The organism is Bacillus sp. 16GRE42, from assembly GCF_019837435.1.
Taxonomy (GTDB): Bacteria; Bacillota; Bacilli; order Bacillales; family Bacillaceae_G; genus Bacillus_A; species Bacillus_A wiedmannii.
Map to the genome: position 1 here is coordinate 346,028 of NZ_JADAXF010000003.1, position 56,321 is coordinate 402,348.

Genomic DNA, 56,321 nt, shown 5'->3' on the forward strand with positions numbered 1-56,321 from the left:
GTGAAAAATGCACAGAAAGTAAATAAAGGAGAATTACCATCAGATCAATTGGGTGTTAAAGCGAAGGATGATAAAACGTTAGTAGTAGAATTAGAACAGCCAGCACCATATTTCCTTGAGCTTACTTCATTCCCTACATTTTTCCCTTTAAATGAAAAATATGTGAAAGAACAAGGGGATAAATATGCATTAGAAGCAGATAAACTATTATATAATGGACCATTTACGATGAGTGAATGGAAACATGAACGAAGTTATCAGTTAAAGAAAAACCCTAATTATTGGGATAAAGATACTGTGAAGTTAGAAGAAATTAATGTGAATATTGTGAAGGAAACGAGCACGGGAGTAAACTTATATGATAGTGATCAAGCGGACCGTGTTATTTTAAGTTCTGAATTTGTTGATAAGTATAAAAAGAATAAGCCGGATGAATTTAAAACGAAGTTAGATCCACGTATGTATTTCTTACGTTTTAACCAGAAAAATGCAACGTTTAAAAATCAAAAAGTTCGTGAAGCGATTGATCTGGCATACGATAAAAAAGGAATTGCAAATGTTATTTTAAATGACGGATCATTACCAGCATATTTCTTAGTACCTGAGAAATTTACGACAGGACCAGATGGGAAAGATTTCCGTACTGTAAATAAAAATTTCCGTGACAGCAAAGATAATGCTGAAAAAGCAAAAAAATTATGGGAAGAAGCGAAGAAAGAGCTTGGCCAAGATACAATTACAGTAGAATTTTTAAATGATGATAACGGTAGCCGTAAAAAAGTGGGTGACTTTATTAAAGAAGAGTTAGAGAAAAATTTACCTGGTATTAAAGTGAATTTGAAACAACAACCATATAAGCAAAAGCTAGAGTTAGAAAAGAAATTTGAATATGAATTCTCATTATCTGCATGGAGTCCGGACTATCCAGATCCAATGACTTATATTGATATGTTTGTTACTGGAAGCTCATTTAATGAAATGGATTATTCTAATCCGAAGTATGATGATTTAGTAGCGAAATCAAAAGGAGAACTATTAAAAGATGATAAAGCACGCTGGAATGCCCTTGCAGAAGCTGAAAAAATCTTAATTGGTCAAGATGCTGCCATTTCTCCTACGTACCAACAAAGTACGGCTTACTTAGAGAAGCCATACGTAAAAGGTATTGCGAATCATACGTTTGGTGGGGACTTCAGTTATAAATGGGCATATATTACAAAGAAATAGTATAATAAAAGATGAGTGAATTTTCGCTCATCTTTTATTTGTATAGGAGGAATTAGAGTTGTTAAAGGGAATCAATCATCTTTGTTTTTCAGTGTCTAATTTAGAAAAATCTATTATATTTTACGAAAAAGTACTAGAAGGAGAATTATTAGTTAAAGGGAGAAAACTTGCGTATTTTAATATATGTGGGGTATGGGTAGCACTTAATGAAGAAACACATATTCCGAGAAATGAGATTCATCAATCTTATACGCATATTGCGTTTTCAGTTGAACAGAAAGACTTTGAACGTCTACTGCAACGATTAGAAGAAAACGATGTTCATATTTTACAAGGAAGAGAACGGGATGTAAGGGATTGTAAGTCTATATATTTTGTTGATCCTGACGGCCATAAGTTTGAATTTCATTCAGGGACATTGCAAGACCGACTGAACTATTATAGGGAAGATAAGTCTCATATGACATTTTACTAAGGGTGGAAGAAGTTGCATGCGCTAGTAATTGGTGGAACAGGAATGCTAAAGAGAGTTTCTATGTGGCTTTGTGAGCAAGGATTTCATGTTTCTATTATTGGACGAGATAAAGTGAAATTAGAAAATGTTAAGCGAGAGAGTGCTGCGCCAGAAAGTATCACATGTCTTCCGTTAGATTATCATAATGATGACGATGTAAAGCTAGCTATTAAAAGCACAATTGTGCAGAATGGCCCAATAACATTAGTTGTCGCATGGGTACACGCAAGTGCGAAGGATACGTTGTCATTCATATGTAGAGAAGTGGATTTGTCGTCTGAAACATACAACGTTTTTCATATTTTAGGTAGTAAAGCGTCGCGTATACCCGCACAAAAAATAGGTGGTACGCGATGTAGCTACCATAGAATAATATTAGGTTTTATATTAGAAGATACATACGGGAGATGGCTTACCCATGAAGAAATATCGGATGGGGTAATAAAAGGAATTGAGAATAAATGTGATGAATGGATTGTAGGACGAGTAGAACCGTGGGAATTGCGGCCAAAATGGTAAGGGGGAATGTGAAATGAAAACAACTGTATATGTAACAAGGCACGGTGAGACGGAATGGAATGTATCGAAACGAATGCAAGGCCGGAAAAATTCTGCTTTAACTGAAAATGGTATGTTACAAGCAAAGCAATTAGGAGACCGAATGAAAGATTTATCTATCCATGCGATCTATAGTAGTCCGAGTGAAAGAACCCTTCATACTGCAGAGTTAATAAAGGGCGATCGTGATATACCGATAATAGCGGATGAGCATTTCTATGAAATTAACATGGGTATATGGGAAGGACAGACAATCGCTGATATAGAAAGGGAATACCCAGATGAAATACAATTGTTTTGGTATGAGCCACATCTTTTTCAGTCAACATCAGGAGAAAATTTTGAGTCTGTTTATAAAAGGGTAATTGAGGGGATACAGCTTCTTTTAGAAAAGCATAAAGGAGAAAGTATATTAATTGTTTCCCATGCGGCAGCGGCAAAACTACTTGTAGGACATTTTGCGGGTATTGAAATAGAAAATGTGTGGGATGATCCATTTATGCATAGTGCTAGTCTAAGTATAATAGAATTTGAAGAAGATAAAGGTGAAGTGAAGCAATTTGCAGATATAAGTCATTTTCAATGAACGTAAAAAAGGCCGCAAAACGGCCTTTTTTTGTAGGCATAAAAACTAGCAATTACGTTTTTTATACCAGAAGTGATCGAATTTCTTGTTTTTGCAAGATGGGAATTTATGTCCGCCTTTGCAATCATTCCATTTGTGTCCATTATCGTGACAGTCTCTGCCATGATCACATGAATCATCGCACGAGTGACCGTCTCTATGCGGGAAGAATTCGCATTTTTTACAGAAACTTCGTTTTGTCCAGAAAAATTTCTTTTCAAAGCGTATGCATTTTGTAACGAAAGTACAATGTTTTCTACGAGTACGTTTTGTAACTAAAACGCATTCTTTTCTACGAGTCACTTTCGTAACGAATGTCCATTTTTGAACGCGCACACGAGTACATTTTGTAACAAATGTCCATTTTTTTACGTGCGTACATTTTGTAATAAAAGTACAATGTTTCACGCGAGTACATCTTGTTCTTGGACATTTACCCCCAGTTGTACATTTACAACCTGTTGTACATCGATGATGAGAGAATTTATCATCATCGCACTCAAAAGTACTTGGATCTTGGTGTAAGAAATCCTCCATCCCAGCACTTTTGATTTCTTCAACAGCTTTTCTAATATCACGTTTCATAGAAATCCTCCTTATCATGTATTCAGGTGAAAAGGTATTCTTTTTCCTTAACATGATATGAGATATGACGTCTTTCTGAACAAGACAAGAGTGTAATTTTATATAAATGGATGATAGCGGATGTATGGACAAGACAAGGCGCATACATTGAATGAAGAGAACTGAGAAGGGATGAGAAAACATGCTACCTTCATATGATTTTTTTATTCATCCAATGTACTTAGTGGAATTAAAAAAAGACATTTGGTCAGATAGTCCAGTGCCAGCAAAATTAACTTATGGAAAAAAGAAGTATGATATTGATATCGTATACCGGGGGGCTCATATTCGTGAGTTTGAGAAAAAGTCTTATCATGTTATGTTTTATAAACCGAAAAAATTTCAAGGTGCGAAAGAAATTCATTTAAATTCTGAGTTTATGGATCCGTCTCTCATACGAAACAAATTATCTTTAGACTTTTTTCATGATATTGGTGTACTTTCACCAAAATCACAACATGTATTTATAAAAATTAATGGTCAAATTCAAGGTGTATATTTACAGTTAGAATCAGTTGATGAAAACTTTTTGAAAAATAGAGGATTACCAAGTGGTTCTATTTATTATGCAATAGATGATGATGCGAATTTTTCTTTAATGAGTGAGAGAGATAAAGATGTTAAGACCGAGCTCTTTGCGGGTTATGAATTTAAATATTCGAATAAAAATAGTGAAGAACAACTGAGTGAATTTGTATTTCAAGCGAATGCTTTGTCGAGGGAAGCTTATGAAAAAGAAATTGGGAAGTTTCTACATGTTGATAAATATTTAAGGTGGTTAGCTGGCGTTATTTTCACACAAAACTTTGATGGTTTCGTTCATAACTATGCACTATATCATAACGATGAAACAAATTTATTTGAAGTGATACCGTGGGATTATGATGCAACTTGGGGGCGAGATGTACAAGGGAGACCACTTAATCATGAGTATATTCGCATTCAAGGCTATAACACGTTAAGTGCAAGATTGTTAGATATACCTGTATTTAGAAAGCAATACCGAAGTATTTTGGAAGAAATACTAGAAGAACAATTTACGGTTTCGTTTATGATGCCGAAAGTTGAAAGTTTGTGTGAATCGATTCGTCCATATTTACTACAAGATCCATATATGAAAGAAAAATTAGAAACATTTGATCAAGAAGCTGATATGATCGATGAATATATAAATAAAAGAAGAAAGTATATACAAGACCACTTACATGAATTAGATTAATTTTGAAAGAGATTGGAACATTATCAATCTCTTTTTTTGTATAATAAAGATGTATCAACAAAACTGACTTACTATTCACTTAAAAGAGTATGGGGGATGTGGAAACATGACGGTAAAATGGATTGATTGGGTAAAACAAATACAAGCTATAGCCCAAGCGGGTTTAACGTATTCTAAAGATGTGTATGATATAGAGCGTTTCCAACAATTACGGGATATTTCCATTTCGATGATGTCACATTACACAAAGACAGATTGGGAAATAGTAGAGAAATTATTTGCAAGTGAGACAGGCTATCAAACACCAAAAGTTGATATAAGAGCAGTCGTTTTTCAAAATGAAAAGTTATTATTTGTGAAAGAAAAAAGTGATGGGAAATGGGCATTGCCAGGTGGATGGGCCGATATCGGTTATACGCCAACAGAAGTAGCAGCAAAAGAAGTTTTAGAGGAGACGGGTTATGAAGTAGATGATTTTAAGCTATTCGCTATATTTGATAAAGAAAAACATCAACCATCGCCTTCAGCAACACACGTATATAAAATTTTTATTAGCTGTAAGATTATTGGTGGCGAAAAGAAAACTAGTATTGAAACAGAAGATTTGGAGTTTTTTGGTGAGAATGAATTGCCTAATTTATCGATTGCTAGAAATACAGAAGAGCAAATTAAAGAAATGTTTGCCTACATGAAAGAACCTCAAAAAGAAACTTTAATAGATTAATCATGCTTATGCCGATAAAATTGTTGAAATGAAGATATTGGCAGAATGCGACCTTTATGTAATAATGGGATGGTATGTGAAGAAAAAAGGAGATAGAAAATAAAATGTTAGCAAGCATAATAGATCAGTTATTGCAATTTTTTGCAAGCTTAGGTTACTTTGGAGTAGCGCTAGCTTTAATGATTGAAATTATCCCGAGTGAAATTGTACTTTCGTATGCTGGATTTTTAGTAGCGGATGGTAAAATTAGTTTTGTTGGTGCAGTTATCGCCGGAACTATTGGTGGTACTTTAGCCCAAATCTTTTTATACTGGCTTGGATATTACGGAGGGCGTCCGGTTGTAGAGAAATATGGAAAATATCTACTTATTAATAAACACCATTTAGACATAGCAGAAGGTTGGTTTAAGCGTTACGGGGCAGGAGTAATCTTTTCTGCACGCTTTATCCCAGTAGTACGTCATGCAATCTCTATTCCAGCAGGATTAGCTAAGATGCCATTAAAACTATTTACACTGTATACTGTGGTTGCGATTATTCCATGGTCAATACTATTTATCTACTTAGGTGAAAAGCTTGGTGGAAATTGGAGACACATTAAAGAGTATGCATCTGATTACACACATTACATAATTATAGGAGCTGTTCTCTTTGTTGCTTTATACTTCGGTTTAAAGTATTTAAAAAAGAAAAAAGCAGCGCGTTAAAGTCAATGATTGTTCATTGGCTTTTTTTATTTGTTTCGGTTCTAAAAAAAAGGAGTTGTCCATAATGTGTAATAATAAAGCGTAGCGGAGGAATGTGATGAAAGGGTCACCGTTTATACGTGGAACGATATTTTTAACGATGGCAACGATGATATCTAAAATGTTAGGGTTTATATATGTTATACCGTTTACAGCAATGGTCGGTACGAGTGGGTACGTTTTATACACGTATGCTTATCGCCCATATACGATTATGCTCAGCATTGCGACGATGGGACTACCACTTGCCGTTTCAAAAATGGTATCAAAATATGATCAACTGAATGATTATCATACAGTTAAGAGAGTACTTAAGAGTGGTATCTTTTTTATGTTAATAATGGGAGTCATCTCATGTTTAGCGCTATATATATTAGCTCCACATTTAGCTAAACTTGTAATCGATGGAAATGATCAAACGGGGAATAGTATAACAGCGGTTACTAATAATATTCAAATTGTAAGTTTTGCGTTAATACTTGTACCAGTAATGAGTTTATTAAGGGGCTTCTTTCAAGGGTTTCAATCGATGGGGCCTTCTGCTTTAAGTGTAGTTGTTGAGCAATTTTTTCGGGTCTTAACCATATTAATAGGAAGCTTTGTCGTTTTATATATTTTAAAAGCTTCTATCTCGCTAGCGGTTGGTATTTCAACGTTCGGTGCTTTTATGGGAGCGATAGGTGGATTAACAGTTTTAAGTGCGTATTACATAAGGAGGAGAAAGCACTTAAAGAAAAAAGAGATGGCAAGTATACCGCAAACAACGAAATCTTTCTTCTCGCTGTATAAGGAGCTCTTTACATATTCAATACCGTTTGTTGTGGTTGGTTTAGCAATTCCGTTGTATCAGACGATTGATACATTTACAATTAATAAACTACTTATACAAATAGGGTATATGCAAGGAGAAGCGGAGAAGATTAATGCAATAATTGGTCTTGTCCAGATGGTTGTACTTATCCCGGTTTCCGTTGCGACTGCTTTTAGTATGTCTCTCGTACCTGAGATGACAAAAGCCTATACAGCAGGGAATGTGAAGTTACTGTACAAACATTTTACGAGGACGAATGTATTAGTAGTAGCAATTACGGTACCAGCGGCAATTGGAATGATGTTGTTAGCAAAACCAGTATATACTCTTTTATTTGGTGCCGGAAATGATCCGGAGATGGGGAGAGTTATTTTACAGTATTATGCTCCTGCCTGTATACTATTTTCGCTTTTTACAGTTACAGCTGCGATGTTACAAGGAATTAATCAACAACAGAAAACAGTGCTAGGATTAGTAATTGGTATTATTGTGAAGATAGTTTTAAATATCGTATTGCTTCCTTATTTCGATTATGTAAGTTTTATTATTTCAACATACGCTGGTTATACGATTTCAGTTGGCTTTAACTTGTGGATGCTTTCTAAATATGTTATAAAGGCAACATAAGCTTTTTAAGGCAGAGAGCACTCTGTCTTTTTCTTTGTTTAGAATATTTTTCTTATAAAAACGTTTTCAAAATAATTTTTCTATTGAAATTTAAACGTATGTTTCATATGCTGAGAATGGCGGTTCAAAAACTGTTATGTAAGAGAGGTAGATTCCTACATGTAAAAAGAATCGGGGTGATAGTATGTTAAATATTTATTTAACAGACCGAAACGGAAAACTACAAGAGGTTGAGGAAATGCAAAAGGGTTGCTGGATTAATGTACTTCATCCAACGGAAGAAGAAATTCAATATCTAGTACAAACTTTAAATGTAGACTTAGATTTCATTAAAGACCCTTTAGATGATGAAGAACGCTCTCGTATTGAAAAGGAAGACAATAATACTTTAATAATCGTGGATATCCCAACAGTTAGACATGATGAAGAAGGAAATTCGATTTATGACACGATTCCAATAGGTATGATTGTAATGCCAGATTGCTTTGTGACAATTTGTTTAGAAGAAAACCCAATTTTTGAACGTTTTATTAATCAACGTATTAAAGAATTTTATACGTTTAAAAAGACACGCTTTGCACTTCAGCTCTTATATACGATTTCTACTTATTATTTAAGATACTTAAAGCAAATTAACAGAAAAACAATCGATTTAGAGCACCAATTAAATAAGTCGATGAAAAATAAAGAGATTTTCACATTGCTAGGCCTTGAAAAAAGTTTAGTTTACTTTACAACATCATTAAAGGCGAATAAAATTGTAATTCAAAAATTAATGCGTAACAGTACATTTTTAAAAATGTATGAAGACGATCAAGATTTATTAGAAGATGTATTAATTGAAAATAAACAGGCTATTGAAATGGCGGAAATATATAGTCACATTTTAAGTGGAATGATGAATACTTTTAGCTCTGTTATATCAAATAATTTAAATAGTGTTATGAAACTGTTAACGTCTATTACAATCATTTTATCGTTACCAACGATGGTTTCTAGTTTCTTTGGAATGAACGTAAAGGTTCCATTTGAAGGGGAAGCACATGGTTTTGTAATTGTACTCATAATATGTGTAACACTATCTTTCACATTAGCATTTGTTTTTTGGAAGAAACGTTACTTTTAACGAGAAGAAAGCTGCTCTAGCATAGTTGTGTAACTGCGCTAGAGCAGCTTTTTTACTATGAAATCCAAAGTTTTGAATAGAATATAACTTATAAAATGTAATGTATATGAAAGGGGTGAATTCCGTATAAGTCTTGTCCAATTCATAAAATGGGGTTAAAATTACATATTGTTAATGAAAAGTTGGAGGAAATACATCATGGAATTGTTTCAATTACCGAAAGCATTCCTGCAAATGAATACAATTTTTATCTCCATATTGATCGAAGCACTTCCTTTTGTGCTCATTGGTGTATTTATTTCAGGATTCATTCAAATGTTTGTAACAGAAGATATGGTAGCAAAATGGATGCCGAAAAATCGATTTCTGTCTGTTTTAATGGCTACTTTTTTAGGGATGATGTTTCCGGGCTGTGAATGTGGAATCGTTCCGATTGTTAGGCGATTAATCGGAAAAGGGGTTCCGCCATATGCCGGGATTGCATTTATGTTAACTGGACCAATCATTAATCCAGTCGTATTATTTGCAACATACGTTGCCTTTGGCAGTAGTATGCACATGGTATGGTATCGTTCTATTGTAGCGATTATCGTAGCAATAATCGTTGGAATTATATTATCATTTATGTTTAAAGAACATCAATTACGAGATGATCACTTCCCAGAAGTGAATCATAAGCGTCCATTACGTAAAAAAATGTGGGATGTATGTACGCATGCTGTTGAGGAATTTTTCTCGATGGGAAAATATTTAGTATTAGGTGCGTTAATTGCAGCGGCAGTTCAAACGTTCGTACAAACTTCAACACTTCTTGCTATAGGACAAGGGCCGTTCTCTTCACCAGCTGTTATGATGGGACTAGCTTACATTTTATCACTTTGTTCAGAAGCGGATGCATTTATTGCTTCGTCATTCCAAAGTACATTTTCAACAGCGTCACTTGTCGCGTTCCTCGTATATGGACCGATGGTGGATATTAAAAATATGTTTATGATGCTTGCGACATTTAAAACGAAATTTGTAATTGTCGTTACAGTTACAGTTACACTTGTTGTTTATGCAAGCTCACTACTCATTTATGCGATGGGGTGGTAGGTTATGTTTCGAGCATATATATTATTAGGTTTTACAATCTTAATTGCGCAGCTTCATATTTCAGGTAATATTACGAAGTATATCAATATGAAGTATGCCTATTTATCAAAAACAGCAGCTATTATTTTAGGATTTTTAACGATTGTTCAAATTATTATCGTTTTCCAGAAAGAACATCAAAAAGAAAAAGAAAAAGAAAAAGAACAGCACAATTGTGGTTGCGATCATAGCCATTGTGGGCATGATCATTCAAAAAATGAGAATACATGGTGGAAAAAAGCATTTTCGTACACATTGTTTTGTTTTCCGATAGTCTCAGGATTGTTTTTCCCGATTGCAACGTTAGATTCAGATATCGTTAAGGCGAAAGGATTTCATTTTCCTGTTGCGCAAGCAGAAAGTACAGATCCATTTATGACAAGGCAATTTCTAAAACCTGATACGAGCATTTATTACGGGAAAGAAGGATACCGTGGTGTAATGGAAAAGGGGAAAAAAGAGTTTGTTACGAAAGATAGTATTACTTTAAAAGATGAAGATTTTCTAAAAGGGATGGAAACAATTTATAATTATCCTGGCGAGTTTACTGGGAAAAAATTATCTTTTAAAGGGTTTGTTTTCAAAGATGACTCTTCTCAAAAAGAACAATATTTCTTATTCCGTTTCGGGATTATACATTGTGTAGCGGATTCTGGTGTATATGGTATGTTAGTAAAAAAACCAGAAGGTGTAGAATGGAAAAACGATGATTGGATTCAAGTTGAAGGAGAAATATCAACGGAATTTTATCAGCCGTTCCATGCAAATATCCCTGTATTAGAAGTAACGAAATGGAATAAGGTTGAACCGCCAAAAGAGCAATATGTATTTAGAGGAGCCGATTGATAACATCGGTTCTTTTTTGTGGACTAAGAGTTCTGAATGTTGTTAATATTAAATGTGTAGTGATAGTAAGCTCATACCGTTCTAGTGTTAATGGGAAATAGAACTCTTACCGAACTTCTTTGCTCCAGCTGAATTTTGTGGTGGGAGTCTTAATGTCTGCAAATAGCGGGTTAAATAATCAAAGAGGTGATAACAATGACTGAAGTGAAAGGGAAAACAGCGAATGAGTCTAGAGTGTTTAAAACGAGCCGAGTATTTCCAACAGATTTAAACGATCATAATACGCTATTTGGTGGGAAGATATTAGCCGAGATGGATATGGTTGCTTCTATTTCAGCAACGAGGCACGCAAGAAAAGAATGTGTCACAGCATCTATGGATTGGGTAGATTTCTTACATCCTGTTCGCTCTTCAGATTGTGTTAGTTATGAATCCTTTGTAATTTGGACGGGTAGAACTTCGATGGAAGTATTTGTGAAGGTAGTAGCAGAAGATTTAATTTCAGGTGAGAAGCGTATAGCAGCAACGTCATTTGTTACTTTTGTTGCGCTTAGTAAGGAAAATAATCCAGTTCCAGTGCCGCGAGTAATCCCTGAAACAGAAGAAGAGAAAGAATTACATCGCATTGCTGTGTTACGTGCAGAACAACGCCATATACGTAAGGCGGAGAGTAAGAAAGTAGCTACATTATTAACTTTTTGAGTTGAATATGTAGTCGTTAAAGGCACAATAACAAACGGAAATGTTTTTCATATGAAAAGCGGACACCTAAAAATAGGTGTCCGCTTTTATAGTTTTTTCATCCACATATCATATGACGATAACTACTTAGCAGAAGCAAGCAGCACCGACGATGATTAAGAGGATAAATAATACGACTAATAGCGCGAATCCATTACCATGTGCGAAGCCCATTGTTATTTCCTCCTTTTATTTTAAGATACAACATACAATATGCAAATAAGCTATCGTTTGATATGGACATATATCATGTAATGACATATTTTCTTGAATGATATTGTATTAAAAAAGGGAAGATATAGAAATAACAGTAAGTGGAGGAAGGAAAATATCCATGAAACACTTTTTCGTTGTAATCCTTTGTTTAATAGGTGTATTCATATGGATGAACATCGATGTGGAAATGGGGAAAAAAATGGCTAGTGAATATGAATTAGGACAAGTTCGATTAGGTGAATTTCAACTTTATACGAACGGTGAAGAGTTATATAAGAAATTATTTGAGGATATACGTAATGCAGAAAAGTACATATATGTCCATTTTTACATTGTAGGTAAAGATGAAATAAGCCAAGAGTTTTTGCAGTTGCTTGAGAAAAAGGCATCGAGTGGAGTAGAAGTAAAATTGTCAGTTGATCGAATAGGTGGATATAAGCTGAAGAAAAAGGTAATTCGTCAACTAAAAAACAATGGTGTCCAGTTTACGTTTAGTAAAAAACCTAAATTGAAACATTTATTCTATTCGTTGCATCAACGAAACCATAGACGCATTGTTACGATTGACGGAAAAGTATCATATATCGGCGGCTTTAACATTGGAAAGGAGTACCTTGGACAAGATCCGAAATTTGGCCCGTGGCGTGATTATCATGTAAGAGTCAATGGGAATGGTGCTACGGATATGGAAAGAAAATTTGCTGCTGACTGGAAAGAAGATACGGGAGAAAAAATGCCTGTACATGAAAGTTTACCTGAGATAGGGAATGTAAAATATCAATATTTATTTTCAGATGGAAAAGGGTTATGGCAAAAATATGGAGCGCTTTTAAAGCAAGCTAAAAAGTCTTTAATTATTGCTACGCCATATTTTGTACCAAGTAAAGAAATGATGAAAGAATTAAAAGGTGTATTAAACCGAGGTGTCAATGTGAAAATTCTCGTACCATTTAAAAGCGACGCAGTATTGTTAAAACAAGCCGCCTATCCGTATTTGAGAGAGATGAACCATGCTGGAGCGGAGATCTATCAATATCGGAATGGTTTTTTTCACGGGAAAGTAACAATCATTGATGGAGAAATTGTTGATATAGGTACAGCGAATTTTGATAATAGAAGTTTTTATTTAAATTGTGAATCAAACTGTATCGTATATGATACAAGAGTTGTTGCTGACGTATGGAGCCGATTAAAAGAAGACTTTCATAAATCAAAAAGATTTTCAGAAGAAGACTTTGAGAAAATTAGTAAGTGGAATTGGTTTTTAGCAAGAATAGCAAATGTTATAGCATCATATTTATAACATATAGACAAAAGAGAAGGGAGGCATTTTCATGGATTGTATGAAAGAATTAATGAGGTATAGTTATATGCTTATTTATAAGGTTGGGGAGTATACAGGAAAGGTAAGAGACGAAGAATTAAAGGAGCTATTACAGCATCATTTACCATATATGTTGCAAGCGTATAATGAACAAGTGAATTTTCAAGAAGGAGAGAATGTACAGCATATAACTTGTGAACCAATTTCATCTCATTTTCATGAAATGGAAAAGGAGACTGATAGTAAATATACAGGGGATGTCCATATTGCAACTTGTTATATTTCGCATTTAAAACGGTTAGCACTAAAGTTCGCTCAAGTAGCAGTTGAAGTTGCGAATCCAGAATTCCGCTCGTTTTTAGAAAATTGCTTCCTGAAAATGAATCGTTATGCCTATAGTGTATGGCAATATGTTGTGAAGAAAGAGTATAAGATTAAACATGTATATGAAAATGAGGAGTTTGCATAAGAAACTAAGGCGGAAAGATAGGCGCCTTAGTTTTTTTACTTTTCATGGAGAAAAAAAGAATAGGTGTCTGTATTTATTATCAGAAAATTTACAAATATTTACCGTTTATTTACTATTTTTCAATCTTTCCTTTAAAAATAGAGAGTAATATGGGGGTTGTACATATTCTATCTAAAGGAGGAAACGCAAATGAACAAATGGGTTAAATCATTAACTGCTATGGCACTTGCAAGTTCTTTATTAATGGTAGGTTGTAGTAAAGGTGAGGACAAGAAGAAAGAAGACGATACAACAACACAACAAGAGGACAAAAAGGATAAAGAAACAAGTGGAACTGAGAAATCTACAGATTCTAAAGAAAAGAAATAAAATAATAATAGAGCTTCCTCTTATATATGAGGAAGCTTTTTTGTTGAAAATTGATTAAAATTATTGAAAAATAGAGAAAGAATGAAAAAGGGGGAAAACAAATGAAAGTATGTATATTGGGAGCAACTGGTCGAGTAGGTTCAAACATAATAAAATTAGCATTAAAGGATGCAGCTGAAGTGACTGCATTAGCGCGTGATTTAAATAGAATAGAAATAAATCATGAAAGGTTACGAGTTATAGAAGGTAATGTATGGAATGAAAATGATATAAAGAAAGTGATAGAAGGAAGCGATATAGTAATTAGTGCACTTGGAACGGATCAAAATGGGACATTGGCGAAGAGTATGCCACATATTATAAAGAAAATGGAAGAAGTAGGGGTTCATAAGATCATTACAATAGGAACAGCTGGTATTTTACAAGCAAGAACAAATCTAAATTTATATCGTTTTCAATCAGCTGAGTCAAAAAGGAAAATGACAACAGCAGCAGAAGATCATTTAGCTGCATATAAGATACTTAGTAGTAGTAATTTATGTTGGACGGTCGTTTGTCCGACGCATTTAATAGACGGTGATGTGACAGGAGTGTATCGAACTGAAAAAGATGTATTACCAGAAGGGGGAGCGAAAATAACAGTTGGTGATACAGCGCAATTCACGTGGAATCTATGTAGTGAAAACAAATATGAGAATAGTCGAGTAGGTATTTCATATTAAAAAAACCATCCCGAAATTGGGATGGTTAAAAGATGATATAACATACAAATATGAGAATCATAATGATTTGGAGAATAGCTTTCGCTACTGTACTGCTTAAAAAACCAACTACAGTAGCAACTCCTACTAGAAAGGCGTCTTTTGGCGCTTTTTTATGCATGAGTTCTGTAATAAATACCGATAAGAACGGTATGATAATTAAACCGAATGGTGGGAAGAAGAAAGATCCGACAATGATAGAAATCATACCGACACGCTCTCCCCATTTAGAACTCCCGTATTTCTTTAAGAAATATCCATTTGCAATAAAATCAGCAATGAAAATAAATAGTGTGAAAATGACTTGAATAATCCAAAAGGAAGTTGTTAGTTCTCCGCCATTTATACCAAAATGGTAAATTAAATATCCAGCCCAGACAGCAAGGATGCCTGGAATGATAGGATAAATAAAGGCGAGAAATGAAACAATGAAACAGGCAATGATACAGATTGTTAATAATACTGTCACTTTATAACTCCTTCTTCGTGTCTAATTTATGTACCGCAATTTTTTTCACTTGATGTCCATCAAGTTCTAGAGCTTTAAATTGAAAACCGGCAAATTCAATGGAATAACCAGCTTCAATATTTAAATCAACTGCTTGAGAGAGGAGCCAGCCTCCGATTGTATCTAAATCGCTATCATCAATATGCAGGCCAAACATATCATTTACTTCAGAAATGAGCACCTTCCCATCTAAAACAGTAAGCTTCGGCGTACGTTTTTCAATCATAGGTGATTCATCCGCATCAAACTCATCTTGAATTTCTCCAATAATTTCTTCAAGAATATCTTCCATTGTTAAAAGTCCAGCAGTACCACCATATTCATCCATAACGATTGCCATCTGAACGCGATTCTTTTGTAGATGTACTAATGTTTTGCGAATTGGAACAGTTTCAAATACAGTTAGTACTGGATGTATGTAAGATTCAAGTGGTTTATGAATGCCTTTCGTTTGATCGTGAAAGACTTCTTTCGTATTGATCATACCGATAATATCATCTTTATCTTTTTCGATGATCGGATAGCGTGTATACTTTTCAGTTGCGACGATATCCATATTCTCTTCTAACGTATTTTCAGTAGATAAGCAAATCATTTCTGTACGAGGGACCATAATTTCTTTCGCGACCCGGTCGTCAAATTCAAAAATATTATTTACATATTTATATTCGGTTTGGTTTATTTCTCCGCTTTTGAAACTTTCACCTAAAATGAGTCGTAGTTCCTCTTCAGAATGGGCAAGTTCATTTTCTTTCGCAGGCTCTAAACCGAGTAGTTTTGTGAAAAAGATTGCCGTACTATTAAGTAGCCAAATGAATGGATACATAATTTTATCAAATAAAATAAGTGGTCGTGCAAATTTAAGTGTTATTGCTTCTGCTTTTTGAATGGCGAAAGACTTTGGAACTAGTTCACCTAATACAACATGGAAAAATGTAATAACACTAAAAGCTATAATAAAGGATAAAGTATTCGCCATTGTTCCAGTAATATTAATCTTTTCAAAGAGCGGTCGTAGTAAATGTTCCACAGTCGGTTCACCGAGCCAACCGAGGCCTAAAGAAGTAATCGTAATCCCGAGCTGACAAGCTGATAAATAAACATCTAAATTAGATAGGACACTTCTTGCAGCTAAAGCTTGTTTATTGCCTTCGTTTGCAAGTTGGTCAATTCGACTTTTTCGTACTTTTACAACAGCGAATTCTGATGCAACGAAAAAGCCGGAAATAAGGATGAGTACAAAGATGAGAAAAATATTTAATATGTCCAAGTGTGTTCCCTATTCCGTAGTTTGGAATAAAGATGTCACCTCCTGCGTTTATGTTATACTTTTATAATAAATCCAAACGAAAAGAATAGTCAAAGAAAAAGGGTAAATATTGGTATGTTTCTGCAATTGTTTTTGAATTTGCTGTTATTTTGTCCGCTATACAAAAGGAATAACCCCCTACTTTCAGATTATAGAGGGTTATTTCAAATTAAGGTTTTGGAATACTTCTCGTTAAAGCGTATGATTGTTGTTTAACGTGATTTGTCGTCCATAGTGTTTGAAGGAAAGAGAGTATGCAATATGGGATATACAAAAGTAATAAGCTAATTGTAACAATAACAGGTGCATTTCCGCCGGATTGAACGATAAATTGCAATAGTCCGCTTGCATGAAAAACGCATTCCATAATAACGAATGAAAGAATAATGGAACCTAGAATAGATTTGTGATTCGAAGTAAGCGCTAAAAACAATGTATCTACAAGGAAAGAAGATTGTTTTATTTCATATTCATTTGTGTTACTTAAGAAAGGAACCCACTTTTTAATTGCTTGCATAACGATAATCATGGAAGTACTACAAACGATGATAAAAGATGAGTAGTAAGGAAGCTTTATCAATTTTGTGATGTATAGGAGTAGTAATAAGACTGAGCATTGTAATAATACAGTACAAAAAGAGTAAGGTATCCATTTTAATAAAGAAGTGAACTTCTTAACCGATTGAGGTGCTTTAAAAAATAAATGGCCGATCCCTAAGCTGATAAAGAATCCGATTGCAAGAGTAAAGGTAAAACGAACAGCCGATAAAAAATATATTTCCCATATGTAAGGGAATAACGGTGTTGAATGATTAGAAGTATGAACCATTTGATTTGCTGAGAAAAAGATAGATTCGTGCATCCAATCAATCTTTGGAATTGTCATAGAAGAAAGTTGTGCGAAGTTATGAAAAATGCTTATAAAGCCAGTTATGTATGAGTATTTATGTGTAATGAATAATGCAGGAATAGGACTAATGATAAATATAATGAGAACACCAACTATAAATTTACATATATGTGAGCGCAATAAAGACATGTAATCACCTACTCTTATAATATTCAGAAAATTCTTATTCTTATTTTAGCTTTTTTTGGCGTAAGTTACAATATATTTTCTTAAAGAAGTTTAGAGAGAATGTTTCGTATTGTAGGGGATAAAAGTGAATGAAACGTGAATAAATTATGACAAGAAAATGAATAATTTTCAGAAAAGTGAAATAAATTATTTATTTTTTTCTGAAAATATAATATAGTTATGGCACAGAAAGTATTTTAACATAAGGAGGCTGTTTATGAGGATTAAAGGGAATTATGTGCCGAAAAGGGAAGTTTTATTTTGCTCAAGTTCAATTACGATAGGGGAAGCACTGGAGCATTTAAATAAAACTGGGTATCGTTGTGTACCAGTTTTAGATGAAAAAAAAGAGAAATATTTAGGAAATGTATACAAAGTAGATATTTTAGAATATAAAGGTTCGCTGGAAGAGAGTGTAGTACAATTATTAAACGATAAAGAAGGTTATGTTAGAGAAGATTCTTCGTTCTTTAAAGTATTTTTTACAATAAAAAAATTACCTTATTTATCAGTAGTTGATGAAAATGGAGTCTTTCTTGGAATTTTAACGCATAAAAAGGTTTTCGAGTTATTAGAAGATGCTTGGGGCGTTCATTCTAGTAAATATTCTGTCATGATTGGGACACAAGATTATAATGGAGCCATTCAAAAATTATCGACAGTATTAAAAAAATATACAGGTATCCAAAGTTTAATGACTTTTGATAATGATGCCTTATTAGTTCGTAGAATTATGTTTACATTAGGAGAAGAATTTAACGACGGTGAATTAGATACGTTATTGAAAGATTTAGAAGACCATGGATTTAGAGTTGTGTATGTGGAAGAGATGAAAAATCCACGTGAAGTTGAAACAATAGAATAACATACAAAAGCCATCTAATAATGTTGGATGGCTTTTGCTATGTTCGTGTATAAAATTATTTGGAAATAACGATAGGATAAAAGTTGAGATTGTAACAATATTTGTGTGAAAGAATGAAAAATGTAGATAATTTTGATTTTCAAAAAAATCAATTTGAAAATATGTTTTTATTTTTCAACTAAATATGTTACTATATGTGTGATAAAAACAAAGAGGTCTGACAACTATACTCCACGCAATACCACTCTAATGAGTTAAAAATTCAAAAAAATCAAAAATTAATAGTTAGAGTAAGAATAAGGGGAATGGAGAAATTATGGAGAAAGACACTGCTTTGTAAGGGGCATATTTTATCATCTTGAGCAGAGAGGAGGATGCATAGCATATTGTGAAAATAAAGATAAACAATGAAAAAGTGCTATGCAAATGAAAAGTATGAAGGGACGTTTAAGGCCAGGTGATACGATAGCAATTGGTTTAATGTTATTTGCACTATTTTTAGGAGCAGGAAATTTAATTTTTCCGCCAGTTTTAGGGCAACAAGCTGGAGAGAATGTTTGGATTGCTACAATTGGATTCCTAGTGACGGGAGTCGGATTACCCCTATTAGCTGTAACAGCTGTCGCGTTTGTAGAGGGGGACTTGAAAGCGCTATCTTCTAGAGTTCACCCTATATTTGCGTTTATTTTCCCATTGATTAGTTATTTAGCGATTGGACCATTTTTCGCGATTCCGCGTACGGGAGCCGTTTCATTTGAAATGGGTATGAAGCCGTTTTTATCAGAGGCAATGGTTTCAGAGTGGTATATGCTGTTTCTATTCACAATAGTTTTCTTCGGAATAACGTGGTATTTATCATTAAATCCATCTAAATTAGTGGATTGGTTCGGAAAATTCCTTACACCATTGTTAGTATTGATTGTTGCTGTTATTGTCGGAAAGGCAATTATTGATCCAATTGGAGAACCAGCTGCGCCGCTAGCGGCATATCAAGAAAATGCTTTCTTTGGTGGATTTATACAAGGATATTTAACGATGGATGCAATTAGTGCGCTTGTATTTGGAATTGTCGTTGTACAAGTTATCCGCTCTAAAGGGATACAAGAGAGTAGTGAAGTTGCAAAAATAACAGTAGTATCAGGTATTATTGCTGTACTTGGTTTAACGTTAATCTATTTATCACTTGCTTATCTTGGTTCAACAAGTACATCACTTGGTGTTTCCGAGAATGGTGGACTTATTTTAACGAATGTTGTAAATGAGTTATATGGAACAAGTGGTAAAATTTTATTAGGACTTGTTATTATACTTGCTTGTTTAACAACTTCTGTTGGATTAACATCAGCTTGTGCTGGCTTCTTTACAAACATATTCCCAAAACTTTCGCATAAAATGATTGTTACGATGGTATGTGTGTTTAGTTTAATTGTATCTAACCTAGGTTTAACACAATTAATTGCAGTCACTTTACCAGTGTTAATGATCATTTATCCAGTTGCAATCGTATTAATCGTACTTTCTTACTTCCATAAATGGATAGGGAAGCGTAATACCATTTATATTGGAGCTATTTTAGGTGCATTGTTAATTAGTTTCTTTAACGGTTTAGAAAGTGCGAACATTCAAATTGACGCGATTTCTAACGTATTACAAATGCTACCATTATATAAAGAAGGAATAGGATGGTTAATCCCATCATGTATTGGCGGGATTCTCGGTTTCTTCTTCTATAAATCAAATGAATCAAGTGAATTACAAAAGAAAGGTGCTTAGGCGCCTTTCTTTTTTTAAAAGGGAATTTTTGTGTTTTGTCTAAGTAATAATTGGGAGGAATGATAAAATGGCTAATTTTGAAGATTTTTTAGCTTTGGATTTACGAATTGGAACTGTAACACATGCAGAGGAATTTAAAGAAGCGAGAGTTCCGGCAATTAAACTTGAAATTGATTTTGGAGAGCTTGGAATTAAGCAGTCAAGTGCTCAAATTACGAAGAGATATAATCCAGAAGATTTAATTGGTCAGCAAATCGTTGCGATTGTAAACTTTCCACCGAAGCGCGTGGCTGGATTTAAATCAGAAGTACTTGTTTTAGGCGGAGTACCTGAAGCTGGTGATGTCGTATTACTTCAGCCTAATATGGAATTACCAAATGGAACAAAAATTAGTTAGTGTAAAGGCGGGGGTAACATGGATATTCGACGAGAATATTTACAATGTGCCATATCGAATTTTGAAGCAACAAAGAAACAAGGGGAACGGGTGCTTTCTCAATTATCATATGAACAGATCGAATGGTCTTCTCATGAAGCAACAAATAGTATATCGGTTATTATAAAGCATCTGCAAGGTAATATGCGTTCTAGATGGACGGATTTTTTAACATCTGATGGTGAAAAAATAGATCGTAACCGAGATGCTGAATTTGAAGGTGGTTATCATTCTAAGGAAGAGGTTCTAGCAGCATGGAATGGCGGATGGGAATATGTTTTGAAAACGATGCATGTGCTAACGCCAGAAGATTTATTACAGACGGTATATATTCGTGGTGAAGCACATACGGTCATGCAAGCAATTGAAAGACAAATTTCTCATTATGCTTTGCATATAGGACAAATTATTTACATTGGTAAAATGTTAAAAGAAAACGAGTGGGAATGTTTAAGTATTCCTAGAGGACAGTCTGCACGTTATGTAGAGAAAAAACGTTCAACATAATAATAGGAAAGAAAACGATATAAAATGGGAAATAAGAAAACCACCCAAATAATAGATGGTTCTGTAATCATAAGCATGCTGCCAAAAATAAGTCCATATATAATAAGAAAGAAATTAAAAAGCGTATTTACGGGGATAAATCGTGAGATGAATACTTGCTGTCGTTTAAAGCAATCACTGTGAAATAAATAAAAGCGGAAGTACGATGTGGCAGTAATAAGATCTTTCTTTCGCGCAATTCTTTTTTTGCATGTATGACAGATGAATGGTGGTTGCATTTCATTACGCTCCATTTTTTATTTTCGTAATAATGTAAGACAAGATTAAGTGCAAGGAGTATATTCCTATATACGCTCCTGATATAAGAAAAAATGGGTTTAGTAAAATTCCATGAATGCTTGTCATAAAAACTAAATCTTGTATTAAAACGTCATATATATTAATAGAAATAATTGTACCGAGTACATAAAGTGCTACATAAGCTGAAATATGTAACGCAACACGGATTGTAGGATGCTTAGTAAGCCAATAAAAAATAAATGATAGTACAATGGGTAATGTTCCTATTAGTAGCTTCAATTCATTTCACCTCATTAACAATATAGCCGGAATTTAGACGGTCTATTCTCTAGAGCTTGTACATAACTTGAAATAGAGAGGGTGATAGTATGAATCGAGGCTTTTTTTATGTGAAGTTCACAAGTGTACGTAAGTTAGTTTTATTTATTATTACTACAGTACTAGCGACTTTTTTTCTTATTAGTATGATGGTAACCTCTATGAAAGAGACAAAGTCAACGTATTTATATAATTGGTTAAATGAGTTATCGATGAATGGTTACATGTACGTTCTTGGGAAAGAGAATCATTATTTTACACAGGAGTATCGAAATTTAAATCAAGATTTTTCAATTTCTTCGTTTCTCTTTTCTATGGCTACGAATATTCGTTTTAACGATGTACGCAGTTTTGTCGGCAAAGAGTTACCTGGTTTTGGAAAGTACGATACAGAAATTGTTATTGCGGGTGAAGGGACAAATTATTCTAACTTACCGATAGAGTCGAGCGTTCCGCTTGAAGAAGTGGTAAAAGAACGGACTGGTGAAGGTGGACAGGCTCAAAAACCGGATACAAACAAAGAGAAAAAGCAACCGGCTCAAACGACAGGAAAAAGACAAGTTGCGCTTATTTATCATTCGCATAGTTGGGAATCTTATTTGCCGTTACTAAATTTAGCAAACGATCCAAATCCGAATAAAGCAACAAGTTCCGTTACGAATATTTCAATAGTCGGCGATCGATTTCGTGAACAATTAGAAAGTGAAGGGATAGGAGCTACTAATGACAAGACTGATGTCGGCCAAAAGTTGATTAGTAAAGGGTTAAATAGTAATAGTTCTTACAAAGTGTCACGGGAAATTGTACAAGAAGCAATGACAGGCAATAAAGAACTGCAGTACTTCTTTGACTTGCATCGTGATAGTGCTCGGAAAAATGTCACGACAAAAGCAATTGGAGATAAATCATATGCAAAGCTTGCTTTCGTAATAGGGAAAGGCAATAAAAATTATGAAAAGAACTTAAAATTAGCAACAGCTCTTCATGAGGAAATTAATAAGAAATATCCAGGAATGAGTCGTGGTGTCATTCAAAAAGGATTCCAAACAGGAAATGGTGTCTACAATCAAGACTTATCAGGGCAAGCGATATTAATTGAAGTTGGTGGCGTAGATAATACAGAGGAAGAACTAAATCGATCAATTGATGTACTTGCTAAAGCGTTTGGTGAATATTTCTGGCAGGCAGAAAAGGTGAATGGATAAAATGAAACATAAATTAGTGGGAGAGTCTGAAAAAACGTGAGTGTAAATCTTGCGTTTTTTCTTTGTAATGATGAGGTGTCACAGAATAGACAAAATTTGCCGTTGTTATGGTAATATCGAAATTTGTCAAATAATACTGGGAGATTTACAAAGGGATTTTCGGAAAATTAGAGAAAATCTTTTTACAAGGAAAACTTTTTATTATAAAACTGGTAGGGTGATAGAAGTGATTAGGGAGATCAAAATAGAAGATGCAGCACCATTTTTGCAATTAAGTAAGCAACTAGATGAAGAAACGAAATTTATGTTATATGAACCAGGAGAAAGAAAATTTACAGTCGAGCAACAAGAACAAATGATTCATCGCTTTATAGAAAATGAATATGCAACAATATTCGTAGCAGTTGAAGAAGAACGTGTAGTAGGGTTTATTTTAGTGAATGGAAATCATATTCAAAGAAAGAGACATGTAGCAAGTATTGTAATTGGTATTTTGCAAGAGTATAGCGGGCGAGGTATTGGGACGAGATTGTTTAAAGATGCTGAGAAGTGGGCAAGATTACATGATGTATGGCGTTTAGAATTAACGGTAATGGCCCACAATACAAGAGCTCAGGCACTATATAAAAAAGCTGGATTTGAGAAAGAAGGTGTCAAAAGAGCTGCTCTTATTATCGATGGAGAGAACATCGATGAGTATGAAATGGCCAAATTATTAAAATAAGAGGTCGTTATATGAAAAAAAGATGGACACTACTTGGTATCGTAGCGATGATACTCATTGTTGGAGTAGCAGGAATCAATTATAAAATGTATAAGGATAAGCAGGCTCGAGAGGTAAATGTGAATAACATATTTCCGAAAGCGAAAGAAACGATTGCGAATATGGATGGTGATATTGCGGTAATTAGTAATCCGAATTCGATGCTTGTACTTGTGAATAAAAGTAGACGCTTACCAGATGGATATAGACCGCCAGATTTAGTTATTCCGAAAGTGCGCTATTCTAGTGAAGGTGATCAAGAAAAGAAAAAAATGAGAAAAGAGGCAGCGAGTGCGTTAGAGGAAATGTTTCAGCAAGCTGATCAGGAGCGCATTTTCTTGTTTGCAGTCTCTGGATTTAGATCTTTTGATCGACAAAAAGCATTAAATACGATGTATAAAAAGCAAGATGGAGAAGCAAAAACAGCGATGTCTAGCGCGGTTCCTGGTACGAGTGAACATCAAACAGGGCTTGCTATGGATATTACATCTCAAGCTGCTAAGTTTCAGTTAGAGACAATTTTTGGTGAAACGAAAGAAGGGCAGTGGCTGTCTGAAAATGCCCATAAATTTGGCTTTGTAATTCGATATTCAAAAGAGAAAGAATCGCTTACGGGCTATCGATATGAACCATGGCACGTAAGGTATGTGGGGAACCCACAAGCTACATATTTATATGAAAATCAACTGACACTTGAAGAAGTAACGCAGTGAACAATTGAGGGGAGAGAAGGATTATGACGGTGCTATATAAGAAAAAAGTACACGCATATGTGACAAGAGAAAAAGAAGGAGTAATGCAACTGCTTGTTTTTAAACATCGTGATATACCTGAAGCTGGTATACAAGTACCAGGGGGAACAGTTGACGAAGGGGAAACGTTAGAAGCAGCAATTTTACGTGAAGTACAAGAAGAGTCTGGATTACGTCATTTATGCATAGAAAGATTCCTAGCCGATTACATCATACTTGTGAAAGAGAAAAAGGAATATCAAAAGCGGCATTTTTTCCACGTAACGTTACTAACAGATGTAAAAAATGATTGGGAACATATTGTAAGTGCCGGTGAGGAAGATCAAGGATTAGCATTTTGCTACGAATGGATTAATATTGCAAAATGCCCTGCATTAGCTGGGAAACAAGGTGAGTTTTTACATTTGTTAGATGAGGTATATGTAAAGTAATAAAAGAGTCTGAAGCGGAAATCCAATCGTTTCAGACTCTTTTTATTTTTCAGGAAATAAAAGGTTTTTACATTGGTAAGTTGAATTCTTTGAAAGGGATTGTAGTTGTATATGCGAGGAGCGGAGAAAATGAAAAAGTAATAGATACACGTTATCAATAAAAGCTTTTAAAGAAGGAGAATGAAGATGGAGATTCAGTTCAATGCACGATTACAAAAAGAATTAACAATTCATGATATACAAGTAGCGATGAAAGCTGGGCAATTAACTTCAAAAGAATTAGTTATGTATTATCTTCATAGAATCGCGAAATATGATCAAGAAGGACCAAAAATCAATTCTATTTTAGAAATCAATCCAGACGCTATCTTTATTGCAGAAGCGTTAGATTATGAAAGAAAGACAAAAGGTGGACGGGGACCATTACATGGTATACCTGTTTTACTTAAGGACAATATTGAAACGAATGACTCTATGCATACCAGTGCAGGTACGATTGCCTTGGAACAAAATATTAGTAGTGAAGATGCATTTCTTGTTACGAAACTACGAGAAGCAGGAGCAGTGATAATAGGAAAAACAAATATGACAGAATTAGCAAATGGAATGTCTTTTGACATGTGGGCTGGATATAGTGCAAGAGGTGGACAAACAATAAACCCTTACGGTACAGGTGAGGATGATATGTTTGTTGGAGGCTCAAGTACAGGATCTGCGATAGCAGTTGCTGCTAATTTTACAGTAGTATCTGTTGGAACGGAAACAGATGGTTCTATATTGAGTCCAGCTGTTCAAAACTCTGTAGTCGGTATTAAACCGACTGTTGGTCTAATTAGTCGTAGGGGAATTATTCCGCTTACTTATTCACAGGATACAGCGGGACCATTTGCTAGAACGGTAACAGATGCTTCTATTTTGCTAGGGAGTTTAACTGGGGTAGATGAGAAGGATGTAGCTACTCATAAAAGTGAAGGTATGGCAGAGCAGGATTATACAAAATATCTTGATGTTAATGGCTTACATGGCGCAAAGATTGGTGTATTTAGCAATGCACCTAAAGGTTATTATGAAACTGGTGAGTATGATGAAAAATTGTTTAAGGAAACGATTGAAGTGTTGCGTAGTGGGGGTGCGACAGTAGTAGAGGATATTAATATTCCGTCTTTTCATAGAGAATGGAGCTGGGGTGTATCGCTCTATGAATTAAAGCATAGTTTAGATAACTATCTTTCAAAATTACCTTCTACTATTCCAGTGCATTCTATTTCAGAGTTAATGGAGTTTAATGAAAATATAGCAGAAAGAGCTTTGAAATATGGACAAACTAAGTTGGAGAGAAGAAAAGATGTTCCTAATACGTTAAGAAATCCAGAATATTTAAATGCAAGATTAGAAGATATATATTTTTCTCAAGAACAAGGCATTGATTTTGCACTGGAAAAATATAATCTGGATGCGATTCTGTTCCCTTCTTATATAGGCTCCACTATATGTGCGAAAGCAGGTTATCCGTCTATAGCAATACCTGCGGGATATATGGATAATGGGAGACCGTTTGGAATTACTCTTGCAAGCAATGCTTTTTCTGAGGGGACCTTGATTAAACTAGCATACGCTTTTGAACAAGCGACAAAGCATCGGAAAATCCCTAACTTATCATGAATAAAATAAATAGGACAGGAATTCCTGTCCTATTTATTTTGTTCATTAAAGTGAAATATCTTTTTTCTCTGTTTTATCATATTTTAATAAGTTAAATGATAAACAAGCAGAGCACAATATAAGGAAAGAAGCGAGAATATAAATAGTACGAACACCGAACAGGTCGGTAATAATTCCAACGCTAAGCATAGAAAGACCAGAAGCTGTCGAGAGGATTGCACCATGAGCTGTATACATTTTTGATAATAAAGTAGGGGCTACACTAGATTGTAGTACTGTCGTTTGAGAAATATCTCTAATTTGATAACATGGCCCCATTAGAACGCATAGAAAAAGCGCAATAAACCCGCTACTTGTCATACCATATAAAAATGTAAGAATACTAAACATAAGAGAGCCTATCGCCATGGAGCGTATTAAATTGTTTTGAATGTATGTACTCATTTTCCATGCTAATATCCCGCCAATTAACGTCCCTACATAATAACTTGTATTAATATATCCCCACCATTCTTCTCCTTTATGAAGAACAGTCGTTACATAAGCCATTGTAATAGCACCGATCCAGATTGTCCCTGCGAAAGTTTCAATTAAGTCCATACATGTAACGATACGGAGAGACGGGTTTTGAAATAAGAGTCTCCAACCTTCCAATAAAGCAGCGCCTTTTGAAGAAGAAGGCTCTATTACTCGTTCAGTATGTATGGAACGTAATGAAAGGTGTAGTGCAACACACCCAAAAATCATCAAAATGTTATTCATCATGAGTGTAGAAGTAGCATCGATAAGAAGAACTATAACACTTGTAAATGAATAAGCAGCGGCTTGCGCAATTTGTGTGGAAAAGGAAAAAATACTATTTACTTTTACTAATTGTTCTTTTCGTGTAAGGCGAGGAAGGATACCGTATAATAACGGTGCGCTCCAGCCGCTACATAAAGAAATGAAAAAAATGAAAATGAATAGTGTTACAACGTTTGAGGAAAGGGCCGGGAATAATATCATTAATAAAAATAATAGAACAGTTTTTGTCCATTGTAGTGTGAAAAGTAATGAATAAGATGAAAAACGATTCATTATAAGTGGTGCAGATGTATTTGCTATAAGATTAGTTATGACTTGTGCTAATGGAAAAAGAGCGGTTAATGTAGCTGATTTCGTTGTGATATACATATGAGTTGTAATAATCATGATGTATACGATGTCAGCGAGAGTAATGCATATTTTAGAGCCTAAATAGTAAGTTAATGAACGACTTTGCAACAAGCACACCACTTTCCTAAAAAATAATATTTTAGTAGTTAAAATAATTATAAATTGAAAATTAAATTTTCGAAAGAATTTCATTTTTTTGTCGCTTTTTGAAAGGGATTTTCATATATAATGAAGAATATATTAATATAGTATTTTATTGATGCTTTTTATAACAGTGAATATGTACAATAGCTTGTAGTAAATGCCCCGGTATAAGAAAGGGCGGATAAACCATTCTTTTCTTCATATACATATAGAAAATGAGAAAGAAAGTGAGGGTTGCATATGGCTGCTTGGGTAATTTGGTTTGTAATAGCTGGTATTTTATTTATTGCGGAAATGTTGTCGATTACGTTTTACATGCTTTGGCTTGGAATTGGAGCTGTTGTCGGAGGTCTAATTGCCTTGTTTGCTCCTGAAGCACTACTGTTACAAGTTGTTGCTGGTGCGATTGTAAGTTTAACATTGACTTTCTTTACGAAAAGAATTTCAAAAAACTTTCGAGAAGCAAAAGGTTTTACTGATACAGTAGATATGCTTGTCGGTAAAAAAGGCATTGTTATGCAAGCGATTACAAAAGAAGCGAATGGTATTGTGAAGGTGGATGGAGATATTTGGACAGCTATTGCAGATGATCCAATTGATGCTGGAGAAAAAGTTATTGTTATAAAGAGGCATAGTACTATATTACAAGTAAAGAAGGAGAGTGAATAAATATGGCAGTAGCATTAACATTAACGATTATTTTCGCACTAATTGTTGTTACATTTATTGCATTAACAATTAAAATTATTCCACAGCAAAAAGTTGGAGTTGTTGAAAGATTTGGTAAGTTTCAGCGTATTATGGAGCCGGGATTAAATTTATTAATACCAATTGTAGACCGTGTTCGTGTATATCATGACTTACGTATTCAACAAACGAATGTACCACCACAGAAGGTAATTACGAAAGATAATGTACAAGTAGAAATTGATACAATCATTTTCTATCAAATTGTGGAACCAGAACTTGCGACATATGGTATTTCGAATTATGAATATGGTGTTCGTAATATTACTTCTGCAACGATGCGTCAAATCATTGGTAAAATGGAACTGGATGAAACGTTATCTGGTCGTGAAAAAATTTCAACAGAAATTCGCTTAGCACTTGATGAAGCAACAGAAAAATGGGGCGTTCGCATTGAGCGTGTTGAAGTTGTTGATATTAATCCGCCAAAAGATGTGCAAGCATCGATGGAAAAACAAATGAAAGCAGAACGTAATAAACGTGCGATCATTTTAGAAGCTGAAGCTGCAAAACAAGATAAAGTCCTTCGTGCTGAAGGTGAAAAGCAAAGTAAAATCTTAATGGCTGAAGGGGATAAAGAAGCACGTATTCGAGAAGCTGAAGGTATAAAGGAAGCAAAAGAACTAGAAGCGCAAGGGGAAGCAAGAGCGATTGAGGAAATTGCAAAAGCAGAACAAAATCGAATTGAATTACTTCGTGCAGCAGATTTAGATGAACGCGTACTTGCCTATAAATCATTTGAATCATTGATTGAGGTTGCAAAAGGTCCAGCAAATAAAGTCTTTATTCCGTCTAATGCAATTGAAACACTTGGTACTCTCGGGGCAATTGGAGAAATCTTTAAAGAAAAACAAGCGAAGAAATTGCCTTCTTCCGATACACCAAAAGAACAATAAGAGTGAAAAAGAGAAATGGGATGCCATTTCTCTTTTTATTTTTGAGTAGGATAAAAAATATTAGTCCTTTGCCATTATGGATAGGGCTTTTTTGTTTGTCACTTTTCAAAGAATTATAAGTTTAGAGTGTTTGGAATTGTTAAGTGGAATAACACGTTTACTAGACGGTTAAAAAACTGTCAAAGTAATATATTTTTGTTAAAGAAAATTTAAAATATGATATAATGGGATTTTGTGGATATTAAACAAGGGAGTGGGAAACAAGTGCAAATATTATTAATACGTCACGGTGAATCCGAAGCAGATATTTTACATGTACATGAAGGACGAGCTGACTTTGAATTAACAGAAAAGGGTAACTAACTGTTACGATTTATTTAACCAATTATAACGAAAGTTAATTAAATATATCAGTAAGCCCTGCTAGTCAAGTGATTGGCTAGTAGTGAGGGTTAACTGCGGGCAATCCCTAAAGCTGATTGAACTACAACGTGGCTAGAAATAGCGAGCGTGAATGTCGCGAAAGCAGAAAAAATCAATCAGATCGTGCAAGGTTAAATCCTAAACACTAGAACAATGGGTCTTCCGCCTCGAATCATCTAAGTCAAAATGGATAAGATGAACGTTCAACGACTATCTCGTATAACTGACGAGAGTACATCACAAGCCTATGGTGATGGAAAAATCCTCTATCTTTAAGTAGATAAACATATAGTCTGCGCTCATGTGAAAACATGAGAAGTTCATAAGAGAACTGGCTAAGGAATTGCGCCCTTAGTTGAACAAGATAAATTTTATTGAATCTATCAAACTTTATTGAAAACACCGAACATACGCGCTATGTTAGGTTCAATGAGGTGAGAATAATAATGAAATTTTCACGAGTTAGTCAAGTATCAGAATTAACAGGTTTGCATCCGAGTAGTCTAAGGAGAATGCTGGTGGAACACGCTACTATTCAGAAGAACAAATCTTTCATTAAAGGAGTTAAATTCTGATGATATTGGCGAAGAAAGTCAGACTAATTCCAACGCCTGAACAAGAAAAAGTGCTTAGAAACCATGCTGGTGCTGCAAGATTCGCTTATAACTATTGTAAAAGAATGAGTGATAGATATTATAAGCTATTTGGAAAATCTGTTTCACAGTTAGCTTTACAGAAACGATTTACAAGGATCAAGAAGCGAAAGAGATATGAGTGGTTAAAAGACATCAATGCACAAGTTCCTAAACAGGCTTCAAAAGATTTTGATACGGCGAGAAAAAATTCGTTCAAAAAGTACAAAAATGGTTCTCACACTTCTTATAAATCTAAAAAAGATTTAATCCAAGGATTTTATGCCAATTATGAAAGACTGGTTATAGGAAAGAAAGTAGTTCATATTCAGTCTATTGGAAAAGTGAAAACAAGCCAACAACTACCAAGAAACAAAAAACCATCCAATCCAAGAGTTACCTTTGATGGTCGTCACTGGTGGATTAGTGTAGGATTCCAAGAAGACTTTGAATTACAAGAACTAACCGATGAGTCGATTGGTGTGGATGTTGGTTTAAAAGAGCTGTGTGTAGCTTCTAATGGTACGAAAGAACGAAATATAAATAAAGATGCTAAGGTTAAAAAACTTTTGAAAAGGAAAAAGTTAGCACAAAGAGATATGTCTAGGAGATTTAAAAAAGGTGTAAAAATTCAATCTGCCGGATATGAAAAAGCGAAAGCTGAGCACCTGCGGTTATCTAGGAAAATTACGAATATCCGAAATAACCATATCCATCAAGCAACAGCAAAATTGGTGAAAACCAAACCAATGAGGATTGTTGTGGAAGACTTACCTATCTCAAACCTGTTAAAAAACAAAAAACTATCGAAAGCATTTTCATTTCAAAAATTAAACTTCTTCTTTCAATGTTTGTCATACAAGTGCGAGAAGTATGGCATTGAGTATGTAAAAGCTGATAAATGGTTCGCCTCAAGCAAGATTTGTTCATGTTGCGGAGTAAAATACGACCATTCAGTTCAACCAGAAGGACAGTGGAGTTTAAAAATACGTGAGTGGTGTTGTGTTGGGTGCAATAGCCACCACGATAGAGATTTAAATGCTTCGATAAATTTATCAAGATGGGTAAAATAAATGCTTGATAATAGGAGGTAACGATACTGCCTCGTGTGGAGTGTTATACCCCTCGTCTCTTCGGGGTTGCGAGAACACGATGAAGCACTAACTCGTGTAAATTTGATTGAATTGTATAGATTTAGTTAAGTTTATCGTATCGGAAGACAGCAAGTGCAAAGGCTTGTAAAGAAAGTGAAAGCAGATTTTCCACCAGATTTCATTTGGGCAAGTACATTAAAGCGTGCTCGTGAAACTGGTGAAACGTTAGCTGAAGGAATTGGATGCCCAATTCAACTAGAAGAGGAATTAATGGAGTTTAATAACGGAGTGCAAGCAGGCTTATCTTTTGAAGAAGCAAAGAAATATCCAGAGCCAAAGTTTCTTCATGACCGTTTTGAAAATGGGGAATCATTTATTGAATTTAGAATGAGAATAGAAGGAATCTTTTCTAAAATCGTGACAGAGAATACATATGACCGAATTGCAATCGTTGCACACGGTGGTGTAATAAATAGTCTATTACGTACGTTTTTCAAAATGCCAATTTCAATGGATTATTATTTTAAAATGGGAGATACGGGAATAAGCTTAATTGAAATTGATGGTGAACAAAAAACGGTGCATTTTATTAATGATACGAATCATTTGGACGGGATATAAAGACCTATGTACAAAGTAGTGTTTTTTGATGTTGACGGTACGCTTTTAAGTGAGATTGATAGAAGTATGCACGAAAGTACAAAAGAAGCAATACAAAGATTAATAGATAAAGGAATTCACGTAGTTGTTACAACAGGGAGACCATATGGCTTATGTTCGCAATTTAAGGAACTAGGCATACATACATTTATTTCTGCAAATGGTGCACATATTAAGTGTGAGGAAACAGTTATACATAAATCAGTACTTTCCAGTGAAATCGTTCATGATATCTCAGAGTTTGCAGAATTAAATGGTCACGGCGTTTCTTATTTTACTGAGGGTTTTACAATGAACGGAATAGCCTCAGATAATGAGCGTGTAATGCAAGCGCTTAGCGAGACGTTAAATTTAGGGGAGTACCCTGAAAAAAGCAAGGATTTGTCTGAAGAGATCTATTGTTTATGTCTGTATGCGGATGAAATAGAATCTCAAAAATTTATTGAAAAATACCCAATGCTTACATTCGACCGTTTTCATGGTTATGTCATAAATGTATTGGAAGATAATAAAGTATCGAAGCTCACCGCAATTCAAAAAGTATTGGATCACTTAAACATTTGTAAATCAGAAGCAATTGCTTTTGGTGATGGTGGAAACGATATTGAGATGTTGCAATATGTAGGATTAGGAATTGCGATGGGGAATGGCGGAGAAGTACTAAAAACAAAAGCTGATTTCGTTACAAAGAAGGCGAGTGAAGGTGGTATTTCCTTTGCCTTAAAGGAGTTTCGTATTATTGAAAAATAATAGCTAGTCAGTTTGAAAAATCCTGTTTTCATGACAGGATTTTTTGTTTAACAATATTCTTGCAATAAAAGTAAAAATGTGAGTATAATGAAAAAGTAGTTAGGTAAGCTAATTAATTTAAGGGAAAGGAGAGTGAAGATAAATGGGTTCAAAAAATGATTCTCTTCCTTTAGGGATTGGGCCGTATACAGAGTTAATAAAAAAGACAGCATCAGCGGATACGGATCCAATCGCAGCAAAACTTGGTTTGTTAATGTTATGGACGTCTGATAATGTTCTTGATGCTGTTGATGTAGATTTAGCTCCGCTTGGTATATCGGAAAGTAAATTAGATTTTTTACTGTTGTTTATTTTGCGTGAAATGGAATCAAATGGGGAAGAAGTGAATATGAGTCCTTCTGATATTGCGAGTCGATTAGGGATAACACGTGCTTCTGTCACTGGCTTATTAGATTGGATGGAGAAACGAGAGTTAATCGTAAGATTCCATCATTCTGAAGATCGAAGAAGACTAAAAGTGAAAATTACTCCGAAAGGAAAAGAGCTAGTTACGCACTCTTTACCAACCTTTTGGTTATCTTGCGCTTCGTTAGTTGATGACTTTAATCAAGAAGAGCGTCAAGTTTTAGAGAAGCTATTAAATAAAATGCAAGTAAATATGCAGGTGAAATTAGGTGAAGGTAGGTAAATAAGTTGATTATAAGGGTCAACTTATTTATTTGGGAATATAATTAGTATACCTTATTATATGTTTAGCTAACTTTAAAGGCAATCATACTTTTTACGATGTAATTAAAATAAGTAAGCGTACTTTAGAGGTTTTAAATAGAAAAAATCGTAATAAGGGAGTGATATTATGATGGCAATAGGAAAGAAAATAAATAGTGAAAAGAATTACACAATAATGACCGTTGTATTATGTTGGTCGGGTATGGTAGTTATGTCTAGCTTATATGTAACAATCCCTTTAATTGCACTATTTTCAGACCTTTTTAATGTTTCACTAGCGCAATCTGCAGCTACAGGCAGTATATTTTCTGTTGGCTTTGCTATAGGTTGCTTGTTATTTGGGGCAATCTCTGATAAATATGGGCGAAAAAAAGTGATCTTCATTGGATTACTTGCTCTGTCGATTATTTCGTTTTCCTTAGGGTTTGTGGATAGTATATTGTGGCTTGTTATTTTTAGGGGCTTACAGGGTATTGCAGCATCTACATTTTCTCCGGTAGCGTTAGCTTACGTTGTAGAAATATTTCCAGTAGAAAAAAAGGTTACAACAATAGGATTTGTTAGTACCGGTTTTTTAGTAGCTGGAATTGTAGGTCAGGTAATAAGTACGGTTGTTAGTCAACATTTTGGATGGCATATGGTGTTCTTTCTTCTTAGCGTTCTCTACATGATTACTGCTGTATGGGTTCATTTTTCACTTCCGAAAGGGGAGATATCTCAATCCTATACTGATATTTTGGGACCGTTTAAACAGATGGGCAAAGTCTTTACACATAAAAGCTTAGTATTGAGTTATATGATTGCGTTTGTTTTATTGATGGCTTTTGTTAATATGTACACTGTTTTAGGAAATTATTTGAGCTCTTCTACTTACAATTTAACTACAGAACAAATCCTTTATTTTCGCTTAGCGGGGTTATTTGGTATGATTCTATCACCAATTGCGGGTCGTTTAACGAAGAGGTTCGAAGTAAGGAAAGTTCTTCAAGGTGGATTGCTGGTCGCTATTTTTAGTCTAAGTGCAATGGGCTTTGTTTCGTATCTGCCTCTTCTAGTCATAATGAGTGTTTGTTTTGTAATTGGTATTGCTATATCCGTTCCGTCTTTAGTTGCTCTTGTCGGCCAATTAGGAGGGAAAGCAAGGGGAATAGCAGTTTCTATCTATACCTTTGTTTTATTTTTAGGTACTAGTATAGGACCCCTCATTTCTATTTATCTTATGAAAATAGGAAGTTATACTCAAACGTTTATTTTATTAGGAATGTTACTTTTTATTGGATTTATTGCTTCTCTATTTATTAATAATGAACGTGTATTTGATGATATGTAAATTGGATAATGAATGAGTGGAAAATCACTCAAATAAAGGAATGCGAGGATCTTTCATATGCTCGCACAATAAAATATGAACTTGCCCACGATGATGATAAAAATGTGAGAGAATTTCAAGTAACCATTCAAACCGAGAATAAGAAACACCCCAATAGGCAGTCATAACTTCTGCTAATTCTTCTTGGGAATAGGATAAAAAAGTTTTAGAAAGTAAATCGTAGCCCTGTATCATCGTTTGTTGCATTTGCGTAATTGTTTCGGGTGTTTGTTCTTTATAGAAAGTATGTAGTTGTTTTTCTGTAATACCATTTAAAATGAGTAAATCTGCATGGCAAATAAGAGAAAGATGTGCACACATTTCAAATACAGATCGCTTTGCGTGAATGGGTTGTATTTTTAAACTATCTTCATTATATTGGTTAAGCATTTGAATAGAAGTATCAACAGCAACTTGTAGTTGATGCAAGGCAGATTGTACAAACATTGTAATTCTCCTCTTCTCCGTATATAATAGTTTCTTAAGAGTATTATATCATACTCAAAATTCCGAAAATTCTAGTAGTTTGACTAGCATATTGAAAAGTATTATATTGTAAAAGGTCATATGAAACGTGAAATAGAATGGAATGCAATTATTGAGTTAGGAGTTAGACCAATGAGTTTGAAATATGGAAGAGATACAATTATTGAAATTGACTTAAATGCAGTAAAACATAATGTAAAAGAATTTAAAAAGCGTGTGAATGATGAAAATATTGCAATGATGGCTGCTGTAAAAGCAAATGGGTATGGCCACGGGGCGGTTGAAGTTGCGAAAGCTGCTATTGAAGTAGGAATAAATCAGCTTGCAGTTGCATTTGTAGATGAAGCGATAGAGTTAAGAGAAGCAGGAATTAACGTGCCGATTTTAATTTTAGGTTATACATCAGTAGCAGCGGCGGAAGAGGCAATTCAATATGACGTTATGATGACTGTTTATAGAAGTGAAGATTTACAAGGTATAAATGAAATCGCAAACCGTCTTCAAAAGAAAGCGCAAATTCAGGTGAAAATTGATACAGGAATGAGTCGTATCGGTTTACAAGAAGAAGAGGTTAAACCATTTTTAGAAGAATTAAACCGTATGGAGTATGTAGAGGTAGTAGGAATGTTTACACATTACTCTACGGCAGATGAAATTGATAAATCATATACGAATATGCAAACAAGTTTATTTGAGAAAGCTGTCAATGCAGCAAAAGAATTAGGAATTCATATTCCATATATTCATAGTTCAAATAGTGCAGGTTCAATGGAGCTTAGCAATACATTTCAAAATATGGTTCGTGTAGGTATTGGAATATATGGAATGTATCCTTCAAAAGAGGTAGATCATGCAGTCGTTTCTTTACAGCCTGCGTTGTCGTTAAAATCAAAAGTAGCTCATATTAAACATGCGAAGAAGAATCGCGGTGTAAGTTATGGGAATACGTATGTAACGACTGGTGAAGAATGGATTGCAACTGTACCGATTGGTTATGCTGATGGCTATAATCGTCAGTTATCTAATAAAGGGCATGCATTAATAAATGGAGTTCGATTACCTGTTATTGGCCGTGTTTGTATGGATCAGCTCATGTTAGACGTTTCAAAAGCAATGCCAGTACAAGTTGGGGACGAAGTAGTATTCTACGGTAAACAAGGTGAAGAAGAAATTGCGGTAGAAGAAGTAGCGGATATGTTAGGTACAATTAACTATGAAGTTACATGTATGTTAGACAGAAGAATCCCGCGTGTTTATAAAGAAAATAATGAAACGGTTGCTGTCGTAAATATACTAAGAAAAAACTGAATCGTTATGATTCAGTTTTTTTATTTTTGACAAATGAAAAATGCTCTATTTGTACCGTGTAATTGAATGTTCTTAAAACCTACAGATTCCAACGAAGAAATTATTTCTTCATCGGAATAACAAGCTTCCTCAAAAGAAAAGTCACTTCTTGTCCAAGTATTATCTATGTCATGTTGAAATAGTATAAAGTTCATTTCTGCTTTTTTATTTTCGTTATCATAGGTAGAATCAATCGTACATACATATTCTTCCACTGAAATATGAAATGAAGCAATCCAATTTTCAAGAAAACCTTTCTCCATATTCATATCAAATACAAATGTACCTTTGCTATGTAATACGGAGTAAACATTACGAAAAACATTTATTAATTCATCTAATTTTAAAATATGGTTTAAGCTATCGCCAGTAGAGATAACATAGTGAAATTGCTCATTTATATTGAAATAACGAGCATCATCGACGATAAAGGTTGCATCCGGCGCGTTTTGACGTGCGTATTCAATCATTTGAGCAGAACCATCTATACCAGTTACTACAAAAGTATTATCAATTAATTTCTTAGTAAGGTGACCAGTCCCGCAGCAAAGATCTAAAATATGAGAATGTGGTGGTGCATATTGTAAAACGATTTTTTCCAAAAGTAGATAGGAGTGTTCAGCATAATGCCCCCAATGTTTATTATAAATGGATGCGAAAATATCATAATCAGAATAAATTAGTTTTTTACACATATGTATTCACCTCAAGATTCATTACATTATAATAGTCATGCTTCGTTTTCATTTCAAAACCACATTGTGTATATAGTTTTAAAGCATTGTTATTTTTCATTTCGACGTCTAATTCAATTGTTGAAACTCCTTTTGTAATAAGGGTATGTACCATATAACTAAGAATATCTTTACCATATCCTTTACCTTGATAAGAAGGATGAACGGCGAATCCTGATAGTGTAGTAGATTGTTCTTGCTCAGAAACCGTAATCGTTCCTATCACTTTTTCGTCGATAAGGGCACTGTAAACTTGATGGGAAGGTAAATTCATCATTTTTTGTAACCATATAGCGGTATTTTCTGCTGAATCTCCAAAAGCTTTACTGGAAATTTCAATAAGATCAAGAAGTGATTCTGAAGAGGCAAGAGTAAGCTGTATAGTATGCTTTGGTGTTTTTTGTACTTCTTTTGTTTTGAACTCCATACTATATTCACTATATAAATAAGGTAACTTCATATGTTTTGCAAATTCTTTCCCGGAAATAGAATCTCCATTCGTAATAAGAAGAGCTTCATCTGCCTCTCTTATTCGTATTTCTTTTATTGCAGCTTGTAAAAGAGTAGTGCCTATATGTTGTTTCCTATAGTTCGGATGAACAAACCCTATTAACTCCAGTTTTGTCGGTCTTTCAAAGTCATACATACTTAATGAACCGATTAATTGAGTATCGTCATAAAGTAGAAAATCATTTATCTCTTCATTAGTACGAGCAGTTAAAAAGTTTATATGTAAATGTGACGAATAATCAATTTGATCGTATTCCCCGCAAATATGAGCTAAATCTTTCATTTGCTGAATTGCATTTGCTGTTAAAGATTTCTTTTGTTCAATATTCATTTCATAATCCCTCTCATTCGTATTTAAAAATAGACTGGATGACTTAGCCACTTTTCTAACTCCACGCTGCCCTGAACAGATAATAATCGGTACAAATATCGATAGGGATGTCTACATTCTTCAAGACGGGGAATGGGCATAATGGTTTCGTAACCTTGTTTAAAAGCATGAGCCTCTTTTTCAGTAAATATATATTCTAAGCCGATAAAATCAAACTCCCGGGGAGCAACTGCGTAGGCTTCTGTATCTACTAATCCCGTAATAGTTGTACCATCTGATAAAAACTGAGTAGGGTCCATATCAATTAAAACGAGCGTTGATTCCTTTGGTGCTGGTAAGGAAGAAAGTTGTGATTCAAAAGTAGGAAATGCATTTTGTATGCTTTCATTATCGGAATAAAACATATTCACAATCTCTTTACTCACATTCAAAATGTGTGATTGGAATTCATCTAGTGTAACTTGAAATGAGCCTGGTACATTTCCTATGTAATCGGTTTTAAATTTATGTATTTCTGCAAGCCCTTTTCCTAGATTGAATAAAATAGAATCTGGTTGCCCGATAAAAGATTGAACTGTGTTACCTACTAACTTTTCGGCTACAACGAACTCACGACCATTTAAAATATGTTTTTCTAATATTGCGGGGATAGGAAGATTAGTATGTGCTAGCAACAATGTATGTACAGCTTCTAAATGATGTACGTTCCTTGGGTCAATTCCAAATAGGTTTTTACATCCCCACCAAAAATCATTGTTTGGCTCTTCCGTTATTTTTGAGGAACGAACAATAACTTCTTCAGCTGCTGTTTTAACAAGAAACACATCGCTTGCATGGTCTTCATAACCTGGGTGTAAAGTTTGGACAGATAAAATAGGTGAAGTGAATAGTTGTTGTAGCATAAAAACGCTCCTTTTTCTGTAAATTCTATAAATTCATTATATAACAGAATATGTTCCAAGTGGATAATGATAGGGACAACATAGAACTTAAATAAATTTATAGTGAGAAATCAGTGTGGAAATTATATTTTTCTACTTTTGTATGAATTATCAAAATAATATTTCTGATGATAAATCTGTAAAAACACCCGAATGTAAATCTCTTATTTTCAGTAAATGAAGAGTTAAGCGCTCTTTTATAAGAATTATAATGTTGGTTATGAAAAATATTTCTCAATAATAAAATGAAGAGAAAAATGTGAAGAAATAGAATAGATTCCTTTATAATAGTTTTAAATTAATTAATATAATTAATTATTAATAATATTAGATAGGAGAGAATATGATGGCAAATGTACTCGTAATAAATTTCCCTGGAGAAGGTCATATAAATCCGACTTTAGCTATTGTAAGTGAGTTAATTCGGCGAGGGGAGACAGTTGTTTCGTATTGTATTGAAGATTATAGAAAGAAGATTGAAGCAACAGGTGCAGAATTCCGAGTGTTTGAGAATTTCCTCTCTCAAATTAATATTATGGAACGAGTAAATGAAGGTGGGAGTCCTTTGACGATGCTATCTCATATGATTGAGGCATCAGAGCGTATTGTGACTCAAATTGTAGAAGAAACAAAAGGAGAAAAGTACGATTACTTGATATACGATAATCATTTTCCCGTAGGAAGTATTATAGCCAATGTTTTAAAATTACCTAGCGTTTCTTCTTGTACAACATTTGCTTTTAATCAGTACATTACTTTTCATGATGAACAAGAATCAAGACAAGTAGATGAAACGAATCCATTATATCAATCTTGTTTAGCGGGAATGGAAAAATGGAATAGGCAGTATGGAATGAAATGTAATAGTATGTATGATATTATGAATCATCCTGGTGATATTACTATCGTATATACTTCAAAAGAATACCAGCCGCGTTCAGATGTATTCGATGAATCGTATAAGTTTGTCGGCCCATCAATTGCTACTCGAAAAGAAGTAGACAGCTTTTCTATGGAAGATTTAAAAGATGAAAAATTGATTTTCATTTCTATGGGAACAGTTTTTAATGAACAACCTGAACTATATGAAAAATGTTTTGAAGCGTTTAAAGATGTAGAAGCGACAGTCGTATTAGTAGTTGGTAAGAGGATAAATATAAATCAATTTGAAAACATTCCGAATAACTTTAAGTTGTATAATTACGTACCGCAATTAGAAATATTACAGCATGCTGATGTATTCGTGACACATGGTGGTATGAATAGTTCGAGTGAAGCACTATATTACGGTGTCCCGTTAGTTGTAATTCCTGTAACAGGAGATCAGCCTTTAGTTGCGCAACGAGTGACTGAAGTAGGGGCTGGAATAAGGATTAATCGTAAAGAATTAAGTTCTGAATTGTTACGTGAGACTGTAGAGAAAGTAATGGATGATGTAACGTTTAAAGAAAATAGTCGTAAAGTTGGAGAGTCACTTCGAAATGCTGGTGGGTATAATAGGGCAGTTGATGAAATATTAAAAATGAAAATGAATTCATACTCAAAACTTAAATAAATGTTTGGAGCACACTTACTGTAATATGTAAGTGTGTTTCTATAAATAAATTACATAAAAAATCACTGTAAAGGTGAAACTTTTGTGTATATAAACTCATATCTTTGAATCAGTAGTAAAATTACGTTAAAATAATACTAAGAAAATACATAAGTTTTGGGGGTAATGAATGAAAAGAGTATTTGAATACGTATTATTAACAATTGGATCGATTATTGTAGCGGGTTCATTAGAGCTTATTTTAGCACCTAATGGATTAGTAGATGGCGGGGTAACGGCCATTGCTATTATGGCAAATAAAGTTGCTGGATTACCGCTTTACGGAGTGTTTTTAGGACTTAATATTCCTATCCTGCTATTTACCGCAAAAGTAATGGGGAAGAAGTTCTTCATCCGTACATCTTATGCAAATGTAGTTACAACACTCGGATTAATCTATTTAAAACCATTTCCAGCGATTACGACTTCTGAACTATTAATTGTACTTTATGGTGGCGTACTGTTTGGAATAGGCGTTGGGATTGTTGTTAAAATGGGTGGAGCAATAGATGGATCAGAAATGTTAGCGGTTTGGATGAACAAACACTTTAAAGTACCGATTAGTACATTTTTACTTGCTGTAAATGCAGTTATTTTCACATTTGTAGCGATTTTATTTTCAATCGAACAAGCGATGTTCTCATTAGCAATTTTCTATATTGTTACGAAGATGATTGATTTCATATTAGATGGTATTAATCAAGGAAAGAGCGTCATGATTATTTCTGGTAAAAATAAAGAAATAGGCGATCTGCTTATGAAAGAATTGCAATTATCCGTTACGTATCTACATGGAGAAGGTGGTTTTTTAGGAGAACATAAGAGAATCATTTATTGTATTACAAACCGTTTCATTTATCCAAAAATGAAAGATCTCGTTCTCTCTGTAGATCCAACTGCTATCATTGAAGCTTCCTATTCAACAGAAACAACTGGTGTCAAACGTCCGGGAAGGGCAGCGAGATCAGAAAAATAGTGAATGAAAATAGCTCCACGTAAGTATAACTTGCGTGGAGCTATTCTTATTTAGGGAACCAGGCCTTTTTCAGTAATTGAACTACAGTTTCGATACAATTCTCTGGAATACTGCCAAAACCGAGCAATACATACGACTCATCCATTACATTATGAACAGAATCGTATGTGGAGAGAGGGTATAACTTAATACGTTCTTTTGCGGCTGCATGAATAAGTTCTTGTTCATTCATTCCGTTATGAACGTGAAGTACAATATGAAGTCCGGATTGTTCACCGAGTATATGAACGTTATTTCCCATCTCGTTTGTAATAGATTTAATTAAAGAAATATGTTTTCTTTTATATAACGTCCGACTGCGGTTAATATGACGTTCCCAATCACCATTTTGAATAAAGGTGGCAAAGGTAAGTTGTTGCAGCGTAGAAACTGTTTGTTTAAACATACCACCAAGCTCTTCATAGGCTCTTAACAGATGAGGTGGTAAAACAATATATCCCATTCGTAAAGAAGGTAAAAAAGATTTCGAGAAAGTTCCCATATAAATAACGCGTTCATTTGCATCTAGTCCTTGTAAAGAAGGAATAGGTTTTCCTATATAACGGAATTCCCCGTCGTAATCATCTTCAATAATATAGCCCTTACAATCATTCGCCCATTTTAATAACTCGAGTCTTCTAGATAACGGCATAATGATTCCAAGTGGAAATTGGTGAGATGGAGTGACATACGCTACATTGCAACCCGATTCACGTAAAGCGGAAATATGAATCCCTTTATTATCTAAAGGGATGGGGTGAACGGTAAGACCAGAACTTTGAATCATAGCAGGAATACGGTGAAATCCAGGGTTTTCGATTCCGAATTCCTTTTTTGAACCAAGTAGTTGAAGTAGTAGCCAAAGAAGAGGCTGCGTACCTGCTCCAATAATAATTTGATCAGGTGAAGAATGTACCCCGCGAGCATGATATAAATACTTTGAAATATGTTCTCGTAGAACGAGCTCACCTTGTGGATCTTCCTTAGCAAATAATTCATTTTCATACTGAAATAAAGTTTCGTGTATTGCTCTTTTCCAGTTTGTTATTGGAAAAGCTTTTTGATCAATAAGTCCTTGACTACAATCATAATCATATTGTTCGTCTTTTTTATTGTTAGCACTGTTTGACGCAATTTGCTGTTTCTTTTGAATGACATCAATATCAACTTCTGCAACAAAAATCCCACGTTTCGGTTTGCTTTCTACATACCCTTCAGCTAGTAATTGTTGATAAGCGGATTCCACTGTAATACGGCTCACATTAAGTTGCATAGCTAAATTTCTGTGAGAAGGAAGGCGTGTACCGGCACATAGTGATCCATGAGAGATTTCTCGTTTCACATATTCGTAAATCTGTATGTAAATGGGTGTTTTACTTTGTAATTGTAATGGGATAGTAAGATCCATTCGTAGACACTCCTCTTTATACTGGCCTTATAAAAAAGAATAGAACTGTCACTTAAGCTAAGGGCAGTTGTTTTCTATAATGATGATATAACATTTAGAAAATTTTATAAATAGTAAGGAGAGAGTCATAATGAATATTAGAGCAGTAGTAACAGAAGCGGATTTACATGATGTATTTCCCGTATTACAGCAGTTAAGAACAAAACTTTCAAAAGAAGAAGCAAGTTCTTTATTTCAAAAAATGAAAGAAGAAAACTATAAACTATTTTCGCTACGTAATGAAGAGGAAGAAGTTGTGAGTCTAGCCGGTGTAGCGATTTGTACGAATTTTTATAATGAGAAACATGTTTTCGTATATGATCTTGTAACTGCGGAAGCACACAGATCAAAAGGATATGGTAAAGTTCTGCTGTCATATGTAGAAAAATGGGGGAAAGAAAAAGGGTGCAGCTCTATCGTTCTTACATCTGCGTTTCAAAGAATGGATGCACATCGTTTTTATGAAAGAGAGGGCTATGATAAGGTAAGCTATTCTTTTTATAAAGAGCTATAATATTAAATAGGTTCCATGTTTAAAAATATATGGAACCTATTTTCTTTTCTGGATTTGAGCTAGCAACAGGTCCAGTAATATAATTTGTCGAATATTAGAAAATAACAAGGGAATATTGAATTTGGAGAATGTTAGGAGCGTTTATACTTGGAAAAAATAAAGAAATTATCTATACCAAATGATGGAAGAGTCATCATTATTTCTGATATTCATGGAGAATTAAATCTTTTTAATGAACTACTACATAAAATTAATTTTAAAGATGAGGATTATTTAATTATTAATGGTGATCTTTGTGAGAAAGGAAGAAATAGCATTGGCGTCGTAAACTATGTGATGGATCTAGTAGTTAGCAAGCCAAACGTTTATGTAATTGAAGGGAATTGTGAAGTTGTAGTTGAAGTACTTGTAAATGAAAATCCCGCGCTAATACATTATTTATGTACGCGAAAGAATACAATTTTTAATGAGTGGCTAGCGGAATTGAGTGTTACCGTTAATGAAGAAAGTGATATTTGTGAAGTGAAAAACATATTGATGGGTCATTTTTCAAAAGAAATAAAGTGGTTAACAGAATTACCAACAGCGATTGAAACAGAAGATTATATTTTTGTACATGCTGGCCTTGATGATAAAGAAGATTGGAAAGAAACAGAGCGCAAAAATGCGATAGCAATGCCAGAGTTTTTCAATAAATCACATAGAGCAAATAAGTATGTAGTTGTCGGTCATTGGCCTGTTGTAAACTATTCAGACAAGGCACCGTCTAACAATCCAGTTATTGATGAGGAGAAAAAGATTATTGCGATTGATGGGGGAAATGCGATTAAAGAAGCAGGACAATTAAACGCATTTATCATTCAGAGGGAAAGTGGAAGGGATACGTTTTTTTATACATATGTAGACTATTTTCCAGAGTATGAAGTAATAGCTGATTTTAATGCGAACACATCAATGCAGGGCGGGGTGACCTATCCGTACTATTACATAGAGCCTATGGAGAAGATGAAAGATTATACAATATGTAAGCAAAAGGAAACGAATAAATTACTCTCTGTGAAAAATGAATATATTAGGCAACTTGAGACAGGTGAATACACAGTGAAAACCGATATTTCTTGTGCACAAATAAGCGTAAGAAAAGGGGACATTGTTTCTCTCATTGATGGCAGCTGCTCAGGATATGATTTAATTAAAAGAGATGGAGTAGAAGGCTGGATAGAGAAAGGTATTTTAGTTGAGATAGAAAAGATGAAATAGGAGGTATGGAGCCTCCTATTTTTTTATTATCTTTTTAAATGAGTAGATTGTTTACTGTCTTTCAGAAGTAAGTAAATCGTACTCGGTAAAATGACAAGCGTCATTCCTAAAAAAATTGTGAGTATAGCATAACCTCTATACGGAGCAGGAATGATAAATGGAAGCCCGGCTAGGAAAATACCTGCTATCATCATTGAAATACTACAAATATTTGAAGCTCTTTTTTCAAGATGCTTATCATTCCATTCCAATGAAATTGTTGATTTAGTCGTATCAATTTTTGAACTGAAATAGCCTATTAATATAAATAAAAGCCCTAATGCTAAAAATATTAAATGATCAAGAGGGAGTGCGAAGCCAAGAGCAATGAGAGCGATGACAATATCGACAAAAAATAAAAATAGTAAAATTGTGTTGCCGATCCAAAGGGGAGATTTCTGGTTACTCGCTGCTTTAAATAAAGCTAAAAATAAAAAGAATAAGAAGGAACAAATAATTATATTTACGATAACAAAAGTGCTTTTATCCATTGTTGATGTAGGCGTTCCATTGAAGTCCCATTTTGTAACAATACGTAATGGTAAGAAGAAATAGAGAATAATATTTGTTGTAATAATAGTGAGAAATAAAGTAATACTAAATCGATTATTCATTGAATCACCAGCTTTCCACATGAATAATTGGTATCTTATAACAAAATTATACAATATAATAAAGGATATTTGTTTTGATTTTTCTGAAAAAATATTATAATTATATATGAAATAAAGAGGAGTGTAGGAGGAAATTATGCAAAACGTAAGAGTAAAAGGGGATAAAGTTACAATTCGTACAATTGAAGAATCAGATATAAAAACATTATGGAGTCTCGTATTTAAAGAAGAAAATCCAGAATGGAAAAAATGGGATGCACCGTATTTTCCGTTTTCAATGCAAGAATACCCGTCTTATAAAGAAAAGATGCAAACTCGTTTAAAAGAAGAACCTCTATCTAAATTAATTATAGAAAATAACGGCCAAATTATAGGGACAATCGGGTTTTATTGGGAGCATAAACTGACGCGTTGGTTGGAGATGGGGCTTGTTATTTATAATCCAAATTACTGGAATGGTGGCTACGGTACAGAAGCGTTAACGTTATATCGAGATTTAATATTTGAAAAGATGGAAATTGGTAGGGTAGGAATCACGACTTGGTCTGGTAATAAACGAATGATGAAAGTAGCGGAGAAAATAGGAATGACATTAGAAGGTAGAATGCGCAAATGCCGTTATTATAACGGAACATACTATGATTCTATTAGAATGGGTATGATTCGTGAAGAATGGGAAGCGCTATATGTAACGAAGGGGTGAGGAAGTATGTACGCTATTATTGCTACATTTGATCGTGTGTTTACTAATAAAATTATAGAATTGCAAAATGAAATAACAAATATCATTGGCACGAATCAATTAGCAGGAGTAGAACCTCATATTACATTAGCTGATTACCATGAGTTAGACGTTCATTTATATAAGGAGAAATTAGAGGTGTTTGTAGCTGTTCAAGAGAATATGGCTGAGGTAACTTTTCCTTCTGTTGGAATTTTTCCTACTAACGGAACGGTCTTTTTAGCACCGACCATTACAGATGAATTGTTAAAACTTCATCATCCTTATCATGATAATTTTAAAATTTTTCATGATAATTTAAATTCATATTATGTGCCAGGAAAATGGGTTCCACATTGTACAATTGCAAATAAGTTACATGTAAATCAGTTTTTAATTGCAATGGAATATATTTATGAAAAATTTGATCATGCAACAGCTTCCATTGAGAAATTAAAATTAATTAAAGTAAATTATGAAAATGGTTCTGCCATTTCTTCTAGTATATTAGCAGAATATAATTTTAAGAGAATGGAGACAACGAGATGACATATGTAATTAGAGAAATGAAGCAAGAAGACATTCACGCTGTACAATCAGTAGCGAAAATAGCTTGGCATGATACATACGAAGACATTATTCCGAGAAAGATTCAAGACAGTTTCTTAGATGAGGCTTATTCTGATGAAAAAATGAAATATCGTCTTGAAAATACACATTTATTCGTTGCGGAAGAAGAGGGAGAAGTAATTGGCTTTGCGAATTTTTCACCCGTTAGATTGCAAAACGAAGCAGAATTAGGAGCGATTTATTTGTTACCAGATCAGCAAGGGAAAGGGGTAGGAAGTGCTTTATTACAAAAAGGGTTAACGGAATTAAAAGGAATTCGGAAACTATACATTCATGTAGAAGCAGCGAATGAAAAAGGAAAACGTTTTTATGAAGCGAAAGGTTTTGCTCAATTAGAGGAATTTGAAGAAGATTTTGAAGGACATATGATGCAGACAGTAAGGATGGTTTTATACGTATAGGGAGGACTAGTAATGAAAATTTTTGATTTTAGTGAAAAAGTGGGAAAGAAAATCTCAGCATTTTAATCTAATTTCATAATGTCAAAAATATTAAACCATAAAGGAAATGTACATATTGGTGCTATGCATTTACGAGAGAATGGAATAATTGGATATCATGAAGCAGTTGTATCACAGCTGCTTCTTATTGTGGACGGAGAAGGATATGTATGCGGAGCAGATAAAGAAAAAGTGAAGGTGGAAGCGGGACAAGCTGTGTTTTGGGAGAAGGACGAATCTCATGAAACGAGTACGGAACAGGGATTGATGGCAATTGTGATTGAGTCGGAGGAACTTGAACGAGCAATATTAATGCCTATTAAAGAGGAGAGTTGTGAAAAATGATAGAAAAGGCGAATCGGGAAGAAACGGACGAAATAATACAATATGCAGCTCAATCGCTTTTTGAAGGAACGAGGGGAAATTGTCAGTTAAGTACAGAGAAAGCAATTGAAATTACAAGGCCGATTGTAGAAAAGGGAGCATATTATTTAGTCGTTAAACAAGAAAACAATGTAATGGGGTGGATATTAATAGGGGAAAATGCAGACTATTTTTCTCGTGAAAAACTTGGATTTATATATGAGCTATACGTTTTTCCAGAATATCGCGGGAAAGGACTGTCGAGAGAACTGATGGAAGCTGGTATTAAGGAGTTGAAGGAGACGTTTTCAGAAATTCGTTTGAATGTATTTGCTGGGAATTTTGCGAAAGAGATGTACGAAGAGTTTGGTTTTGTTGAAAGACAGGTAATTATGACTTTGAAGTGAGAACATTAAGTAGGAGAATAAATAAAAAAGGTTATTTAATGTGAAGTGCCCTTGAATTGTTAGAGACATCCATACAATTCAAGGGCATTTTTTTGTTTTTGCTGAGATTATAAAAATATTTTTGAAATCAATATAAAATTTTATGTTTAGTTCACAAACTTTCGGAAAAACTAGGAAAGATATGACAAAGGAGGTTATGAACGGTGGATCATCCAATTCAAGGGTTAATGAAAGCGGCAATGGAAAATTTAAAAGAAATGGTCGATGTAAATACGATTGTTGGAGAGCCTGTTCAAACGGCTGACGGTGGTGTGGTGTTAACGGTTTCTAAAGTAGCGTTCGGGTTTGGAGCAGGAGGTTCTGATTTCCAAACGAATGATGGACAAAGAGCGAACGGTAACCCTGCATTTGGTGGCGGTAGCGCGGGTGGTGTTTCTATTACACCAGTAGCATTTCTTGTAGTGAATAAAGATGGAGTAAATATTCTGCATCTACAAAATGCGACACATTTAGCAGAAAAAATGATTGAATTAGCTCCACAAACAATTGATAAAATTCAATCGATGTTCCAAAAAGATGAAAAGAAAGAGGGAAATCATCACCCTCAAAACCCAGATGAAATCCTTTAAAAACGCCTGCTCACGAGCAGGTGTTTTTTCTTGTAATCACTATGTAATAAAACACATGAAATTGTAAATAGTTTTTGAATTTTTTTCTATGTTTCTAAAATTTTTCATGTTAAAATATGCTATAGAATTGAAACATATAAAACGAAGGTGGCTAGGTGCTTTGTCTGGAGGATCTGACCAAGTAAAGAATATGATATATATTAATGGTAATCGTCGGGGTCATTGTTTTATTACATCAGGAATTACGTTTAAAGAGTTTGCAAGTAACATCCCTTCACCGCTTCATCAAGTGTTGCTTTTGAAGCATAACTTTGAATGGACAGATTTTCATTATCATACTTTATTTGAATATGTTGAGGAAGAAAATATACATAAGCTAATTCAAGCAGAGATTGATGAATTTGATGAATTTTGTTGGGTAGATTTTGATGATGCAAGCGATTTAGATGAATTAGAGCCAAAAGAAATTGCAGAGCTTTTATATTTGGCTCACAAAAAAGAACCACTTGCAAGAACATTCTTTCCGCTATTGAAAAATAGATTTGTTTATTTTTCACATGATGATGGATGGTACAACAAAGTGTATTATCGTAGAATTGCTGACTTTGTAGGGATGTTAAGTAAAGTCATTCCTTATAAACTCGGTGCTTTCGGTAAGAAACGTTTTTCTTTGTTCCAAAAATCAAAAATTTTCCCAGCAATTTCGAAAGAAGTGATCATGGGGCTTCTTCCATTAATGGAGGATGGTCTTTATATTGATCTAGCAGGGAAAATTGAGTCAAGAAGAGGTCTTGAAATTCCGGTATATGTAGTTGGTTCGTATGAAAGCACGGATGAGGTACTAGATAATATTGATGAATTGAAAGCAGAAGCAACAGAGACAGGTTGGCTCATTTTTGATAAGAAAGAACAAGAATGGCAATGGGTTGTGGACTAAGAAAACTTGGCGCATGAAGTCAAGTTTTCTTGTCATTTGAAAGGAGTACAAATGAAGAAATATTATACAATTGTGGGTATTGTAAGTATTATTCTCGTAGCGATTTTACTTATTACTTGTCCGAAAGAATCGGATTTTAAAGTATATGTAGAGGATAAGTATGCATTGAAATGTGATGAGAGTAGTTTTGAATGCACACAAAATGTAGATGGTAAAAAAGAAAAATTACAATTTGAAAGTACAGATGCACGAAATGGTGTATTCTTTATGACTGCAAAGCAAACATTTAAAACAGAAGCTGGTGTTACGAAAGAATATAGCGGAGTAGGAATGTTTGGTACATTTCTTTTTGTTTCAGAGAAGACTTTCTAGTAATAGAAGGTCTTTTTTTTATGCTTATGTTCATATAGATGAAGTAAGACAAGCATAGGAGGGGTAGTGATGAAGAATACATGTATCGTTTGCGGTGGTGAGGAGTTTTTTTCCTCAACTTTGTATGCACGGACGAAACAAGATTGGGCATATGCACCAAATATGTATCGATTTGAAAAGGTGTTTATTGAGCATCGGGATGAAGAGAATTATCCAGTGTTTCAAGAAATTACAGCGAAACATTGTTGTGGATGCGGTCATATTATGTTGTACCACGAATGAACACACCAAGTATAACTTGGTGTGTTTTTTTTAAAACGCTGACAAAGCAAGCGGATAGAGTAAAGTAAATAAAACAGAAAAACTACCAAAACCAATTGCTGTATATCCAAGTGTTCTTGCGCCGAAATTGACAGCTAATAAGCCGACTAAAATCGCAAGAGAGCCGAGTGTAACCGGATAAAATGCAATTGAGAAAAGCGAAAGAAATAAAGCGACATAGCCTACCATTGCACCGGTATTTGTACCTTCTATTTCATTTGCAATTTCTTTACGCTTATGTCTAATTGGTATGCCAGCTGGTGATATTTCAGCTGCATACTCTTCGTTTTTTTCACCACTTTTAAAATGATGATTTCTCTTTCTTCGCATGTACATCCCTCTCTTTCAATTGGGTGTACCTATAGTATCTTACATAAAGAGAAGAACATGAGTATGAGTTAAACCCAAGTAAAGCAAAAATTGGAGAATAAAGATTTCATTATTAGCTTGTACATCTCCTAGTGAAGATAAACAGGAATTTTGGAAAATGATGTAGAATGAAATGAGTGATAAAACGTGAAGGCAGGGGAATGTATGACGAAATTTAATTGGCATGAATCAGCAGAGAAAAAATGGGATAGTAGTGCAGAATTTTGGACTCAAAATAGTCAAGAGATGTGGGACAGCGGGAGTAGGAGTACAATTATTCCATTTTTTGAAAAATACGTGAAAAAAGAAGCTCAAGTGCTCGATGTTGGTTGTGGTGATGGATACGGTACATATAAATTAAGTCGCGCGGGCTATAAAGCAGTTGGAGTAGATTTATCAGAAGTGATGATTCAAAAAGGGAAGGAGCGTGGAGAAGGACCGAATTTATCTTTTATAAAAGGGGATCTTTCTTACTTACCATTTGAAAATGAGCAATTTGAATCAATTATGGCAATTAATTCTTTAGAATGGACCGAGGAGCCATTACGGGCATTAAATGAGATAAAGCGCGTTTTAAAAAGAGATGGGTATGCATGTATTGCAATTTTAGGACCGACAGCAAAGCCTCGAGAGAACAGTTATCCTCGTTTATATGGCAAAGACGTTGTTTGTAATACGATGATGCCTTGGGAGTTTGAACAGTTAGCGAAAGAACAAGGTTTTGAAGTTGTAGATGGCATCGGTGTATATAAGCGCGGAGTAAATGAGAAGATGCTAGGTCAACTACCTATCGAGTTACAACAATCGTTAACATTCTTATGGGTATTTATGTTAAAAAACGTATAAAGAAATGAAAGAATTTTTAGGAGGTAAATAAGTGCAGAAAATACAAAAAACTGATACAATATCATCAGAATCAATTAAAGGGGGACTAGGGTATATGACAACTACTACAACAGTTAAATCCGACATTGAAATCGCACAAGAAGCGAGTATGAAGAAGATTCAAGAAATTGCAGCTGAATTAAATATTTTAGAAGATGAATTAGAGCCATACGGACATTATAAAGGTAAGTTATCTCTTGACATTTTTAAGCGCTTACAGGATGAGAAAGACGGTAAAGTTGTTTTAGTAACAGCGATTAACCCAACTCCAGCTGGAGAAGGTAAATCAACAGTAACAGTTGGTTTAGGTCAAGCTTTTAATAAAATTGGTAAGAAAACAGTAATTGCACTTCGCGAACCATCTCTTGGACCAACGATGGGACTAAAAGGCGGAGCAGCAGGTGGTGGTTTTTCACAGGTTGTACCTATGGAAGACATTAACCTTCACTTTACTGGAGATATTCATGCGATCACAACTGCTAATAACGCGTTAGCGGCGTTTATTGATAATCATATCCAACAAGGAAACACACTTGGGATTGATACGCGTAAAATCGTTTGGAAACGCTGTGTTGACTTAAATGATCGTGCCCTACGTAACGTAGTAATTGGTCTTGGTGGACCAGTTCAAGGTGTACCACGTGAAGACGGTTTCGATATTACAGTGGCATCTGAAATTATGGCCGTATTCTGCCTTGCAACAGATATTCAAGATTTAAAAGCGCGTCTATCTCGCATCGTAGTTGCTTATAACTTTGCAAATCAACCTGTAACGGTTAAAGATTTAGGTGTAGAAGGTGCGTTAACATTATTATTAAAAGACGCATTAAAACCAAACTTAGTGCAAACGTTAGAAAATACACCAGCTATCATTCACGGTGGACCATTTGCGAATATCGCTCACGGTTGTAACAGTGTTATCGCTACAACAATGGCCGCAAAATTAGGTGATTATGTTATTACAGAAGCTGGATTTGGTGCTGATTTAGGTGCAGAGAAGTTTTTAGATATTAAAGCTCGTGCTGCTGGCATTAAACCAGAAGCAGTTGTTATTGTTGCGACGATCCGTGCGCTTAAAATGCATGGCGGCGTAGCAAAAGATCAATTAAAAGAAGAAAATGTAGACGCATTAGCAAAAGGTATGGAAAACTTACAGAAGCATGTTGAAACAATTCAAAGCTTCGGTGTACCTTTCGTAATTGCAATTAATAAATTTATTACAGATACAGATGCAGAAGTTGCATACTTACAAGAGTGGTGCAATGAGCGTGGTTATGCAGTATCCTTAACGGAAGTTTGGGAGAAAGGTGGCCAAGGCGGAGTTGACCTTGCTGAAAAAGTATTAAAAGAAATCGAAAAAGGTGAGAACAACTACGCACCACTTTATGAATTAGAATTACCATTAGAAGAAAAAATTCGTACAATTGCTCAAAAGGTGTACGGTGCAAAAGATATTGAGTTTGCTCCGAAAGCACGTAAGCAATTAGCTCAATATGAAGGAGAAGGATGGAGTAACCTACCAATTTGTATGGCTAAAACACAATACTCTCTTTCTGACGATGCAACAAAATTAGGTCGTCCATCTGACTTTATCGTTACAATTCGTGAGCTAAAACCATCTATTGGTGCAGGGTTTATCGTTGCGTTAACAGGAACAATGTTAACAATGCCAGGCCTTCCAAAACAGCCAGCAGCACTACAAATGGATGTAAATGAAGATGGAAAAGCAGTAGGTTTATTCTAAAAGGTTGTAATTCATCTCGTTTATCTGTAAACTATATATACATCAAGTGGCGCCTTTCCATCGAAAGGCGCCTGTTTTTTGGAGGAAATTATGTTTGATCCAACTGCTTTTGATAATTTAAAAGTAATCGTAGAAGGTGCTGTTTATGATTTTGATTTACATGGAGATATTCTTGTAACAGATCGAAAAGATATGATGGACCTTGCCTCATTAAGTCGTATATACCATATTTCATTTCAATTAACAGAACCGTTCGAACCGGTAGTAAAAGCAACATTTTCACTATCTGTAGATGCAAAGAACTTGTCTGGTGAAATATTGGAAGTACCACAATTTACACCAGGTTGTGAAATGAAGTTAGCATTTTCATTCCCGATAGAAAAGCCAGAGGTAGTGTGTGAAGAAATTGAAACTTTCATGCATTCTATATGGGGAAAAGAAAGAATGATTACGCAGAAAATTTCATACGAATATAATAAGCAAGCGATTTCATATCATAATAAGGTAGAGGTTCTATTTCAAAAAGCGATTACAGAAGACCATGTTGATGATTTAATAGCTGTTATTTCACACATGATAGAAACGGTGCGAACAATACAACATTTTCTTCAAAAATAGAGATAAAGGAGAAAAACAAATGATAAAAGATATGCAACCATTTTTACAACAAGCTTGGGAGAAGGCTGGTTTTAAAGAATTAACTGAAATTCAAAAACAAGCGATTCCAACTATTTTAGAAGGACAAGACGTTATAGCTGAATCTCCAACTGGAACAGGAAAAACATTAGCGTACTTATTACCCCTTTTACATAAAATCAATCCTGAAGTAAAACAACCACAAGTTGTTGTTTTAGCGCCAACACGTGAGCTTGTCATGCAAATTCACGAAGAGGTTCAAAAGTTTACAGCAGGGACTGAAATTTCAGGGGCATCTTTAATTGGTGGTGCAGATATTAAGCGCCAAGTTGAAAAATTAAAGAAACACCCGAGAGTAATTGTCGGTTCACCAGGACGTATTTTAGAATTAATTCGAATGAAAAAGCTAAAGATGCATGAAGTAAAAACGATTGTATTTGATGAGTTTGATCAAATTGTAAAACAAAAGATGATGGGCGCAGTACAAGATGTAATTAAATCTACAATGCGAGATCGTCAATTAGTATTCTTCTCGGCGACAATTACAAAAGCGGCAGAAGATGCTGCACGTGATTTAGCAGTTGAACCACAATTAGTACGTATAACACGTGCAGAGTCAAAAAGCCTAGTTGAGCATACGTATATCATTTGTGAGCGACGCGAAAAAAATGATTACGTAAGAAGAATTATGCATATGGGCGATGTAAAAGCTGTTGCTTTCTTAAATGACCCATTCCGTTTAGATGAAATTACTCAGAAATTGCAATTCCGTAAAATGAAAGCAGCAGCTCTTCATTCAGAGGCAAGTAAGCAAGAGCGTGAAGCAACGATGCGTGCTTTCCGCAGCGGGAAATTAGAAATTCTACTTGCTACTGATATTGCAGCACGTGGAATAGATATCGATGATTTAACACATGTAATCCACTTGGAGTTACCAGACACAGTAGACCAATATATTCACCGCTCAGGACGTACAGGACGTATGGGTAAAGAAGGAACTGTCGTTTCTCTTGTAACACAACAAGAAGAGCGTAAATTACTTCAATTTGCAAAAAAATTAGGTATCGTGTTTACGAAGCAAGAAATGTTCAACGGATCATTTGTAGAAACGAAACCGAAAGCACCAAAGAAAAAGAAACCAGCATTTACTGGGAAGAAAAAACCTAGATAAATAATTAGGGAGACGTAACTATTTGTAGTTACGTCTTTTTTGTTTGTAATTCAATAACAAAGGGAATTTAAATGTACCTATATTATAAGAAATATCGATAAAGGTAAATTATTTCTCATTTAGTTTTGTACAAGGAAGTAATATAAAGAGAGTCGAATATTAAACTGATGCGAAATAATAAAAAGAAGGTACATATATGGATAGGAAATTAGGAATGTTTTTAAATACGAAACATATTGAAGTAAATGAAGGAATAAATAAGGCGAGAGAATGGAATGTAGAATGTATTCAATTATATGCTATGAATAAGAACTTCAACTTAGCTAATATTCCAAGGGTAGAATGGAATACTTTAAAGAAAAGCTTATCTTTTAATGGAATAAAGGTTCCATCATTAGCAATTAGCTTTGGAGAAAATGGAATTGTGGGAACGGAAGTTGACAGTGAAATAGATCAGTTTAAATACATTACTGACAGAGGTTTGGATCTAGGAGCAAAGATAATAACAGCTCATATCGGGGGAATTCCAGATGATGAAAAAAGTGAGTATTATAATAAAATGGAACGAGTTTGTTATGAGATAGGGGAATTAGCACTCAAATTTGGAGGGATTTTCGCAATTGAGACTGGTTCTGAAAAAGCGATAGTGTTAAAAAGATTTTTAGAAAATATAAATTCAAAAGGACTAGCGGTTAAC

General features: G+C 34.5%; 64 protein-coding genes and 3 pseudogenes (2 of these 67 running past the window's edge). 52 read left to right on the forward strand and 15 right to left on the reverse strand.

The features are described from left to right. The 4 genes in view from ILS93_RS18250 to ILS93_RS18265 are tightly spaced (at most 58 nt apart) and all read left to right on the forward strand, a layout consistent with a single transcriptional unit that may run on beyond the window. Positions 1 to 1,227, forward strand: partial view of a peptide ABC transporter substrate-binding protein gene (locus ILS93_RS18250; protein ID WP_000824266.1) — the 3' portion only. It extends 435 nt beyond the left edge of the window; the window shows 1,227 of its 1,662 coding nt (coding positions 436–1,662); the start codon falls outside the window, past its left edge; its stop codon occupies positions 1,225 to 1,227. A 58-nt stretch (positions 1,228 to 1,285) separates the two neighbouring features. Further along, positions 1,286 to 1,702: a FosBx1 family fosfomycin resistance bacillithiol transferase gene (fosB, locus tag ILS93_RS18255; RefSeq protein ID WP_000911696.1), complete on the forward strand. Its 417-nt coding sequence runs from the start codon at positions 1,286 to 1,288 to the stop codon at positions 1,700 to 1,702. 12 nt (positions 1,703 to 1,714) lie between these two features. After that, complete coding sequence (locus ILS93_RS18260) at positions 1,715 to 2,260, forward strand: short-chain dehydrogenase (RefSeq protein WP_098102946.1); 546 nt, start codon at positions 1,715 to 1,717, stop codon at positions 2,258 to 2,260. A gap of 13 nt (positions 2,261 to 2,273) precedes the next feature. Then, entirely contained in the window at positions 2,274 to 2,885 is a 612-nt protein-coding gene (locus ILS93_RS18265) for a phosphoserine phosphatase 1 (protein WP_000859200.1), read from the forward strand. A gap of 45 nt (positions 2,886 to 2,930) precedes the next feature. Here ILS93_RS18265 and exsB read toward each other — a convergent pair whose 3' ends face one another. Further along, positions 2,931 to 3,509: an exosporium protein ExsB gene (gene exsB / locus ILS93_RS18270; RefSeq protein ID WP_000817494.1), complete on the reverse strand. Its 579-nt coding sequence runs from the start codon at positions 3,507 to 3,509 to the stop codon at positions 2,931 to 2,933. A gap of 181 nt (positions 3,510 to 3,690) precedes the next feature. Between exsB and cotH the strand changes: the two genes are divergently transcribed. From cotH to ILS93_RS18310, 8 genes are all read left to right on the forward strand, one after another. Beyond that, positions 3,691 to 4,767, forward strand: a complete 1,077-nt coding sequence (gene cotH, locus ILS93_RS18275; RefSeq protein WP_000937986.1) for a spore coat protein CotH — start codon at positions 3,691 to 3,693, stop codon at positions 4,765 to 4,767. A gap of 106 nt (positions 4,768 to 4,873) precedes the next feature. Beyond that, complete coding sequence (locus ILS93_RS18280; RefSeq protein ID WP_000216907.1) at positions 4,874 to 5,491, forward strand: NUDIX hydrolase N-terminal domain-containing protein; 618 nt, start codon at positions 4,874 to 4,876, stop codon at positions 5,489 to 5,491. Positions 5,492 to 5,595: 104 nt separating this feature from the next. Then, complete coding sequence (gene uptA / locus ILS93_RS18285) at positions 5,596 to 6,198, forward strand: undecaprenyl phosphate transporter UptA (RefSeq protein WP_000881203.1); 603 nt, start codon at positions 5,596 to 5,598, stop codon at positions 6,196 to 6,198. A 97-nt stretch (positions 6,199 to 6,295) separates the two neighbouring features. Next, the gene (locus ILS93_RS18290) at positions 6,296 to 7,675 is read left to right on the forward strand and encodes a putative polysaccharide biosynthesis protein (protein ID WP_002096686.1); all 1,380 of its coding nucleotides are present in this window, start codon (positions 6,296 to 6,298) and stop codon (positions 7,673 to 7,675) included. Between the two features lie 184 nt (positions 7,676 to 7,859). Further along, positions 7,860 to 8,801, forward strand: coding sequence for a magnesium transporter CorA family protein (locus ILS93_RS18295; protein ID WP_000932392.1), 942 nt, complete (start codon positions 7,860 to 7,862; stop codon positions 8,799 to 8,801). A gap of 198 nt (positions 8,802 to 8,999) precedes the next feature. Continuing rightward, entirely contained in the window at positions 9,000 to 9,896 is an 897-nt protein-coding gene (locus tag ILS93_RS18300; protein WP_000418724.1) for a permease, read from the forward strand. Between the two features lie 3 nt (positions 9,897 to 9,899). Further along, positions 9,900 to 10,781: a TIGR03943 family putative permease subunit gene (locus ILS93_RS18305; protein ID WP_222661063.1), complete on the forward strand. Its 882-nt coding sequence runs from the start codon at positions 9,900 to 9,902 to the stop codon at positions 10,779 to 10,781. Between the two features lie 195 nt (positions 10,782 to 10,976). Then, positions 10,977 to 11,483 (forward strand): acyl-CoA thioesterase, encoded by a 507-nt coding sequence (locus ILS93_RS18310; protein ID WP_000141167.1) that lies wholly within the window; start codon positions 10,977 to 10,979, stop codon positions 11,481 to 11,483. Between the two features lie 126 nt (positions 11,484 to 11,609). Here ILS93_RS18310 and ILS93_RS18315 read toward each other — a convergent pair whose 3' ends face one another. Then, positions 11,610 to 11,696, reverse strand: coding sequence for a YjcZ family sporulation protein (locus ILS93_RS18315; RefSeq protein WP_000505094.1), 87 nt, complete (start codon positions 11,694 to 11,696; stop codon positions 11,610 to 11,612). Positions 11,697 to 11,856: 160 nt separating this feature from the next. On the opposite strand from ILS93_RS18315, the gene cls reads away from it, so the two are divergent. The 4 genes from cls to ILS93_RS18335 all read left to right on the forward strand — a co-directional run bounded on the left by cls (position 11,857) and on the right by ILS93_RS18335 (position 14,622). After that, positions 11,857 to 13,041, forward strand: coding sequence for a cardiolipin synthase (gene cls / locus ILS93_RS18320; RefSeq protein ID WP_142315066.1), 1,185 nt, complete (start codon positions 11,857 to 11,859; stop codon positions 13,039 to 13,041). Between the two features lie 31 nt (positions 13,042 to 13,072). Further along, positions 13,073 to 13,531 carry a spore coat protein gene (locus ILS93_RS18325; RefSeq protein ID WP_000340554.1) on the forward strand — a complete coding sequence of 153 codons (459 nt, stop codon included), beginning with the start codon at positions 13,073 to 13,075 and terminating at the stop codon, positions 13,529 to 13,531. A 189-nt stretch (positions 13,532 to 13,720) separates the two neighbouring features. After that, a complete protein-coding gene (locus tag ILS93_RS18330) occupies positions 13,721 to 13,900 on the forward strand; it encodes a hypothetical protein (RefSeq protein WP_001045960.1) in 180 nt (59 codons plus the stop codon). A gap of 101 nt (positions 13,901 to 14,001) precedes the next feature. Next, positions 14,002 to 14,622 carry an NAD(P)-dependent oxidoreductase gene (locus ILS93_RS18335; RefSeq protein ID WP_000861614.1) on the forward strand — a complete coding sequence of 207 codons (621 nt, stop codon included), beginning with the start codon at positions 14,002 to 14,004 and terminating at the stop codon, positions 14,620 to 14,622. A 25-nt stretch (positions 14,623 to 14,647) separates the two neighbouring features. Here the strand turns inward: ILS93_RS18335 and ILS93_RS18340 are convergent, their stop codons facing one another. The 3 genes from ILS93_RS18340 to ILS93_RS18350 form a co-directional block, all read right to left on the reverse strand. Then, positions 14,648 to 15,130, reverse strand: coding sequence for a DUF456 domain-containing protein (locus ILS93_RS18340; RefSeq protein WP_000217333.1), 483 nt, complete (start codon positions 15,128 to 15,130; stop codon positions 14,648 to 14,650). A gap of 1 nt (position 15,131) precedes the next feature. Continuing rightward, complete coding sequence (locus ILS93_RS18345) at positions 15,132 to 16,439, reverse strand: hemolysin family protein (RefSeq protein WP_046959212.1); 1,308 nt, start codon at positions 16,437 to 16,439, stop codon at positions 15,132 to 15,134. A gap of 208 nt (positions 16,440 to 16,647) precedes the next feature. After that, the gene (locus ILS93_RS18350; RefSeq protein ID WP_098102948.1) at positions 16,648 to 17,517 is read right to left on the reverse strand and encodes a hypothetical protein; all 870 of its coding nucleotides are present in this window, start codon (positions 17,515 to 17,517) and stop codon (positions 16,648 to 16,650) included. Positions 17,518 to 17,773: 256 nt separating this feature from the next. Between ILS93_RS18350 and cbpA the strand changes: the two genes are divergently transcribed. From cbpA to ILS93_RS18370, 4 genes are all read left to right on the forward strand, one after another. Beyond that, positions 17,774 to 18,421 (forward strand): cyclic di-AMP binding protein CbpA, encoded by a 648-nt coding sequence (gene cbpA, locus ILS93_RS18355; RefSeq protein WP_064474177.1) that lies wholly within the window; start codon positions 17,774 to 17,776, stop codon positions 18,419 to 18,421. Positions 18,422 to 18,856: 435 nt separating this feature from the next. After that, positions 18,857 to 20,194: a branched-chain amino acid transport system II carrier protein BrnQ4 gene (brnQ4, locus tag ILS93_RS18360; RefSeq protein WP_396021591.1), complete on the forward strand. Its 1,338-nt coding sequence runs from the start codon at positions 18,857 to 18,859 to the stop codon at positions 20,192 to 20,194. A gap of 67 nt (positions 20,195 to 20,261) precedes the next feature. Next, complete coding sequence (gene csaA, locus ILS93_RS18365; RefSeq protein WP_064474175.1) at positions 20,262 to 20,591, forward strand: chaperone CsaA; 330 nt, start codon at positions 20,262 to 20,264, stop codon at positions 20,589 to 20,591. 18 nt (positions 20,592 to 20,609) lie between these two features. Further along, positions 20,610 to 21,137, forward strand: a complete 528-nt coding sequence (locus ILS93_RS18370) for a DUF1572 domain-containing protein (RefSeq protein WP_064474174.1) — start codon at positions 20,610 to 20,612, stop codon at positions 21,135 to 21,137. Here ILS93_RS18370 and ILS93_RS18375 read toward each other — a convergent pair. Continuing rightward, positions 21,110 to 21,415 (reverse strand): permease, encoded by a 306-nt coding sequence (locus ILS93_RS18375; protein ID WP_141669099.1) that lies wholly within the window; start codon positions 21,413 to 21,415, stop codon positions 21,110 to 21,112. The two genes, ILS93_RS18370 and ILS93_RS18375, sit on opposite strands and share 28 nt — an antisense overlap. A 4-nt stretch (positions 21,416 to 21,419) precedes the next feature. Continuing rightward, positions 21,420 to 21,716: a hypothetical protein gene (locus ILS93_RS18380; protein ID WP_064474173.1), complete on the reverse strand. Its 297-nt coding sequence runs from the start codon at positions 21,714 to 21,716 to the stop codon at positions 21,420 to 21,422. Positions 21,717 to 21,805: 89 nt separating this feature from the next. Between ILS93_RS18380 and spoIIP the strand changes: the two genes are divergently transcribed. From spoIIP to ILS93_RS18405, 5 genes are all read left to right on the forward strand, one after another. Beyond that, the gene (gene spoIIP / locus ILS93_RS18385) at positions 21,806 to 22,960 is read left to right on the forward strand and encodes a stage II sporulation protein SpoIIP (protein ID WP_098102950.1); all 1,155 of its coding nucleotides are present in this window, start codon (positions 21,806 to 21,808) and stop codon (positions 22,958 to 22,960) included. A 226-nt stretch (positions 22,961 to 23,186) separates the two neighbouring features. Further along, positions 23,187 to 23,684, forward strand: coding sequence for a GNAT family N-acetyltransferase (locus tag ILS93_RS18390; protein WP_142315068.1), 498 nt, complete (start codon positions 23,187 to 23,189; stop codon positions 23,682 to 23,684). Positions 23,685 to 23,695: 11 nt separating this feature from the next. Beyond that, entirely contained in the window at positions 23,696 to 24,436 is a 741-nt protein-coding gene (locus ILS93_RS18395) for a M15 family metallopeptidase (protein WP_064474170.1), read from the forward strand. A gap of 23 nt (positions 24,437 to 24,459) precedes the next feature. Continuing rightward, entirely contained in the window at positions 24,460 to 24,906 is a 447-nt protein-coding gene (locus tag ILS93_RS18400) for an NUDIX hydrolase (RefSeq protein ID WP_098102952.1), read from the forward strand. A 186-nt stretch (positions 24,907 to 25,092) separates the two neighbouring features. Beyond that, positions 25,093 to 26,568 (forward strand): amidase family protein, encoded by a 1,476-nt coding sequence (locus ILS93_RS18405; protein ID WP_064474168.1) that lies wholly within the window; start codon positions 25,093 to 25,095, stop codon positions 26,566 to 26,568. A gap of 45 nt (positions 26,569 to 26,613) precedes the next feature. Here ILS93_RS18405 and ILS93_RS18410 read toward each other — a convergent pair whose 3' ends face one another. Then, positions 26,614 to 27,831: an MFS transporter gene (locus ILS93_RS18410; protein ID WP_064474167.1), complete on the reverse strand. Its 1,218-nt coding sequence runs from the start codon at positions 27,829 to 27,831 to the stop codon at positions 26,614 to 26,616. Between the two features lie 276 nt (positions 27,832 to 28,107). Here ILS93_RS18410 and ILS93_RS18415 point away from each other — a divergent pair, with 276 nt between their 5' ends. The 8 genes and pseudogenes from ILS93_RS18415 (at position 28,108) to ILS93_RS18450 (ending at position 35,128) form a co-directional block, all read left to right on the forward strand. Then, complete coding sequence (locus tag ILS93_RS18415) at positions 28,108 to 28,536, forward strand: NfeD family protein (protein ID WP_064474166.1); 429 nt, start codon at positions 28,108 to 28,110, stop codon at positions 28,534 to 28,536. Between the two features lie 2 nt (positions 28,537 to 28,538). Continuing rightward, the gene (locus ILS93_RS18420) at positions 28,539 to 29,510 is read left to right on the forward strand and encodes an SPFH domain-containing protein (protein ID WP_000257391.1); all 972 of its coding nucleotides are present in this window, start codon (positions 28,539 to 28,541) and stop codon (positions 29,508 to 29,510) included. A gap of 234 nt (positions 29,511 to 29,744) precedes the next feature. After that, a pseudogene (locus ILS93_RS18425) lies at positions 29,745 to 29,867 on the forward strand (histidine phosphatase family protein); the annotation flags it as partial. 640 nt (positions 29,868 to 30,507) lie between these two features. After that, positions 30,508 to 31,638 carry an RNA-guided endonuclease InsQ/TnpB family protein gene (locus ILS93_RS18430; RefSeq protein WP_103654984.1) on the forward strand — a complete coding sequence of 377 codons (1,131 nt, stop codon included), beginning with the start codon at positions 30,508 to 30,510 and terminating at the stop codon, positions 31,636 to 31,638. 141 nt (positions 31,639 to 31,779) lie between these two features. Beyond that, positions 31,780 to 32,280: pseudogene (locus tag ILS93_RS18435) on the forward strand (histidine phosphatase family protein); the annotation flags it as partial. 6 nt (positions 32,281 to 32,286) lie between these two features. Further along, positions 32,287 to 33,069 (forward strand): Cof-type HAD-IIB family hydrolase, encoded by a 783-nt coding sequence (locus ILS93_RS18440; RefSeq protein WP_064474003.1) that lies wholly within the window; start codon positions 32,287 to 32,289, stop codon positions 33,067 to 33,069. Positions 33,070 to 33,211: 142 nt separating this feature from the next. Continuing rightward, positions 33,212 to 33,757, forward strand: coding sequence for a MarR family winged helix-turn-helix transcriptional regulator (locus ILS93_RS18445; RefSeq protein WP_064474002.1), 546 nt, complete (start codon positions 33,212 to 33,214; stop codon positions 33,755 to 33,757). A 171-nt stretch (positions 33,758 to 33,928) separates the two neighbouring features. Further along, complete coding sequence (locus ILS93_RS18450; protein ID WP_064474006.1) at positions 33,929 to 35,128, forward strand: MFS transporter; 1,200 nt, start codon at positions 33,929 to 33,931, stop codon at positions 35,126 to 35,128. Between the two features lie 24 nt (positions 35,129 to 35,152). Here the strand turns inward: ILS93_RS18450 and ILS93_RS18455 are convergent, their stop codons facing one another. Continuing rightward, positions 35,153 to 35,614 (reverse strand): DinB family protein, encoded by a 462-nt coding sequence (locus ILS93_RS18455; protein ID WP_064474001.1) that lies wholly within the window; start codon positions 35,612 to 35,614, stop codon positions 35,153 to 35,155. A gap of 171 nt (positions 35,615 to 35,785) precedes the next feature. Between ILS93_RS18455 and alr the strand changes: the two genes are divergently transcribed. Beyond that, on the forward strand, positions 35,786 to 36,961 hold the full coding sequence (alr, locus tag ILS93_RS18460; RefSeq protein ID WP_222661176.1) for an alanine racemase: 1,176 nt from the start codon (positions 35,786 to 35,788) through the stop codon (positions 36,959 to 36,961). Positions 36,962 to 36,981: 20 nt separating this feature from the next. On the opposite strand, the gene ILS93_RS18465 is transcribed toward alr, so the two are convergent. The 3 genes from ILS93_RS18465 to ILS93_RS18475 are packed head-to-tail and all read right to left on the reverse strand — an operon-like array spanning position 36,982 to position 39,477. Continuing rightward, positions 36,982 to 37,695: a class I SAM-dependent methyltransferase gene (locus ILS93_RS18465; protein WP_064474000.1), complete on the reverse strand. Its 714-nt coding sequence runs from the start codon at positions 37,693 to 37,695 to the stop codon at positions 36,982 to 36,984. Further along, positions 37,688 to 38,575, reverse strand: coding sequence for a GNAT family N-acetyltransferase (locus ILS93_RS18470; protein WP_222661065.1), 888 nt, complete (start codon positions 38,573 to 38,575; stop codon positions 37,688 to 37,690). The genes ILS93_RS18465 and ILS93_RS18470 overlap by 8 nt, the downstream gene beginning before the upstream one ends. Before the next feature lie 23 nt (positions 38,576 to 38,598). Further along, the gene (locus ILS93_RS18475; RefSeq protein ID WP_088047474.1) at positions 38,599 to 39,477 is read right to left on the reverse strand and encodes a nitrate reductase; all 879 of its coding nucleotides are present in this window, start codon (positions 39,475 to 39,477) and stop codon (positions 38,599 to 38,601) included. A 385-nt stretch (positions 39,478 to 39,862) separates the two neighbouring features. Between ILS93_RS18475 and ILS93_RS18480 the strand changes: the two genes are divergently transcribed. Then, positions 39,863 to 41,071, forward strand: coding sequence for a macrolide family glycosyltransferase (locus ILS93_RS18480; RefSeq protein WP_098103179.1), 1,209 nt, complete (start codon positions 39,863 to 39,865; stop codon positions 41,069 to 41,071). A 169-nt stretch (positions 41,072 to 41,240) separates the two neighbouring features. Beyond that, a complete protein-coding gene (locus ILS93_RS18485; RefSeq protein WP_000831975.1) occupies positions 41,241 to 42,086 on the forward strand; it encodes a YitT family protein in 846 nt (281 codons plus the stop codon). A gap of 46 nt (positions 42,087 to 42,132) precedes the next feature. Here ILS93_RS18485 and pdxR read toward each other — a convergent pair whose 3' ends face one another. After that, positions 42,133 to 43,533, reverse strand: coding sequence for a MocR-like pyridoxine biosynthesis transcription factor PdxR (pdxR, locus tag ILS93_RS18490; protein ID WP_222661067.1), 1,401 nt, complete (start codon positions 43,531 to 43,533; stop codon positions 42,133 to 42,135). Positions 43,534 to 43,663: 130 nt separating this feature from the next. On the opposite strand from pdxR, the gene ILS93_RS18495 reads away from it, so the two are divergent. Together ILS93_RS18495 and ILS93_RS18500 are read left to right on the forward strand one after the other, a co-directional pair. Beyond that, positions 43,664 to 44,086 (forward strand): GNAT family N-acetyltransferase, encoded by a 423-nt coding sequence (locus ILS93_RS18495; RefSeq protein ID WP_098103181.1) that lies wholly within the window; start codon positions 43,664 to 43,666, stop codon positions 44,084 to 44,086. Between the two features lie 147 nt (positions 44,087 to 44,233). Further along, positions 44,234 to 45,346, forward strand: coding sequence for a metallophosphoesterase (locus tag ILS93_RS18500; RefSeq protein ID WP_098103182.1), 1,113 nt, complete (start codon positions 44,234 to 44,236; stop codon positions 45,344 to 45,346). Between the two features lie 26 nt (positions 45,347 to 45,372). Here ILS93_RS18500 and ILS93_RS18505 read toward each other — a convergent pair whose 3' ends face one another. Further along, a complete protein-coding gene (locus tag ILS93_RS18505) occupies positions 45,373 to 45,999 on the reverse strand; it encodes a DUF1648 domain-containing protein (protein ID WP_064474004.1) in 627 nt (208 codons plus the stop codon). A gap of 136 nt (positions 46,000 to 46,135) precedes the next feature. On the opposite strand from ILS93_RS18505, the gene ILS93_RS18510 reads away from it, so the two are divergent. The 9 genes and pseudogenes from ILS93_RS18510 to ILS93_RS18550 all read left to right on the forward strand — a co-directional run bounded on the left by ILS93_RS18510 (position 46,136) and on the right by ILS93_RS18550 (position 50,780). After that, the gene (locus ILS93_RS18510) at positions 46,136 to 46,702 is read left to right on the forward strand and encodes a GNAT family N-acetyltransferase (RefSeq protein ID WP_064473993.1); all 567 of its coding nucleotides are present in this window, start codon (positions 46,136 to 46,138) and stop codon (positions 46,700 to 46,702) included. 6 nt (positions 46,703 to 46,708) lie between these two features. Continuing rightward, entirely contained in the window at positions 46,709 to 47,269 is a 561-nt protein-coding gene (locus tag ILS93_RS18515; RefSeq protein ID WP_222661069.1) for a 2'-5' RNA ligase family protein, read from the forward strand. Then, the gene (locus tag ILS93_RS18520) at positions 47,266 to 47,751 is read left to right on the forward strand and encodes a GNAT family N-acetyltransferase (RefSeq protein ID WP_064473991.1); all 486 of its coding nucleotides are present in this window, start codon (positions 47,266 to 47,268) and stop codon (positions 47,749 to 47,751) included. Before ILS93_RS18515 ends, ILS93_RS18520 begins: the two co-directional genes overlap by 4 nt. 12 nt (positions 47,752 to 47,763) lie before the next feature. Then, positions 47,764 to 48,135: pseudogene (locus tag ILS93_RS18525) on the forward strand (cupin). Beyond that, the gene (locus ILS93_RS18530) at positions 48,132 to 48,560 is read left to right on the forward strand and encodes a GNAT family N-acetyltransferase (RefSeq protein ID WP_064473990.1); all 429 of its coding nucleotides are present in this window, start codon (positions 48,132 to 48,134) and stop codon (positions 48,558 to 48,560) included. Before ILS93_RS18525 ends, ILS93_RS18530 begins: the two are co-directional and overlap by 4 nt. Before the next feature lie 203 nt (positions 48,561 to 48,763). After that, positions 48,764 to 49,189, forward strand: a complete 426-nt coding sequence (gene ytfJ / locus ILS93_RS18535) for a GerW family sporulation protein (protein WP_000349987.1) — start codon at positions 48,764 to 48,766, stop codon at positions 49,187 to 49,189. Between the two features lie 160 nt (positions 49,190 to 49,349). Continuing rightward, a complete protein-coding gene (locus ILS93_RS18540; protein WP_064473989.1) occupies positions 49,350 to 50,126 on the forward strand; it encodes a hypothetical protein in 777 nt (258 codons plus the stop codon). Between the two features lie 51 nt (positions 50,127 to 50,177). After that, entirely contained in the window at positions 50,178 to 50,498 is a 321-nt protein-coding gene (locus tag ILS93_RS18545) for a hypothetical protein (protein WP_048540982.1), read from the forward strand. 69 nt (positions 50,499 to 50,567) lie between these two features. Further along, positions 50,568 to 50,780, forward strand: a complete 213-nt coding sequence (locus tag ILS93_RS18550; RefSeq protein ID WP_000798747.1) for a hypothetical protein — start codon at positions 50,568 to 50,570, stop codon at positions 50,778 to 50,780. A 30-nt stretch (positions 50,781 to 50,810) separates the two neighbouring features. On the opposite strand, the gene ILS93_RS18555 is transcribed toward ILS93_RS18550, so the two are convergent. Beyond that, positions 50,811 to 51,149 (reverse strand): hypothetical protein, encoded by a 339-nt coding sequence (locus ILS93_RS18555; protein ID WP_001253201.1) that lies wholly within the window; start codon positions 51,147 to 51,149, stop codon positions 50,811 to 50,813. A 204-nt stretch (positions 51,150 to 51,353) separates the two neighbouring features. On the opposite strand from ILS93_RS18555, the gene ILS93_RS18560 reads away from it, so the two are divergent. From ILS93_RS18560 to ILS93_RS18580, 5 genes are all read left to right on the forward strand, one after another. After that, positions 51,354 to 52,034: a class I SAM-dependent methyltransferase gene (locus tag ILS93_RS18560; RefSeq protein WP_064473988.1), complete on the forward strand. Its 681-nt coding sequence runs from the start codon at positions 51,354 to 51,356 to the stop codon at positions 52,032 to 52,034. 94 nt (positions 52,035 to 52,128) lie between these two features. After that, positions 52,129 to 53,817, forward strand: coding sequence for a formate--tetrahydrofolate ligase (locus ILS93_RS18565; RefSeq protein WP_046953671.1), 1,689 nt, complete (start codon positions 52,129 to 52,131; stop codon positions 53,815 to 53,817). Positions 53,818 to 53,907: 90 nt separating this feature from the next. Further along, complete coding sequence (locus ILS93_RS18570; RefSeq protein ID WP_000460226.1) at positions 53,908 to 54,435, forward strand: hypothetical protein; 528 nt, start codon at positions 53,908 to 53,910, stop codon at positions 54,433 to 54,435. 19 nt (positions 54,436 to 54,454) lie between these two features. Continuing rightward, positions 54,455 to 55,624: a DEAD/DEAH box helicase gene (locus ILS93_RS18575; RefSeq protein ID WP_000588609.1), complete on the forward strand. Its 1,170-nt coding sequence runs from the start codon at positions 54,455 to 54,457 to the stop codon at positions 55,622 to 55,624. A 196-nt stretch (positions 55,625 to 55,820) separates the two neighbouring features. After that, positions 55,821 to 56,321, forward strand: partial view of a sugar phosphate isomerase/epimerase family protein gene (locus tag ILS93_RS18580; protein WP_064473987.1) — the 5' portion only. The gene runs 294 nt beyond the window's last position; the window shows 501 of its 795 coding nt (coding positions 1–501); the start codon lies at positions 55,821 to 55,823; its stop codon lies beyond the right edge, outside the window.

Bases quoted from the DNA above. Each gene is read 5' to 3' on its own strand.
- uptA (WP_000881203.1), top strand. From the start codon at position 5,596: ATGTTAGCAAGCATAATAGATCAGTTATTGCAATTTTTTGCAAGCTTA.
- ILS93_RS18335 (WP_000861614.1), top strand. From the start codon at position 14,002: ATGAAAGTATGTATATTGGGAGCAACTGGTCGAGTAGGTTCAAACATA.
- ILS93_RS18495 (WP_098103181.1), top strand. From the start codon at position 43,664: ATGAATATTAGAGCAGTAGTAACAGAAGCGGATTTACATGATGTATTT.
- ILS93_RS18570 (WP_000460226.1), top strand. From the start codon at position 53,908: ATGTTTGATCCAACTGCTTTTGATAATTTAAAAGTAATCGTAGAAGGT.
- ILS93_RS18485 (WP_000831975.1), top strand. From the start codon at position 41,241: ATGAAAAGAGTATTTGAATACGTATTATTAACAATTGGATCGATTATT.
- ILS93_RS18430 (WP_103654984.1), top strand. From the start codon at position 30,508: ATGATATTGGCGAAGAAAGTCAGACTAATTCCAACGCCTGAACAAGAA.
- ILS93_RS18325 (WP_000340554.1), top strand. From the start codon at position 13,073: ATGGATTGTATGAAAGAATTAATGAGGTATAGTTATATGCTTATTTAT.
- ILS93_RS18565 (WP_046953671.1), top strand. From the start codon at position 52,129: ATGACAACTACTACAACAGTTAAATCCGACATTGAAATCGCACAAGAA.
- ILS93_RS18370 (WP_064474174.1), top strand. From the start codon at position 20,610: ATGGATATTCGACGAGAATATTTACAATGTGCCATATCGAATTTTGAA.
- alr (WP_222661176.1), top strand. From the start codon at position 35,786: ATGAGTTTGAAATATGGAAGAGATACAATTATTGAAATTGACTTAAAT.
- ILS93_RS18405 (WP_064474168.1), top strand. From the start codon at position 25,093: ATGGAGATTCAGTTCAATGCACGATTACAAAAAGAATTAACAATTCAT.
- ILS93_RS18480 (WP_098103179.1), top strand. From the start codon at position 39,863: ATGGCAAATGTACTCGTAATAAATTTCCCTGGAGAAGGTCATATAAAT.
- exsB (WP_000817494.1), bottom strand. From the start codon at position 3,509: ATGAAACGTGATATTAGAAAAGCTGTTGAAGAAATCAAAAGTGCTGGG.
- ILS93_RS18440 (WP_064474003.1), top strand. From the start codon at position 32,287: ATGTACAAAGTAGTGTTTTTTGATGTTGACGGTACGCTTTTAAGTGAG.
- ILS93_RS18560 (WP_064473988.1), top strand. From the start codon at position 51,354: ATGACGAAATTTAATTGGCATGAATCAGCAGAGAAAAAATGGGATAGT.
- ILS93_RS18445 (WP_064474002.1), top strand. From the start codon at position 33,212: ATGGGTTCAAAAAATGATTCTCTTCCTTTAGGGATTGGGCCGTATACA.
- ILS93_RS18315 (WP_000505094.1), bottom strand. From the start codon at position 11,696: ATGGGCTTCGCACATGGTAATGGATTCGCGCTATTAGTCGTATTATTT.
- ILS93_RS18295 (WP_000932392.1), top strand. From the start codon at position 7,860: ATGTTAAATATTTATTTAACAGACCGAAACGGAAAACTACAAGAGGTT.
- ILS93_RS18305 (WP_222661063.1), top strand. From the start codon at position 9,900: ATGTTTCGAGCATATATATTATTAGGTTTTACAATCTTAATTGCGCAG.
- ILS93_RS18455 (WP_064474001.1), bottom strand. From the start codon at position 35,614: ATGTTTGTACAATCTGCCTTGCATCAACTACAAGTTGCTGTTGATACT.
- ILS93_RS18465 (WP_064474000.1), bottom strand. From the start codon at position 37,695: ATGTGTAAAAAACTAATTTATTCTGATTATGATATTTTCGCATCCATT.
- ILS93_RS18515 (WP_222661069.1), top strand. From the start codon at position 46,709: ATGTACGCTATTATTGCTACATTTGATCGTGTGTTTACTAATAAAATT.
- ILS93_RS18545 (WP_048540982.1), top strand. From the start codon at position 50,178: ATGAAGAAATATTATACAATTGTGGGTATTGTAAGTATTATTCTCGTA.
- ILS93_RS18575 (WP_000588609.1), top strand. From the start codon at position 54,455: ATGATAAAAGATATGCAACCATTTTTACAACAAGCTTGGGAGAAGGCT.
- ILS93_RS18415 (WP_064474166.1), top strand. From the start codon at position 28,108: ATGGCTGCTTGGGTAATTTGGTTTGTAATAGCTGGTATTTTATTTATT.
- brnQ4 (WP_396021591.1), top strand. From the start codon at position 18,857: ATGAAGGGACGTTTAAGGCCAGGTGATACGATAGCAATTGGTTTAATG.
- pdxR (WP_222661067.1), bottom strand. From the start codon at position 43,533: ATGGATCTTACTATCCCATTACAATTACAAAGTAAAACACCCATTTAC.
- cls (WP_142315066.1), top strand. From the start codon at position 11,857: ATGAAACACTTTTTCGTTGTAATCCTTTGTTTAATAGGTGTATTCATA.
- ILS93_RS18475 (WP_088047474.1), bottom strand. From the start codon at position 39,477: ATGCTACAACAACTATTCACTTCACCTATTTTATCTGTCCAAACTTTA.
- ILS93_RS18550 (WP_000798747.1), top strand. From the start codon at position 50,568: ATGAAGAATACATGTATCGTTTGCGGTGGTGAGGAGTTTTTTTCCTCA.
- ILS93_RS18300 (WP_000418724.1), top strand. From the start codon at position 9,000: ATGGAATTGTTTCAATTACCGAAAGCATTCCTGCAAATGAATACAATT.
- ILS93_RS18510 (WP_064473993.1), top strand. From the start codon at position 46,136: ATGCAAAACGTAAGAGTAAAAGGGGATAAAGTTACAATTCGTACAATT.
- ILS93_RS18350 (WP_098102948.1), bottom strand. From the start codon at position 17,517: ATGTCTTTATTGCGCTCACATATATGTAAATTTATAGTTGGTGTTCTC.
- ILS93_RS18290 (WP_002096686.1), top strand. From the start codon at position 6,296: ATGAAAGGGTCACCGTTTATACGTGGAACGATATTTTTAACGATGGCA.
- ILS93_RS18505 (WP_064474004.1), bottom strand. From the start codon at position 45,999: ATGAATAATCGATTTAGTATTACTTTATTTCTCACTATTATTACAACA.
- ILS93_RS18450 (WP_064474006.1), top strand. From the start codon at position 33,929: ATGGCAATAGGAAAGAAAATAAATAGTGAAAAGAATTACACAATAATG.
- ILS93_RS18280 (WP_000216907.1), top strand. From the start codon at position 4,874: ATGACGGTAAAATGGATTGATTGGGTAAAACAAATACAAGCTATAGCC.
- ILS93_RS18420 (WP_000257391.1), top strand. From the start codon at position 28,539: ATGGCAGTAGCATTAACATTAACGATTATTTTCGCACTAATTGTTGTT.
- ILS93_RS18395 (WP_064474170.1), top strand. From the start codon at position 23,696: ATGAAAAAAAGATGGACACTACTTGGTATCGTAGCGATGATACTCATT.
- ILS93_RS18555 (WP_001253201.1), bottom strand. From the start codon at position 51,149: ATGCGAAGAAAGAGAAATCATCATTTTAAAAGTGGTGAAAAAAACGAA.
- ILS93_RS18265 (WP_000859200.1), top strand. From the start codon at position 2,274: ATGAAAACAACTGTATATGTAACAAGGCACGGTGAGACGGAATGGAAT.
- ILS93_RS18400 (WP_098102952.1), top strand. From the start codon at position 24,460: ATGACGGTGCTATATAAGAAAAAAGTACACGCATATGTGACAAGAGAA.
- ILS93_RS18530 (WP_064473990.1), top strand. From the start codon at position 48,132: ATGATAGAAAAGGCGAATCGGGAAGAAACGGACGAAATAATACAATAT.
- csaA (WP_064474175.1), top strand. From the start codon at position 20,262: ATGGCTAATTTTGAAGATTTTTTAGCTTTGGATTTACGAATTGGAACT.
- ILS93_RS18520 (WP_064473991.1), top strand. From the start codon at position 47,266: ATGACATATGTAATTAGAGAAATGAAGCAAGAAGACATTCACGCTGTA.
- ILS93_RS18330 (WP_001045960.1), top strand. From the start codon at position 13,721: ATGAACAAATGGGTTAAATCATTAACTGCTATGGCACTTGCAAGTTCT.
- cbpA (WP_064474177.1), top strand. From the start codon at position 17,774: ATGAGGATTAAAGGGAATTATGTGCCGAAAAGGGAAGTTTTATTTTGC.
- spoIIP (WP_098102950.1), top strand. From the start codon at position 21,806: ATGAATCGAGGCTTTTTTTATGTGAAGTTCACAAGTGTACGTAAGTTA.
- ILS93_RS18310 (WP_000141167.1), top strand. From the start codon at position 10,977: ATGACTGAAGTGAAAGGGAAAACAGCGAATGAGTCTAGAGTGTTTAAA.
- ILS93_RS18375 (WP_141669099.1), bottom strand. From the start codon at position 21,415: ATGCAACCACCATTCATCTGTCATACATGCAAAAAAAGAATTGCGCGA.
- cotH (WP_000937986.1), top strand. From the start codon at position 3,691: ATGCTACCTTCATATGATTTTTTTATTCATCCAATGTACTTAGTGGAA.
- ILS93_RS18470 (WP_222661065.1), bottom strand. From the start codon at position 38,575: ATGAATATTGAACAAAAGAAATCTTTAACAGCAAATGCAATTCAGCAA.